Here is a 43,525-nt window from a genome sequence, read left to right on the forward strand (position 1 = left end):
CTTAGTTGAATCCCTCCCACAATTCATGTGCAGAGTCAATTCTAAAATCTAAAATCTAAAATCTAAAATCTAAAATTATTGCTGGGCGGTTTAAACTGCTGAGTCTGGTCAGGAAAATTCTGACCCGGATTTAATATGAGAGCTTAGTTGAATCCCTCCCACAATTCATGTGCAGAGTCAATTCTAAAATCTAAAATCTAAAATCTAAAATCTAAAATTGATAGACTGACGGGCTTTATACTGTTTTTTCTGCTAAACTGCCCCGGAATATGTCAATAAATGTTTGATAACTGGTATGATTTACGTGCTTCGAGAGCATAAAATACTCGGAAGCAACCAGTGGGGCCAGACACAAACCTCACTATAAAACGCCGTAGAGGGAAAGATTGCCAGTACCTTGAAGGAAGTTCTCGATCTCCTTAACAGGAGTCAGAAGCCCACATCACAATCTATAGATTTGATGTAGGAGTGTCACATTCTAGAGCGCATTACAGGACAGGCTGAAGTAATGGCGAGACGACAATCTGACCAATTCCACACACCACCGCAATACAACCCATCCCCTAAACCGACGGCACAGTTCAGTGCAGAGGCGACAGGCGATGCGAGTTCCTTCGTAACGGCTGCGCCGAGCGAGGGAAAAAGAACTTTTTGGCAGTGGCAGCTTATCTGGCTGAGTCTCCTGGTGGGATTTGGAGTAACGGGGGCCGCTGCATTTCTGTGGTTGCTGACGATGCCTCCACCGCCCAATTGCCAGCAACTGTCGCCGCTGGCGGCGGACGGAGAGCGACTTTACTGCGCTCAGCAAGCTGCTAAGTCGGGCAAGCTAGAACAGCTAGAATCGGCAATGGCATTGGTGCAGGCTTGGCCGAAAGAACATCCGCTATACTCGCAAGGTCAACATTTGATAGGGGAATGGTCGAAGGCCATTCTGGGATTTGCCAGGGCAAAAATTGAGAGGGGCGATTTGAAAGGTGCTCTGGAGATTGTGGCGAAAATTCCGAAAACCAGTCGGTCTTACCCCGAAGTAGAAGAGGCTGTGACTGCTTGGGAAAAAAATTGGCAGGAGGGCCAAAAACTCTACGATACAGCCCTAGCAGCTTTGAAAAGTGAGGATTTAAGGAAGGCTTGGGATTATGCTCAAGCTTTGTTCAAGCTGGAAAATATTTTCTGGAGTCAGAAGCGTTACAACGAGCTGATAGGGCAGATTTCTTTGGAAAGAAACGGCTGGCAGCGCTTGCAAGAGGCTAGAGATTTGGCGAAGGACGAGACTCCGCAAAAGTTCGCTGAGGCGATCGTCCTAGCTCGAAAAATAGACTCGCAGCTTTTTGCCCGCGCTAAAGCTGAGAAGGAAATTGAGGGCTGGAGCCGGACTTTGCTGGCAATGGCGACTAAGCGGTTGGGGGCGAAAGATTTGCCGGGGGCGATCGAGGCTGCTTCTGTTGTGCCACAGGATTCGCTACTATTTGCGGAAGCTCAAGATTTGATGCAGTTGGGTAGGGCTCAGGCAGTGACGTGGAACCAGTCGATATCAACTCCGCTGCCACAACACATTTTTAGCTTGCTGGAAGGGAAGGGGGCTGCTAGCCAAATAGCTCCGGGTCGCCCTCTGTACAAGCAAGCTCAAGTTCAAATTGAAAATTTGCAGGTGCAGTTTCAAGATTTGCTGCGGCTGCAAGTGGCGAGTACGATCGCGAGTTTCGGTCACATAGGGACGTTTGGACTCGCGATCGAGCAAGCGCAAACTATCGGAATCAAGCAGCCGCGGCGGATTCACGCTCAAACTTTAGTGGCTTCTTGGCGCCGGGAAATTCAGCGGATAGAAGACCAATCTTTTCTGACTCTGGCGAAGCAGTTGGCAGAAACGCAAACGGTTGAAGGACTCAAGGGTGGCATGGCTCAGTTAGTCCTGGTTGCTCAAAACCGGCCCCGCAGAATAGAAGCGCAAACTCTCTTGGCTGAGTGGACGAAACGCATAGAAGTTATTCAAGATCAGCCTTTTTTGGATGAAGCGATCGCCCTGGCGAAGCAAGGAAAACTTAGTGCTGCTATTGAAAAAGCTTCGGCAATTAAGAGCGGTAGGATTTTGTACGCGAAAGCTCAGGATAATGTCTATCAGTGGGTGAGCGAACTGCAAGTGGCTCAAGACAGACCGATTCTCGATCGCGCTGCGGAATTGGCATCTCAAGGCAGTCTAGGAGCGGCGATCGATACTGCTTCCCAAATCGGTTACGGTAGGGCGCTGTATTCAGAGGCGGCAGGTGCGATCGGGCGCTGGAGTGCTGAACTCAGAGCCAACAGTGCGCCCCCGCCGGAAGCCGCTCGCGAGTACGCGCCGGAACCCGCTCGCGAGTACGCGCCAGCTCCAGCAGAGGAGTACGCGCCAGCTCCGCGACAGGAGGAGTACGCGCCAGCTCCGCGACAGGAGGAGTACGCGCCAGAGCCAGAGCCTTACTATCCGCCTGCGAGAGAGCCGGAACCGGAACCTTACTATCCGCCTGCTAGAGAGCCGGAACCTTACTATCCGCCTGCGAGAGAGCCGGAACCGGAACCTTACTATCCACCCGCTCCGGAGCCGGAACCTTACTATCCACCCGCGAGAGAACAGGCCCCGGCTCCGGCTCCGGAACCGGCTCCTCCGGCTCCAGCTCCAGAACCGGCGCCACCCTCGATTCCTGAATCGGTTGGACCTCCTGATGCTAATTTGCTCCCGGAGTAATTGGGTTTTCGCGCGATCGCTCTCTAAAATCTCAAATCTAAAATCAAGTGAGTAATTTCCAAGTGCTGACGATCGAAGGCGACCCCATTTTCCGGCTGGGGCTGCGAATCGCTTGCGAGCAGTATCCAGACTTGCAAGTTGTTGCAGAGGTTTCAACCCCAACCGAGGCTTTGCGAGTTCTAGAAACTCGCTCGCTCGACTCTGGAGCAGCCAAGAAGCCCGCAGATTTGGTAATTTTGGCTGTTGAGACCCTAAATTTGCGATCGGGTCAAATAGAGGCGGTGGCATTTTGTCGCCAACTCAAAAGTTTGTACCCCAACCTGCCTCTGTTGCTGCTAGGCGGGCCGCTGACACCGGATCTGTTGGCGGAGTTACAGGCGACGGGCGCGAATGGCTATTGTCCTAAAGGTAGAGATATTTCCCTGACAATCGAAGCTATTCGCGCTGTGGCGTCTGGTTGCACTTATTGGGCGCCGGATGCGGCAGCTAACTCGGAAACAGAACTAAACGCAGCGGTGGTTCAAACAGTAGAAAAATCCGCAGTAATTGTAGATAAAAATGCAGAGAATTCGACAGTTGATACGCCAGTACACAAAAAAATGCTGGCTCATTTGTGCCTCTCTGGACTGCGCGAAATAGATGCAACTTTGGCGGTTGTTCAAGCTGATTTGCAAGATATTAGAGCCGCCGAACCGACAGATTTGCCTTCTATTTTAGATGGGGTTGTACTCAGCGGGCGCCGCAGGGAATTGCTCGCAGCTCGCTGGATAGTCAGTCAGTTATTATTTGAAGGGAAAGGGGAGAAGGCAGAAGGAAGAAAGCAGAGGAAAGAAGGCAGAGGGGAGAAAGAAGAAATTAGAGGCGAGAATTTGTTAAAGAATTCTCAATCGCAATTAGCGAAGTCCCAAGTTTTGGCGGGATCTTTGGTGGTTGCAACTAATTGGCAAGGTAGCTTGTTTGACTCGGCGGCAGCTAAATTGCAGTTTGATTTGGTGAATTTGACTGGCTTGCCTTTGGAAATCGATATTTTGCGATCGACCAAAAAGCGTGAATTGATGACTTCCATCCTGCGGAAGTTAAAGGATTTGCTGGAGGAATTGCGCTTTTCGCAAGTGCAGGAAACTCAATTGTCGCAAAAAATGCCTGCTATTTTACGGGATTTGTGGCAGGCGACAATCATAGATTTTTTTGGCAGATACTATACACTGCAAACGGAAGAAAATCTGGTTTTTGATGGCAGTAAAACCAGCTTGACACTGGGAGAAAGTCAAGGGGAAAGCGCTACTGACATCTGGGCAGGCAGCAGCGTAGAAGTTGTACCGCAGTTGCTAGCAGATGCTGATGTAGTTGCAGCCGAAATCCTTGACAAAATACCGATGACTGTTGATTTTTTTGCACATTTGCTATTTGAAACTCCTCTAACAGTTGACAATGTTTCTTGTGTTGCTGGCAGCCCGGAAGCGATGCAGCGAGCTGAAGCTTTGTTAGAAAATTTGGCAATCCAAGTTGCTAGCGGAGTAGTACAGCCTCTACTAAATAATTTGGCAAATATTGAAGAAATCAAGCAAATTTTTTACGATGGAAAGTTGATTTCGACGCGAGAAATTGAGAGATTTCGCAATGATTTGTCCTGGAGATATAGCTGGGATAGATATTTTGTGGAACCGAAAGCTATTTTTGAAAGCAGGTTTTGGCTGTTTGTTTTGGGCGATTCAGGAATTAAGAGAATTTCTATTTATGCTCCTAGAAATCTGGAGTTAGCACAGTTGTCTGGGTGGCAGTTAGCCTTGACTTTGCTGCTGGAAACCAGGGATGCGATCGCACCTAGAGTTCGCGCGGTTATTTCGCTGTTGGGTGCTGGCGTTGTTTACGTTTTGACTCAGGTGATAGGGCGGGGAATTGGTTTGATCGGGCGGGGAATTATCCAGGGGATTGGTAATTCTTTGCAAGATAGTAAGTTTGGGAAAAATGGGTGATTAGTCATTAGTCATTAGTCATTAGTCATTAGTTGATAGTTATGAGTGAGCTAAAATATTTATAGCTGGTGGTATGATAACTAAATGGTAGACAGTTGACCAAAAGCAATTGGATCGTGAACCCCCGGATTTATCTGTGGGATTAATCTAAAATTTAAAAGGGGTTGACTTTTTATGAGTATTATGATAGCGATAGATGCCGATCGCATAAACAGTTTAGATTTGTCTCCGGTGCGGACTGTGATTGAAAAGTGGCTGGCCGAAGGAGCGATCGCCCAAAACGAACAACAGCTACAATTTGAAATTGAGTATCCGCGCGAAGAGTTAGATCCGCGAGAAATTTCAGAAATTCCCGAAGTGCGGCTGTGGTTTATTCGCTTGGATGCTTGTTATCCTTGGCTGCCATTTTTGCTGGATTGGAAAGCGGGAGAATTGGCGCGCTATGCCGCGATGTTGGTGCCGCACCAGTTCCACCGAACCCAAGGTATTCAGTACAATCCTGAAGCTTTGGAAATGTTTTTGATGAGCAAAATTTTTGTGTTGACTGATTGGTTGAATCAGCAGGGAATTCCCAGTAAATCGAAGTTGATGGCGATGTCGCAGATGTTTGGTTATGATTTGGAGGATGCTTTTTTTGATGTGATCGTGCCGCACAAATAAGCTGTAAGTAAGCCCACCTAAATTGTATTTTTTGGGCGGGCGGGACGCCCAACCCCTACTCCCCACAAGAATTTGCTCAAACTTGACTGTAAAATTTAGATGCTTCACACTATTGTGGGGTGGGCTTCTAGCCCGCCCAAAAAGGACGGGCGGGACGCCCATCCCACAATAACAATTAAAATTGTAAGTTATTTAATTCGCGAGCCTAAATTTAGATGCTTCACACTATTGTGGGGTGGGCGTCCCGCCCGCCCAAAAAGGCGTAAGGTACGCAGTGCGTACCCCACAAATAGCGTGGTAAGTCCTCTTCACAATTTTCTCAGAATTGAGAGCTAGTTTAAATAAACAACGATCGCCCGATTCAATCGATCGAGGAAATTTACCATGAAAACAGATTACCTCATCGTCGGCAGTGGTTTATCAGCACTGGTTTTCGGAGCTTTGATGGCAAACTCCGGCAAAACCGTACACATCCTCGAAGCTCACGAGCATCCCGGAGGCTTTGGTCACACCTTTACGATGGCCAAAAAATACACATTTAATGCCCAATTCCACTACGTTTGGGACTGCGGCGAAGGACATACAGTCAATCGAGTTCTCAAAAAACTCGGTCTCGATCGAGATGTCACCTTTGAACGGTACGATCCGAATGGCTACGACCACATGAGAATGCCTGGGTATGCGCTCGATATTCCCTCGGAACCAGAGGAACTGATCCGCAGATTGTCGGCGCTGTTTCCCGAAGCGGGCGAGAGAATTCGCCAATTCGTCAACGAAGTCGAGAAAACCGGCGAAGGACTCAGAAAACTCGCTCCTCCCGTCAAACCAATTGAATTGCTCAAAAATTTCGGTGACGTATTCTGTGCTGTCCAACATCTAAATAGTACACTTCAGGACGTTTTCGACAAGTTCCAACTCCCGCAAGCCGCCCAAACCCTATTAGCCCTGCAATGGCCGGACTTTTTGCTGCCTCCAAATCAGCTTTCTTTCTATGCTTGGATTGCCTTGTTTAGAGGCTATCAAGAAGGCGCATTTTACCCGACGCAGCATTTTGAATCTGTCATCAATTCTTTAGTTAAAGTCATTGAATCCAACGGAGGGAAAGTTCGACTAAACCATGAAGTCACGAATTTTAGGGTGACAAACAGAACAGTAACGGGAGTTGAAGCGATGGATTTGACCACCCATCAAACCCATGAATTCACGGGCGACACGGTGATTTGCAACCTTGACCCGAAAAGAGCGGCCAAAATGATTGGAGAGGAACTGTTCTCTAAAAAAGTGCGGCGAAAACTCAACTATGAGTATTCTGCATCTAACTACATGGTGTACTGCGTTGTCAAAGATATCGATCTCCGAGATTATGGATTTGGCAAGTGGAATACGTTTCATTCGGAACACTTGGATCTAAATGAAGCTTTTGCTCAAATGTATGAGCACAATGATTTTTCTCGTCCGAGTTTTGCAATTACAACGCCAACTTTACTAACGGAAGCGCGGCGGGATTGTCCAGAAGATTGTCAAATTGTCGAATTTCTGACTGTTGCTAATTACAGCTATTTTAAACAACTTTGGGAAACAGATCGCAAAGCTTACAGACAGAAGAAACAAGAGATTCTGGACTCGATTTTAGATGTAGTTGAAAAACACTATGTTCCGAATTTCCGCAAACACATGGTGTTTCATATTACCGGAAGTCCGACGACTAACGAGCGCTTCTGTTGGTGTCCTAACGGTAATTCCTACGGTTCCAGCCTGACGCCCCGCAACATGGGGGTCGATCGGCTAAATCATGAAACATCCCTCAACAATTTCTATTTCTGCAACGCCTCTTCGGGCTATCCAGGCTTTGCGCCGACATTTTGGACGGGGGCGCTGCTTTATCAACGTTTATCCGGCGATGCGATTTTAGGCTAAGCAATGCCAATTAAATAACGGCGATATCTCGTAGGTTGGGTTGAGGCTTTGCGAAACCCAAAATTTGCTGATATCTGTCAGGAAACGGCAATGCCCTGTCCCTCGCCGGCAAGATTTGTAGGGATAGATGATTGCCGTTTCGTACCGATAATATCGGCATTCAATTAATATCTATTCAACTAATCAATAGCGGTACAGTTTGCAGTGTGTACCTACATATAAACCTTAGAGGTAAGTGTTGTAATAGCTATCAAATACAATTCGTCAAAAGAATGCAACCGTAGGCAATATTCCGACCACTAGCTTCATCAATTATTCCCACTTATTTCATCAAAAATCGAAAATACAAAATCCACAATGGTATAACCTATCAATCTAGGAGTGAACTATGAGAATTGCAATTGTTGGGGGCGGAGCGAGCGGTATGGCAGCAGCCTACTGGCTCGATAAACAGGGACATCACGTCACTGTGTTGGAAAGTCAGCCGATTTTAGGCGGACACATTCGGACGCTGAACAAAAATTTTGTACCCAATCAATCTGAGTGCAATGAAATATTAGAAAATGGCGTGCTGGAATTTCCCACGGTGTTTTACAATTTCGTGGCTTTTATGCAGGAGCTAGACGTTGAATTAGAACCCGTGCAGATTGGTTCAGCGCTGTTTTTTAAAGATGGCACCCACTTTTTGTCTGCGGTATCTATCCAAAATAATTTCACCGGAATCCAACGCCTGATCGAGTATTTGCGACTTGATAGTCTCTACGCTCGTTCGGCGGGATTTATTTTAAAAATGCGGTTTGCTAAACAGCACGATTTCTACGATGTGTCGCTTTCTGAGTCTTTGAAAAGCTCGTGCGTCCGCAATTATTGGCTGAAGTTGCTGACGATGTACAGCTACTCGATACCGTTTGAATTGCTCGACAATTTCCCGGCCGAATTAGCGATGCCTGTTCTACGCGAATATGGCTTGGTCAACTGGGTGAGGATTAAAGGCGGGGTGTATTCTTACATTGAAAAGATTTTGGAGCGATTTAAGGGCGATATACGGCTAAATGTGGAGATTGCCAATATTTTTAGAAGTGCGAATGCTGTAAAAATTGTGCTTTCTGATGGGGAAATCCAGGAATTTAAGAAGGTGGTTTTTGCGATGCCACCAGATCAAGTGATGAGGTTATTGTCTGATCCGACTGATGCGGAAACGAAGCGGTTTTCGGCGTGGAAAGCGAATTATGCCACCACTGTACTGCATTCGGATACATCGATGTACGATCGCTATGGTATCCGCAAGTTATCAGAATTTGATTTTTTCGAGACGGACAAGGGATGGGGATATAATGCGAGCTTGAATCAGCTTTGCGGTATCTCCTCGCCACGAGAGTACAGTTTAGCTTTTCAACTGCAGGAGTCGATCGCCCAAAAGCACATTATTCACATTCAGAAACATCACACGCCGCTGTACACTGTCGAGTCTTTTCGATATCGAAATGAAGTTATCGAGACTAATGGCGAGAACAACACTTATCATGCGGGAGCTTATTTGGGGGATGGTTTGCACGAAGGAGCCATTACCTCTGCTTTGCGAGTCGCGAAATTAATCGGGTGAGCTCAATTGTGATGCTACAAACTCTCGCAAATATCAGTAAATTTCTTGCCGGTGCAACACTCTCACAAAAGTAATGATGTCGGCATCAAAAGTTAAACCAATGCGAGAGTCGTACACTCGGATGCGAAATTAATTTTTGGCCTTGCCTAAGCTGCGACACCACGTGCTGCAGTTAAGTAGACATCATTGCTCAAAGATGGGGGGATTGTTGATCCGGCTAACTGAGTACCCTCAAAGTTGGTTCCCGTGAAACTTGCGCCGCTCAAGTCGGCTTCGCTCAAGTCTGCATAGCACAGCCTAGCCCAATCGAGGTTTGCCTGCACCAAAGAAACCCCCACCAGATTTGCCCTGGTTAAATCTGCTCCCATCAACTGGACGCCCCGCAACTGAGCCCCGCTGAGATTGGCAGCTAACAAGTTCGAGCCTTCCAGGTTTACCCCGTTCAGTTTGGCTTCGCTCAGGTTGACGCCATTGAGATCCGTCCTGCTCAGGTCGATGCCATTGATGTAAGCTTTCCTGAGATAGATGCCTGTTAGTTGAGCGCCAAAAAGCTTTGCACCGCTGAGTTTTGCCCCTCCGCAGTTTGCCCAGTTGAGGTTGGCTCCTGTGAGGTTGGCGCCTCGCAGGTTGATGAATTGCAGGTCGGCTGTACACAAATTGGCGTTCCAGAGGATTGCGCTTCGCAGGTTGCTACCGATGAGTTGGGCGCCACTCAACTTTGCCCTGGGCAGTTTTGCTTTGACGAGGAAAGCTCCGCTGAGATTGGCTTTCGTGAGCTCTGCGTCCGCTAGTCTGGCTTGACCCATTTTGGCAAAACTCAGATTGGCCCTGTAAAGGTTTGCGTCGTTGAGTTCTGCTTTGGTGAGATGCGCCCGACTCAGGTTAGCTCCCGACAGGTTAGCCCTTGAAAGGTTGACGCCAACTAACATAGCTCCGCTGAGGTTTGCTCCGCTGAGGTTTGCGTCAGCAAAGTCTCTGTTTCCATTTTCGTACTCTTTGAGCAGCTCGGTTACTTCCATACGGGTCACATTCCTTATAGCGGAAATTAATCTAGAAATAAACACTCTTTATAAGTATTTTATCTCAAAAGGAGCGGACTGGATCGCACTTTCAAGAAAGCTGACAATTAACTTTATATTTATACATATACTTTGTGCTTTTTCCAGACTCCCGACCGTTTTGAGGTCATAGTCTGAAACCCTTGATTTATCGTGGGTCTCTAGTGTGCTTCGGCAAGGGTGGCGATCGTACTGAGATCCGTGAAACCATTATTCTCAGTAGGTAAGCCATCAAACCCTGTCCGAAGTGTTAATCAATAGTTAAAATCAATATTCTTATTGTCCACTGTGGCTAACAGCTTTTTTTAAACGGAGACGGCAAATTTGTTGTTGTTTTTGCGCCCGGTGTCGCGAAGACTGGCATGGTCATAGCTCCATATTTTATCTACTGTCATTCGATTTTAGATTTTAGATTTTAGATTTTGGATTGACTTGCGCGAGATAAATTCGGGGGCGTGAGGATTTTAGATTTTAGATTTTGGATTGATTCCACGGATAAATCACGTGGCGGGTACCACCTTTGAAATTCTTGGTCATTTTTCAGGAAAATTAGATGTGGAACAACAGCTTAATCAGCCCGAATTTTTCTCGGTAGTCTCGCAGCAGTTCTGCTCGTGCTTTTCAATATTTCCTTTAGTCGATCGGGTGAAAAGTAATTTCAGACATTGTAATTCTGAGGAATTTATCGATATGCCTAACGGTAGAGGGTATTCGTTCAAAACCTAGCGGATAATATACTGCATATGGTACAAAACTAACAGCGATTAATATCTGTATAGCAGCACCTCGTCTACTTGCAGTTAGGCAAATGTGTCAATCTATGTTATGCTGAGTCAAAATTGAGGAAGAATCATGTCAAAAGAAAGAAAAAGCAACAAAGAAGTCAAAAAGCCAAAGAAACAACCTGATGGTGTTGCTAAGCCGAAGGATGACAAAAAAAATTATGGTAGCACGGACGGCCGCAAGTAGAGATAGCGGCCACTCTCGGAATTGCGATTAATTTTGTGTAATTGTCATTACTATCGATTTTTAACAGATTTAAATATCCTATTTTGGGATAATCCGAAAACAGGTTTATTATATCTAGGGAATATGCAGTGCTAAACCCAAAGTATAATGAAATCTGTTTTTAGCCATGAATATCAAACATTCTGTCGCCGATCGAATTTAACACCATTTTTTTAGACTTGGTTGAAAAAAAAGATAGTTCGATCGCCTAAATCCATCAAATCCCATCACAGCGATATCTCAGTAACTGCAATATTACCCTCAAAACACACGTCAACATCAGTCCCCGGTGCCCGATCGCGCGACCCATACTCTCCCGCATAATAAAAGTATTCTCCCTCCATCCGGTAAACCACTGGCAGTGGCTGCGTCGAAGGCTGGCAAAACACAATTTCCGGTTCCGCACTTCCCGGCGCTAAATGTGGCAAATTCACATTCCAGAAACACCCCGACTTTGGTTCCCGGTTCAGCAAATCTGCCAACACCCGCGATGTCCAACGAGTAGCGACATCCCAGTCAATTTCGAGCGGCCTTTTAATCCGGTGGGAAATTGCGATGCCCGGAATACCGTGCATCGCGGCTTCCCGCACAGCCGCAACCGTACCCGAAATATACACGTCAACCCCCAAATTTCCACCCGCGTTAATACCCGAAAGCACCAAATCCGGCTTCGCACAAAGATGATGAAGAGCGATGCGGACGCAATCGGCCGGTGTTCCCCCTACAGCATACTCAAATTCCGATCGCCGATCGACATGAATCGGACTGTGAGCCGTCACCTGATGCCCGCAGCCCGACAATTGGCCTTGGGGAGCCACCATAATTGTCTTGCCGCTTACTGCTTGCAAAAGTGCTTGAATCCCCGGAGCATCGATGCCGTCGTCGTTGGTTAAAATTATCATTGAAAATGTGTCGGTTTTATAGAACCGATTTGAGAGCGCAGAGGATGGCAACCTTCTGGTAGCTTTAGCCCAAATTGGTTGTTGGTTGGTGGCGATCGTCAGTATGAGGATTGCCACACATTTATATCATCGCATTAATTCAACAGTTGCCCCAGAAATGTGGCGCGCCACATTTTAGCCCAGTCGCACCTTGATATGACAGCTAAAGCGACTTGTTACGCTTGCCCCAGTGCAGCATTCATGACATCAGTGTCGATGCAAACATCTAATCACATAATTTTTTCCTCGGCTCTCCCCGATGCTTTGTCTTAAAAGTAGCACCTGATACTAAGCATCTGAGACTGAACGTTGAAACCCTCGATCGTGCTAAATTATTAGCTTGCGTTATCACCATAAGTATGAGAGAGCCGATAATAAGTTAATGTCGATTCCAATTGCGCTTTGAGGCAGGGGATGGGAGAATAGATATGAAATCCTTATCAAAGATAGTATCTAAGTTACAGTCCTCATTTCCCATTCATAAATCAAATACTTATCTACACTGTTACCATTATTACATTTTAACTCAGGAGAGCCACATGAGCGAATTCACTCAAAGCAATACCAAAGCAGTAACAGACGGCTGTGCCGTTCCACAGTCGATTATGACCGCAAAGCAGGATGAACTGGATAACGTTGAACTGGAGATTGAAGGGAACTTACCAAATGACTTACAGGGTCACGTCTTTATTGTTGCTCCAGTCGGCACTGTTGAATCAGGAGGACTCCCATTTACAGACGGAGACTCATTGTTGAATGGCGATGGCATGATTTATAGGCTTGATTTTGATCGACCAGGCGAAGTGAGGGTGAAGACTCGCCTTGTTAAGCCACCAGATTACTATGCTGACAAAGCAACACAGCTTGGAGGCGAGTATGAAAAGTATAAATTCCTCAATCGCGGCATTGCTCGGTTGTCTATGTCTCTGGGTCTGCGTAATCAATTAAATACAGCTTTTCTACCCATGAAATTTGCTGCGGACTCCTGCGATCGCTTGCTAGTTACCTATGATGCAGGTCGTCCTTATGAAATTGATACAGACAGCCTGGAAGTGGTAACACCAGTTGGATCGAATAAAGAGTGGCGAGGGGAACTTGATCAGCTCAAAATTCCCATAATAATTAATCCTAAGAAGTTTCCTTGCAAAAGTATTTTGAGTACGGCTCATCCTGCCTTTGATTATTCCGGTGAAGGTAAGATGTTTACAGTTAATTACGGCAGATCAGCGGCTAGTTTTATAGAAGGCATTCAGTGGGTTTATGAGATCGAAGAAATTCCCCAACTAATAGAGGAAATTATCGTAGCACTGACGGGGTTCTGTCAAACGGATTTCATGAAAGATATTTCCCGTGCTGTGTTCGGCTTCTCCCGAGACATAGTTGAAAACCTAATGAGTTCCATTGGAAGTATATTTGGGAAAGAATTGGAGGATTTTACCTATATAGTTTGCTGGGATGGTGTTGGCGAACTGGAACGATGGAAGCTAGTGCTACCAGATGGCACGCCGGTTAAAATTGAACAAACTATTCATCAAATAGGAGTAACTAAAGATTATGTGGTACTGATGGACACCGCCTTCATTACGGGTCTGGAGCAGATAATCAACAACCCATTTCCGAAGAATAAAAAACTAGAGCAGCACTTGAGAAAATTACTAGAACGTCCGCCTCTGCCGGATTCTAATATTTATATCGTGCGCCGTGCCGATCTAAAAGCAGGCCAGCGTCCAGCTAGCAGTAATCAGGAAGTTGAAGTCGTCGCCCAGAAAGTGGTAATTCCTCTCGAAGCTGCCCATTTTTTGGTGGACTATGATAATCCCAATGGCAATATCACTCTCCACGTTGCCCACCTTTGTGGAATGCAAGTAGCTGAATGGCTTAGGAAGTATGATGTTTCAGCCTCCAAACCCCACAAACCCGTGCCACCTTACCTGCATGGTATGGAACACGATGAGACTGACATCGGACGAATGGGGCGCTACATAATTCATGGAGAGACTGGACAACTGATTGAGTCCCAAGTTATCTCCGACATCAACGCCACATGGGCTGTCGATCTCTATGCCTACTTAGATAGGCTCCCTACAGGTTTGACTCCAGGAAAGCTAGAAAATGTCTACTGGAGTTCGTTTGGACTGTGGCGAGATTTGATGACAAAATACATTGTCGATCTGTACGACGATTATAAGTACCGATTAATACCGCTCTCAGAAGTTATCCGCTTAGCCCAAAAGGGTAAACCTGCTTGCTTGTTCAGGCTGCACCCAATGTCGATGGTGATTGCCGATCGCTATGAGTTCCCTTGCGGCTACATGACGCTATCACCCCAGTTCATACCCCGTGGTGATGGTGAAAGTTCTACAGACGGTTATATCGTCTGTGCTGTTTGTTTTGAAGACAAAAAATTGGGGCCCACAAATCAAATTTGGATTTTCAATGGTAACAAACTGTCAGATGGCCCCCTGTGCCAATTGCATAATTCAAAACTCAAGTTTGGGTTTACGTTGCATACAGCATGGTTGCGACAGATTTCTAAGCGCCCAGAAGCTAGTTACAAGATTCCAGTGAAACAAGATTACGAAAAGCTAGTCAATCAAAACGAGCGAAAGATTCAGGAGCTGTTTGAGAAGGAGGTGTACCCCCATTTTCCTTAAGAAACTCACCTGCCAAAAGCGCGATCGCGCTTTTGGCAGTGGGCTTCTTGGTTCCTATACACTATTTAAAAAAATCAAACAAGAAAGGAAAGTAAAAATATGATAGTTCTTTCGGGATACGAAATTATAGAAAAAATTTACGAAGGAGTAAGGACTGTTGTATATAGAGCTAAAAAAGATGGTTACAGACAACCAGTTATCATTAAAATTATTAAATATGATTATCCTAGCCTTGAACAAATCACCAATTTAAGGCAAGAATTTATAATTACTCAAAATTTAGAGTGTGAAGGAATTGTCAAAACTTACAACTTAGAAAATTATCAGAATAGTTTAGCGCTAATATTAGAAGATTTTGGGGGTCTATCCCTTTATCATTTTATGGCAGCCAATAACCTGTCAATAACCGAGTTGCTGAGGGTAGCGATCGCTCTATCCGAAACTTTGATCTATCTCCATCAAGTACCGATAATTCACAAAGACATTAAGCCCTCAAATATCATTATCAATCCAGCGACCGGAAAAGTAAAACTGACTGACTTTAGTATTTCATCGCGCTTGGAATTGAAAAACCAAAGCATTAGCAATCCCAACTTGCTAGAAGGGACTCTCGCTTATATGTCACCCGAACAAACGGGAAGGATGAATCGAGCAATTGACTACCGCACCGACTTCTACTCTTTGGGAGTGACTTTCTATGAAATGCTGACCAACCAGTTGCCATTTACTACCACCGATCCGATGGAGTTGGTTTACTCTCATATTGCCAAACAACCCGTCCCACCTAAAGAGGTAGCAGAAATTCCTCAAGCGGTTTCAGATATTGTGATGAAACTGTTAGCAAAAAATGCGGAAGATCGATATCAAAGTGCGGCGGGATTAAAATTTGACCTGGAAACTTGTTTGCAGCAATTGCAGACAACTGGAAAGATTGAAAATTTTCCCATCGGTCAACGCGATCGCGGCAACCAATTACTAATTCCCCAGAAGCTTTATGGTAGAGAAACCGAAGTCCAAATTCTTCTAGATGCCTTTGGACGAGTCAGCCTCGGTGCTACCGAAATGATGTTAGTTTCCGGTTATTCCGGGATTGGTAAAACTTCAATCGTCAATGAAGTTCATAAACCAATTGTAGCAGCTAGGGGATATTTTATTGCGGGTAAGTTTGACCAGTTTAAGCGCAATATTCCCTATGCGGCGTTAATCCAAGCATTTCAAGAATTAGTTCGTCAGCTATTAACCGAAAGTTCCGAACAGATTGCTATTTGGAAAGAAAACTTATTAAAGGCGCTAGATAATAACAGTCAAGTTATTATTGATGTTATCCCGGAAGTCGAACTAATTATCGGTAAACAGCCTGAAGTTCCTCAACTGGGTTCATCGGAATCCCAAAACAGATTTAATCGGGTATTTCAACAATTTATTCGCGTTTTTTGTCAACCAGAACACCCGCTAGTCATATTCCTAGACGATTTACAATGGGCAGATTCGGCATCTCTAAAGTTAATCCAACTCTTAGTCACTGACCCAGATAGCAAATATTTATTAACGATTGGAGCTTATCGAGATAACGAAGTCAGTCCCGTTCATCCTTTAATTCAGACAATAGAAAAAATTCAAGAAACTGAAACGGTGGTGAATAATATCACCATTCAGGCGCTGGCTTTGGATAGCGTCAACCAATTAATCGCCGACACTCTCGATGCCAGCGTAAACTCAGACAAAATTAAAGTTTTTTCTGAATTACTTTTTAATAAAACCCAAGGCAATCCGTTTTTCTTAACGCAGCTACTCAAAACCCTGTACTCGGAAAATCTGCTGGTTTATCAAGTAGATACAGACCGCTGGGAGTGGGATATTCAACAAATCCAAGCAATTGGTATCGCAGATTTCAATATTGTTGAACTGGTTGCCAGAAATATTCGCAAACTCCCAGAAACAACCCAGAAATTATTAAAACTAGCGGCTTGTATCGGCAACCAATTTAATTTAGAAGTTTTATCAATTGTCAATGAAGAATCAAACTTAGCGACGGCTGCTCATTTGTGGGAAGCAATGCAAGCGGGTTTGATTCTGCCGCTGTCTGAAAATTACAAAATTCCTCTAGTATTTGCCCAGGAAGAGTTGGCATCTATACGCGATATCAAAGTTGACTACAAATTTTTGCATGACCGGGTGCAGCAAGCTGCTTATTCTTTGATTCCAGAGTCAGACAAAAAAGCCACTCACCTGAAAATTGGTCAACTGTTGCTGAATAATACAACACAGCAAGAGCGAAAAGATAATATTTTTGCTCTGGTTAACCAACTGAATTTTGGCACAGATTTGCTAACTAATCAGTCAGAAAAAGATGAGTTAGCCCAATTAAACCTGATTGCTGGACAGAAAGCGAAGGCAGCTACTGCATATGAAGCCGCTGTTAATTATTTGAATGTAGGTATAGAACTCCTGAGCCAAGATAGCTGGGAAAGTAGATACGATGTGACATTTAATTTTTATCGGGAAGCGGCGGAAGCCGAATATCTCAATGCCAATTTAGAACGAGCGGAAATTTTGTGCGATCGCGCTCTCCAAAAAGTCAAAACCATCCTCGAACAAGTCAAGTTATACGTACTGAAAATTAGAATTTACCTCGCTAAAAATCAAAATAATGATGGCTTAGATGCCGGACTGCAAGTTCTAAAGATGCTAGGAGTGACCCTATATGAATCACCCCCGCAAGAACTCAATATTGAGGAGTTAGCAAACCTGCCTGAAATGAGCGAACCCTACAAGCGGGCTGCTATGCAGCTTTTAGTTCTTATATTCCCACCTGCTTGCTTTGCAGAAAGCCCGCTATCGCTACCTATTATATATACTATGGTGGAACTTTCTCGTCAGTACGGGAATTCGCCGCAATCTACTTACGGCTATTCTATTTACGGTATATTCGTATCTTGGCTATTCTCAGATATAAATTTATCCTATCAACTGGGGCAACTGGCTTTGCAGCTATTAGAGAAGTTAGATGCTAGAGAGTTTCGTTCTAAAGTTTTAGTTAATGTTTCCATCGGTATTATCCACCTCAAAAAGCATACTAGGGAAACGATAGAAGCCCTTCGTCAAGCAATTAATAGCGGCTTAGAATTTGGAGATATAGAATATGCTTGTCATGCTGCTGATTACTATTGCTCGCATTTATTTTTTAAGGCAGAGCATCTAGACTACGTGCAAGAACAGCAAAAACTATATATTGACTTGGCAGAGAGATTGTCCCAAGAACACCAGTTATATTTACTCAAAATCCTCGGTCAATTAGTAGAAAATTTAAGGGGGATGACAGATAATAAGCTGCTCTTGATGGGCAGCATATTAAATGAGGAAAAAGCTATCTCTTATTTAAGAGAAGTAAAGAATTTCATTTGCTTGTTCAGGCTTTATTTTGCCAAAACTGTAGTTTGCTATTTGTTTAAGCAGTATGAAGAAGCTATCGATTTTGCAAGAGAGGGGTTGAAATATTCAGGTTACGTTCAATCAAATATTAGTTTTATTGAACATACTTTTTACTATGGTCTGCTTCTTTTAGCCCAGTATGCTCAGGAAGATTCAGGAGAGGAAGAAAAGAAACAAGAATACCTCAACCAAGTAGAAGAAACTCAGAAAAGCATAAAAAATTGGGCGTTACATTGCCCAGCCAATTCCCAGCATAAGTATGACTTAGTAGAGGCCGAAAAAGCCCGCGTCTTGGGGCAATCTTTTTCAGCAATGGAATATTACGACCGGGCGATTGATGGAGCCAAGGAAAATGGATACGTTCAGCACGAAGCCCTTGCCAATGAATTAGCTGGAGAATTCTATTTAGCATTAGGTCGTCAGAAAGTAGCGCGTACCTACATGATAGACGCTTACTATGCTTATATTCGCTGGGGAGCAAAGGCAAAAGTTAAAGATTTAGAAGAGCGCCATGCTGAATTACTCGCACCTATCGTCGGTAGGAAAAATAGCCTGACGAGTGGAAGAGACGAAACGATGGTTCAGAGCAGAACCACTGTCACTTCTACCAGTTCAGGTGCTGCAAACGAGCTGGATTTATCAACAATTATCAAAGCCTCCCAAGCGCTCTCAGGGGAAGTTAATTTAGATAAGTTACTCTCGAACTTGATGCAAGTCTTGCTGGAAAACGCGGGAGCAGAAAAGTTTTATTTTATCATACCTGACCCAGCAGGTAAGTGGACAATTGAAGCTCAATGTACGGGTGAACGATGTCAATTAATATCCAAGTCAGCGACTGAAAGTCAAGAGATTCCTATCTCCCTGGTTAATTATGTAGAACGCACGCAAGAAACTGTTGCGATCGATGATGCAACGAATAAAAGCAGGTTTGCCTCTGACCCGTATATTATTCAGCAGCGACCTAAATCTATTTTGTGTAGCCCCCTGATCAATCAAGGTAAGTTGGTAGGCATCTTATACCTAGAAAATAATTTAACAGCGGGGGCTTTTACGCGCGATCGCCTAGAAGTCCTCAACATCATTTCCGCCCAAGCTGCGATCTCCATCGAAAATGCCCGCCTCTATCAAACTTTAGAAGATAAAGTGCAACAACGCACCGCCCAACTCGCCCAAGCAAACCAGGAAATTAGCGACCTCAACAACAAACTTAAAGCCGAAAACATCCGCCTCAGTGCTGAGTTAGAAGTCACCAAACGACTGCAACAAATGATCTTGCCCAAACAATCAGAACTAGATAAAATTAAAGGATTAGAAATAGCTGGATATATGGAACCTGCCGATGAAGTGGGTGGCGACTACTACGACGTACTAACCCAAAATGATCGGGTAAAAATTAGCATCGGCGATGTTACGGGACATGGTTTAGAAAGTGGCGTATTAATGATTATGGCGCAAACCGCCGTCCGCACTCTCCAACAAATGAACGAAACCGATCCGGTGAAGTTTCTTGATGTGTTAAACCGCACCCTTTATGCCAATATCGAGCGCATAGACTCGTCTAGAAACATGACCTTGGCTTTGTTAGATTATCAAGATAGTAACTTCAGCCTCAGCGGTCAACATGAAGAAATAATTGTAGTCCGTACTGATGGTAACATCGAACGGATCGATACAATGGAACTCGGCTTTCCTCTGGGATTAGAGGAAGATATTGCTGATTTTGTTTCCCAAATTCAAGTGCATCTTAATCCAGGGGATGTAGTAGTGCTTTACACAGATGGAATTACCGAAGCTATAAATATAAATAAAGTGTATTACGGCATAGAAAGATTGTGCCAAGTGACCAAAGAAAATCGCCAGAAAACCGCTGAAGAAATTCGACAAGCAGTAATTGATGATCTGCGGCAACATATTGACAAACATAAAGTTTTTGACGACATTACGTTGGTAGTCCTAAAACAGAAATAACGCAAGTTTGTAATTGGTAATTAGTAATTGGTAATTGGTAAATTGTTTGAGCGTCCGACGATCGAAACCGACTTCACGCCCAACAATTTGGGAAATGGTGCGCGGACTCAGGAAGGTGCGATCGAAAGCTGAGCGCTACGTCTGTGCTAAGTTGGGCGATCGGGCGAATTGGTATAATCAAAGGCAACATCAGCGCTTTCACGGGTCAAACACTGCTTTCGATCGCAGCCCCAATGCCGCGACTGCCTCCGGTAAAAGAAATTTGTGTGTATCCGTACCAACTGACAGCAAAACCTCGCGAGTATTAGGGCTAATCGCAGGTTGAACAGACAAAACTTGCACTTTCATCGTATTAACGAGTAATATCAAATCCGTTGGTATCGGAATTATTGATCTCTCTCTTCTCTTCCTCTGTGTCCTCTGCGGTCTCTGCGGTTAAATCATTCCAAAATTAGACATCTCATTAAAAGCTAAGTCTAAATCCCCCTTTCCTGCCAATAACAGTAAAAGGGAGATTTAGGACGATCGCTAAAGCGTCAAAGACTGAGGATTTGTCTCAATCAACTTCGCTAAATCTTGCAAGAAAGACGCAGCATCAGCACCGTAAATAATCCGGTGATCGCAAGTAATATTCACCTGCATTTGGCGCTTCACTCCCATCAAACCATCTTCATTTGCCACTACTTGCGGCCGCGAAGAGCCGATCGCCAAAATCGAGCCTTGATTCGGCGGCAAAATCGCGTCAAACTTGTCTACTCCAAACATTCCCAAATTGGAAAGAGTAAAAGTTCCCGTGCTGTATTCATCAGGCTTTAACTGCTTGGTGCGGGCGCGATCGACTAAATCCTTCCAAGTGCGGGAGAGCGAATAAATATCGAGGCGATCGGCATTTTGCAACACCGGCGTAATCAAACCACCGCCATCCATCGCCACCGCTACCGCCACATTAATATCAGCGCGGTATTGAATTCCCGACTCCACATAAGAAGCATTCAGCAGAGGATGTTTTTGTAAAGTTACAGCTACAGCCTTCGCCAGCATAGCCGTCATCGTGACGCCCTTCGACTTAATTTGTTTGTAGAGTTTGTCCAGATTATCAGTAGTAATTGTGTAACCGACGCGGAAAGAAGGCACGCTCAAACTTGCTTCCATATTCCGCACCACCGCATTTTGCAGCGCATTCATCGGTACTTTTTGGCCCGAAAGTGCGATCGCCGGGACTGGTGCGGGTGCGGGTTTGGCTGCTGCGGGGGCGGGTGCTGCAGATGCCGGTGCGGGTGCTGCGGGGACTGTTACCGGTTGTTGAACCGGAGCGGGTTGGGCTTTGCCGGCTGCTGCTTCCACATCCTCTGCGACAATGCGACCGTTGGGCCCGCTGCCTTTGATAGAATTCAAATCTACTTTAAACTCTTTGGCTAATTTGCGAGCGCGGGGAGAAACGACGCTGCGGCCGTTTTGGCGACTAACATTTTGCTGTAAACCTGCTGAGGATGTAGCTGCGATCGCAGGAGCGGGGCTGGGAGCAGGGGCTGCTGCTGCGGTTGGGGCGGCTGCTCCTTGCTGCTGAGCTGCGGCGATTTCGGCTTCTGTTTCTGCTACCAGGGCGATTGCCGCCCCCACCGGAGCTACTTCGCCTGCAGGTACGATAATTATTGCTAAATAGCCTTCGTAGAAAGACTCGACATCCATGTCGGCTTTGTCGGATTCAACGACTACCACCGTTTCGCCTTTTTCTACTTTGTCTCCGGCGGATTTGACCCAGGAAACAATTTTGCCCTCTGTCATGGTAGAACTCAGGGCTGGCATGAAAACTTCGCGAATCATCTGTAAAAAGTCCTTTTGTGTTGGTAATAGGTAATCGGTATTTGGCAATTGAGCATTGGCGATCGGCCACTGGCAATACTTATTATTATGCCAGTGTCTCGCATTCTTGATGTGTGACTGTTGACTCAAAATCAATTGCCAATTACCGATCGCCAATTACCACTTACCAATTTCTAAATATCACCTCGAATTTCTTCGACTATGCCGTCGCGGAGGAGAATTTCTACTTGCATTTTTTGAATCAAGTTTTCTCCCAGCCCGACAGTGAATGTGCCGTCAATTTGACCTTGACTCACTTCTTGTTCCAGGTCTAGCACCTGCACTTGCTGAAGCTGTTGCAGGTTTTGGTTTTTCTGTTCTAGCAGTTCGCTTTTTCTTTGATTCACCTGCACTTGAATGTTTTCTATTTGCTGCATTACTTGCGGGCCTGGGGGCTGCAAATTTGACTTTTGGATTTCTGAAATCATCCGCTGCCCTTGCATTTCTAACTGTTGTAGCTGAGAGTCTATTTGGTTGATTTGGGCTTGGAGTTGCTGTTGAGCTTCTTCTTTCCAGCGAGGAGTAACGACGACTTTAACGTTAATCGATCGCTTCAAGAGTAATTGTGGTTCCATAAAGTTGTTGCTTGTCAATTAGGAATTAGGCATTAGTCATGAGTCATTAGTTGGTAAACCTGAACTAATGGCCCAGGACTGAGGACTCGGAATCGGGACTCGGGTGTTGGGATAATTTTTTCTTTTCCATTCCCCAAGTCCAGCGAATATTTCAAAACATCCCGTCAATCATATCGCGGTAGTGTTGCGTCACAACCGGGCGCTTAATTTTCAGGGTCTGGGTCAACATTCCATTCTCGATCGAAAATGGCTCCTGAATCAAGCGGAACGGGCCGATGCGATCGTCCGCGCGGTATCCAGGGCGATTTTGCACCTCTCGGTTCAATTCTTTGCGAAATAAATCTTGAATTGTCTTGCTATTCCAGTCAATTTCGTGTAAGGGGGGATTTTGAGTTTCTGCCCATTTCTGCACGGCTTCTGCATTGGGGACAATTAAGGCGCCGACGGATTTCTGGTCTTGACCTACTAGCATAATTTGGTCGATGTAGGGGCTGCGGACGCAGGCGTCTTCTATGGGCTGGGGTTCGATGTTTTCGCCGTTGGTGAGGACGATCGTATCTTTGGCCCGCCCGGTCAAGATTAAGTCGTTTCCCGGTGTCAGCCAGCCCAAATCGCCGGTGTCGAACCAGCCTTCGGAGTCGATCGCCTTGGCAGTCGCTTGGGGATTAAGATAATAACCTGCCATGATTTGCGGCCCGCGCGCCAATACTAAGCCGCGCTGGCCTGTGGGCAGTTGCTGTCTGGTTTCTGGGTCTACTATTTTAATTTCCGTATGGGCAATGGGCTGTCCAGCGGAACCTTTAAGATTGTGCCAAGGGCGGCGCACAGTTAAAACCGGGGACGTTTCGGTTAAACCATATCCCACCAACAAACCGATATTCGCTATTTCAAAGAAATTGTCTAAATGCGTTGCCAAAGAACCGCCGCCGCTAATTGCCCATTTTAAGCGTCCCCCTGTAGCTTCCCTGACTTTTTTGTAAACCAATTTTTCTGCCAGGCCGTGTACGGGCGACCACAGAATGCTTTTGATGCGGGCGATTAGTTTTTCGGAAGCAGAAGCCGGTTTCAAACTGAGAGTTAATCCTTGGGAAATGCGGCGGTTCTCGATGTATTGCTGGCTGGCAGATAACAGGAAATTCACCAATTTTTGTTTGTTAGGCGGCTGTTCCCGAAATTGCTTTTGTACGGCCTCATAAATCGATTCCCAGATGCGCGGAACGCTGACCATGTACTGGGGTTTGTAAGTTTTAAAGTCTTGTTTGAAATAGCGAATATTGGTGTAAATTTGCGTGCATCCTTGGGAAAGCAGGAAGTATTCGACGCTGCGTTCGTAGGCGTGCCAACTGGGCAGAATGCTGAGGACGCCGTCGCCGCCTTCGGGCTGGAGAATTGTGCCCAAGGTGTTGAGTTGGTGCAGGAGGTTGCCGTGAGTCAGCATGACGCCTTTGGGTTTGCCGGTGGTGCCGCTGGTGTAGAGGAGGGTGGCAAGGGTTTGAGGCTTGTGGTTGGTGGGTTTGAGGGGACGGTTTGCCCCTGTGGTCATCACTTGGGAAAATTTGACTGTGCTTAGGGTTTGGCTGGTTTCCGGTTCTTCGTCGGAGAGGAGGACGATGAGTTGGATGGGCAAATCTGGGAGGCGGTGTTGCAGTTTTTTGAGTAATGCCAGGTTTTCGACTACCAAGGCGGTGCTGCCGCTGTCTTGGATGATGTACAGGAGTTCTTCGGGGTCGGCGGTGGCGCCTCGAACGGCGTTGGCGCCCCCGGCCATCATGATACCTTGGTCGGCTATCAGCCAGCGGGGACTGTTGTCTGCGAAGAGGGCGACGCGGGGAGGGACTGCTTCTTCGGGATTTGGTTCGATGCCTAGGGCTTGTAAGCCGGCGGCGAATTGCTGGATTTGCTGGTACAGGTCGGTGTAGGTGAGTTTGATTTCTGGCTGGGTGTGGGGGTCGTGGAGGGCGACGGTTTGACCGAATTTTTGTTTGACGATCGCCCAAATTTCGGGTATCGATCGAATGGAACTGTAATCGATTAGCTTGCTGAGGTTCGCGCGTTCGCGATCTGCCATTTGAGATGATGCGTAAGATGCTGTGCTGTTCATAAGGTATTTTCCTGAGTTTGTGCAGATAAAGTTATTGGCTATAAGTTTAATATCACAGTTATTTTAGAACTATCTGGCAGTCTCGTGACAGTTTGCCAACCTGCCATTATCTATTCGGACAATTAGAGATGCAAGATGATGGAACTTATACAGCATATTCTATGTATCTGCGGTACACACAATCTTGTAGTAAGCATCGGTGCGTCGCCACCAACAATCTGCAAGTTCCATTTAAAAGGTCCCAGATCCGCACCCTACATATTAAAATCACACAATATAAATTTAGCGGCTACTGTACTTCATCAACCTGGAATATGCTGTAGTTGCACAGAAACACATAAATTTACGAAAGTTAATAGTAGTTACTTTTAGTGCGATCGGTCTAGCATTATTATGAATTTGGTTACTTTTTCAAACGCGATGGATAATCCCCTCCCACAGTTCGGAAATAGGATGTAATTTGCCTTCTTTAATTTGCTGGAGGGAGTTACGGAGACTGGCTAGGACGATTTCGGTGGGTTCGTCATCGGGATCTGCGGGCGGGGTGACAATATGGCGACTGATTAATAGTTGGTAGAAGTCGTCCACAGACATTACAGCAAGTTGAGCGGATCGATCGAGACTGAGGCTGTGCTGCTGATAAAGTACGATCGCCAATTCTATCCTCACATCGGCTTCAGTCAGGGGGAGATTGTCGGGAAGGTCGATCGTAATTTGCATGATTTATAGTACATTTTAATTTCAATTGTCTCTGAAGTGCGATCTTACAGATTCATTAAACTTTGATTCATTGTTTCTGCCTGTTCCTAACTTTTACAGCTATTGTGCAAAAGGCATTTGGGAAGTCGCAATGAGTAACGTGCAGGCTGCTCAATTACTAGCAGTTGCCTTGACTGAGCACAACTCAGGTGAAGCGGCATGAAATAGGGTGAATTCAACAACAGATGATAGGGCTAAGATGTGCCGAAAAGTACCCTTCCTCCCATCCCCAAAATAATTTAACTAGATTTTGCGGCGGCAATCGCTGGATTCTGCATAGTTAATGACTTATCGCAACTATCTGGTATTGTATCAGAGCAATTAACGGCCAAACCACGATTATCAATCCTGCTTTCAACAGTGTCGATAATTGAAAATACAAAGACTTGCCACCGCCCGTCGGGATGACAATCATCATATCCAGTTTTTGTAAAGCAGGTTCGACAATTTCCTGAGTTGGTTGTTGGATTCTACACTATTCCATGCTTTTGGAGAACCAAGACACTGAGTGCGATCGCACAAAATTCCTTAAGCAGAGAAACCGATACTTTTAATCGGGGTTTAGATTGATAGTGATGGGTAGCGATAGTGATGGGTTTAGGCCATCACAGAAGTCACCCCCAAATGGAAGACCGTTATCAATAGCAAAACTTTCCATCTTACTTTAATCCGTTATATACCCAGACCAGAGGGTCAATTAATTGCTTGAATTGCTGCTACAAATTAACAGCCATCAATATTTCTTTACCACGATCCGGCCCTGGATTTCACAAACAAGCGTCGAAAATTGATGGTTTTTGAGTTGTGAATGTCAATTTCTGTGTATATATACGTATACCGGACACAACACCTGCCTCGCCCAGCTTCACAAAATCTTCACAAATATCCGTATAATTACTGTAGGTTTATAAAGATTACGTAAAGATTGCCCTTAAAGGTAGCCAAAACCACGATTCTGTAAGTTAAACTGAGAGCCAGCCAAAACCACACTTACGTAATCACCACAAAATCCTGAAAAAACGCAATTTTATATATCCTAAAGGCGTTGAAGGGATGCCGTAACTAAGAGGTGTTAGTCGGACATATCGACAAACAGTTTGTAAGCCAACTAGGTTGCAACTAAACCAATAAAAATCGCTCATAACCGGGTTAGTTGCCATTCAAAAAAAATGAAACAACTTTTTGACAGGGTAAGTTATGAAAAAAAAATTAGGGGTGGGAAATCAAATTTTTAAAACCCCAGAAGCCTTGGAAAATTTCCCGGCTATTCAGAAAATTTTCGAGGAAGTCGGTGCAGGGCAGACTTTAGTGGCGAAATTAAATACAGCCTGTGAAATTTGCGAGTTTCAACTCGGAGATGAAATCACTCAATATCAAACATCAGATAGCAACAATTTCCTTGAAAAAGAACAGAGCGATTCCCTACGGGATAGCTTCGCTTCACGCAATTTTTATTTAGTTTGCGAGGGAAGAGTCAGGCTGCTAGCGGTAGAAGCGTCGCAACAGCAGGAAATTTCGGCGGTGGTACTGGAAGTCGGAGCAATATTTGGGACAGATAACCTATTTATTGAAAGCGGACTGCCTTACAGGGCAATTGCGGCTGGCACTTGCCAAATCGGTCGAATTACGGCCACCACATTGGAGCTGATTTTAGAAGAATTCCAGCAACTGCAACAGCACTGGCGGCAAGAATTTCAAGAGCGACAGCGGTTAATATTTTTCAAGACACAAACAGATTTGCGATCGCTCCCTCCCCACAAACAACAGCTTCTGTGGCCCCACTTACTTCCTTACATAGAAGAAATCCGAATTCCTGCCGGAGTTTCCCTCACCGAGCACTGCCAAAACTCCAACAATCATTTTTGGCTCCGCAGCGGTCAAATTCAAGGTCAAGCACCGCCAATTCTCGGCAGTAAATGGGAACATTCAGATGTAAAGAGCGACTGGATAGCGGTAACAGACCTGATAATTTACCAGCTTAGCAGCGAACAGTGGGAAATCGCCAACGCCACAATTAGTTCCGAAAGCAATTCCCGCCCTAAAATCATCCGCAAACCTCCAATCTTAAGCTTAGTAACGCCGCCCCAAAAGGCCAGCTCTACCTCACAAACCGAGCCATCAAAATTAACCGCAGTCGATCGGCAAAAACCCGCAACCGGAATCATCAGCTTTCCCAAACCCAAGCAGCGGCGCTGGTTTATCAGCAGACACCCATTCATTCAACAACAGAGTTCAGCAGATTGTGGAGCTACTTGCTTAGCCATGATTAGCGAATATTGGGGTAAGAAATTCAGCCTAAATTACTTGCGGGAATTGGCAGAAATCGGCCGCAGTGGCGCGTCGCTCAAGAGTCTGGCAAAAGCAGCGGAAAGGATGGGATTTCAAACCCGTCCCGTGCGAGCTTCTTTAACTCCGCTGCGAAATCAAAATCCCTGGATTGCTCACTGGCAAGGCAATCACTACGTGGCAGTTTATCGCTTTAAAAATCAACAGGTTTTAGTGGCTGATCCGGCTGCGGGCAAGCGGTGGATGAGCATTAAAAATTTTACCGAAAATTGGACTGGGTACGCCCTAATTTTAGACCCGACAGCGGAACTATACCGCAATCACACTGCCGAACATCAAGGTATCAAACTTAAAAATTTTGTAGGCATAGTCTGGCCCTACCGGGCTGCGATCGCCCAAATTCTGATCCTCTCCTTGTTGCTCCAATTATTTGGTTTAGTTACTCCCCTATTTACCCAAGTAATTCTCGATCAAGTGGTTGTCAGTAAAAGCGTAGTAACTCTGCACGTTTTTGCGATCGGACTGCTGTTGTTTAGTGTTTGGCGAACGCTGTTGGGTGCAACGAGACAGTATTTGCTGGATTATTTGTCGAACCGCATTGACTTGACTTTAATTAGCGGCTTTATCAGTCACACTCTCACTTTGCCGATTAAGTTTTTTGAATCTCGTCAGGTGGGTGATATCTTGACGCGGGTTCAGGAAAATCAAAAAATTCAGGCATTTTTGACTCGCCAAGCTATTACGGCTTGGTTGGATGCTTTGATGGCTGTGGTTTACATCGGACTGATGGTTTACTATAACTGGCGTCTGGCGTTGTTGGTGCTGGCGTTGATTCCGCCGATCGTGATTTTGACTTTAGTTGCAACTCCCTTTCTGCGAAAAGTGTCGCGGGAGATTTTTACCGAAAGTGCCAAGCAAAATTCATCTTTGGTGGAAATGATTACTGGGGTGGCGACGGTTAAGGCAACTGCTGCTGAGCGAGAAATGCGCTGGCGCTGGGAAGACCAATTAACTTCCCTGATTAATGCTAAATTTCGCGGGCAGAAGTTGGCTAATTCTTTGCAGGTGATCGGGGGTGGGATTAATACTTTGGGGAGTACGGCTTTGCTGTGGTACGGTGCAATGCTGGTGATTCAAGACGAGTTGACGATCGGTCAATTTGTGGCTTTTAATATGATGATTGGGAGCGTAATTTCTCCTGTGCTTTCAGTGGTGGGACTTTGGGATGAGTTTCAAGAAGTGCTGGTTTCGATCGAGCGTTTGGATGATGTATTCTCTGCCCAACCTGAAGAAAGCCCTTACAAGCCAATGCTGGTGCTGCCTCGCATTCAGGGAAACGTCAAGTTTGACAATGTTTCTTTCCGTTATGCTCAGGATGAGGAACGCAATACGCTGCAAAATCTTTCCTTTGAGGTGCAAGCTGGAGAAACTGTGGCAATTGTCGGCCGCAGCGGTTCCGGTAAGAGCACTTTGGTAAAGCTGCTGCAAGGTTTCTATTATCCAGAAAAGGGGCGGCTGACAATTGACGGCCACGATATTCGGCACATTTCTTTGCAGTCGCTGCGAGTTCAGTTGGGTGTTGTTCCTCAAGATTGTTTCTTGTTTTCGGGAACGATTTTGGAAAATATTACGCTGTATAAAAACGGAAGCGATGCTGCTTCTGCAAGCTTGGAACAGGCGATAGAAGTGGCGAAGCTAGCAGAAGCTCACGCTTTTATTCAAGATATGCCGCTGGGTTATCAAACTCCTGTGGGGGAAAGGGGAACGAGTTTGTCTGGGGGCCAGCGACAACGAATTGCGATCGCCCGCGCTCTTTTGGGCGATCCCCGGATTTTGGTTTTGGATGAAGCAACTTCTTCGCTGGATACCGAATCTGAGCGCAGGTTTCAGCAAAATCTCGCCCGAATTAGTCGCGATCGCACTTCGTTTATTATCGCTCACCGGTTGTCTACGGTGCGTAATGCCGATCGCATTTTGGTTCTAGAGAAAGGCATTTTAGCCGAACAAGGCAACCACGATGAATTGATGGCTGAACGCGGACTTTACTATCACCTCGCTCAGCAACAACTCGATATTTAAGTCATTAGTCATTAGTCATTAGTTATTGGTCATTAGTCATTAGTCATTGGTCATTAGTCATTAGTCATTGGTCATTAGTCATTAGCAAGACAAGGCTAAAGATAATTTTCATATCATGTCCGATCGATTAACCATAATATCCCGGTCGGGCGGGTTTTTGAGATTGTCAATTATTGGCAGGTATTGTTGGTGAGGGGAGCCCCTACAAAAATCGCGATCGCTCGACCGGACATGATATCACTTACTTCTGACTCCTGACTGATAGCTCCTAACAACTCCCAACTGCCAACAGTCAACAGACTAATTTGGAGGAAAGACAATGTTTTCAGAAGATGCCAAAGAATTAGGCCACGCTCCTAACGAAATAGGCGAAGTTTATGGGGGCGTAGCTTCTAGGCAAGAAAACGAAATCCGAAAAAAAGAGCGCTCTTTAGAAGTTGTCGAATCTCAAAATCGCTCTTCTCAAACTCATGACGGTATCAATATTGCAAAATTACAGTTACGACAGCCTGATGCGAATAATTGGTCTACTTCTTTGCACTCGGTACTCGACCAGCCACCAGTATCTTTTCCCCAGCGGTTGATATTAGGAGGAATGGTTTTTTCCGTAGCTTTTGGAGCGTGGGCAACTTTGGGAAAAATTGACGAGGTTGGTCATGCTCAGGGCAAATTAGTTCCCAAAGGCGCTGTTTACAAAATTCACCCGACGGAGACGGGAAAAATTATTAACCTCGCTATCAAAGAAGGTCAAAAAATCAAAGCTGGACAATTATTGGCGGAATTAGACCCGTCGAATGCCGAGAGCGAGGTGGAGCGTCTTGAGAAAATTCTGGACGCTGATCGAATTCAATTGGTGCAGCAGATGAGTTCGATCGAGAGAACTAAACTGGAAGTTGAAGCGAGCCAAGCTATTGCTGCAGCAGAGCAGCGGGGGGCTGAAGCTGCGATCGCCCGTGCTAGCGCTTCAGCGGCCACCACGCAGTCTCAAATCGAGCAATTGCAAGCAGATGTAGTGTCTCAGCAAGCGCGGCAACAACAGCTCAAACCTCTGGAAAAGGATGTGCAAGACTTGCTCTCGCAACTGAAAACAGATATTAACTCCCAGCAAGGGCGGCGCGATCAGGTGAAACCATTGCAACGCAAGACTCAAGAATTGCTGTCGCAATTGCAAGCAAAAGTGGTGGCTCACAAAGAGCGGATCGCGCGTCTCAAACCTTTGGTAGATGAAGGAGCACTGTCAAAAGACGTATTGTTTCAAGCTGAGGAAGCTCTGCGGGAAAGCGAAAATGCCGTGATTAGAAGCCAGTTGGGAGAGACAACTCAGGCTGACGATCGTGCCTTTGAAGTCGAGCAAACCGTGCGCGACAGGCAAAGTGCTGCCATCAGGAGTCAACTGTCTGATGCAACCGTGGTTAAGGAAAGGTTGTTTGAAGTCGAGCAAAATTTGCGCGATCGAACTAGCGCCATTTCTAGAACCCAAGGTGAATTAACTCAACAACTGGCAGAAGTCGATCGACTGCAAGCCGAAGCCGCCAGCAAACAAGCCGCAGCGCGCCAAATGCAGTTAGAAAAAGAGCAAAAAATTCAGCAGTTGGAAATGCAATTAAATCAAGTCAAATCCAAAATTGCCGAAACCCAAACCCTGCTCGATCAAGCAAAAAATAAGCTCAAACAAAGATTTCTCTACGCACCCGTCAGCGGAGTGATTTCCGCACTCAACGTTCACAACAAAGGCGAAGTAGTTCAACCGGGTCAAACTATTGCAGAAATGACTCCGAATCACGCTCCTCTGGTGCTGGAAGTCAGTTTGCCGAACCGAGAAGCGGGATTTGTCAAAACCGGAATGCCGGTGCAAGTCAAATTCGATGCTTTTCCTTATCAAAATTACGGCGTGATTCCGGGAAAAGTTTTATCTATTTCGCCGGATGCCAAAACCGACGAGCGATTGGGTGTTTTTTACCGGGTGGAAGTGAGTATCGATAGAGACTCAGTGAAAGCCAAAAACCAAACCTGGAAACTCAAAGCTGGCCAAACAGCTACTGCGGAAATTGTCATCCGCCAGCGCAGCATAGCCGACATTTTGCTTGACCCTCTCAAGCAGCTACAAAAGGGTGGCATGAGTTTGTAGAACTTAGTTAAGTGGTTGTTGTCCTTTGTCACTCTCTATACACAAAACAGGATAAAATAATGACTTCCCAATTTCACCATTCTGCCAATCATTCCCAAGTTGGAATCAAACCAGAACAATTGGATGAGATAATTTCAGCCATCCTGGCAGGAAAGTATTCTTGGGCTTGTTTTTTACTTTTGCGGTGCACGGGTTACAACCCCCTCGACTATATCCCTTACCGTACTTCCAACCGCTTGCTTAAGGAAAACAGTCAAATCAGCAAGTCGAGTAAATCGGAAACTAAGCCTGCATTGGGTAAAATTGCTGATTTAGATTATGTGGAAGTGGTGAGGGAAAAACGAGCCGGAGTTCGAGGGGGTTATGTAACTGAGGCTTTTACCGAGTTGCACTCAGATACCGCAGGTTTTGGACTTGAAGTCAAGGAAGGGCAATATCTCTCGACGCCGAAGGTTGAGTGTTTGCCAATTCCAAGTCAAGGATTTTTTGCGGGATTTAAGACGCGCTTGTTTAATTTGGCGGGTAAGTAATTTAGTCGAGAGATCGACAACCCGATTGCGGGCGTTGGGTGTACCAGTTTTTTGGTTGACTCACCGCGGGCGATCGGGTTTTTTAGTAGCCACACAACATTTTTCGGCCCGGATCTTAACAAAATTTCATCAAGTTATCTTTACATTCTGATTTGCGATCGATCTGCCAAAATGGCAACACGGCAGGAAAAGTCCTGATTATATTAGGGATATCAAAGGAAACAAGGTTGTTCAGCCGAGACATAAAAAGCTTCTGCCAAAATGGCAACACAATCCTTGTTAACCTTGATAAATTGATTACAGACGAAACAAAGTTGTTACCGAAAAAACTTACTGCCAAAATGGCAACACAGATACCAAAAGGCAAGCTAAATTAGGTAACAGGAAAACAAAAAAACCTCACTCTTAAAAGGACAAAACAAATGATTATCTCTGACCTGAATTACTTGGAATCTGCTGAAGCAAATGTTGAAGGTGGCTACTTTTTTGGCGACAGCTCAGTCACCTATGTTAAGGCAAACATCAGTGAATATCTGACCATTAATAAGGTATTCAACTCTATCACGAACGTTAAAGGAAATTTTGCTGGTGCTGAAGCAGCAGCAGATGCTGTGGGCGCGAACTCATCTACTCAGGCTATCACCAAAACCACCACTGTTCAAGGTTTAGGTTCTAGCTCTAATGCTACTTCTACCTCTGGTAGCGCCGGAAGTTACTTCTGGCACTACTAGAAAAGATCGCCTGTATAGTCTTCAACCTATTCTGACAACTAAAATCTGTCAGAATAGGTTGATTTTAGTACAGTCTTTTTATTAACATCATGACTCAGAATAAAGTTGTTATCAAACGCCTAGTTTCACCGGATTGCAAAGTTATTGCCGAAGCTAAAAGCGTAGTTTCAAAATCTACTGATGGAGCGACTCAAATTAGTCAAAGTGTTGCTGTAAATATTTCATCTAATCATAGTTCCAGCAGTTACACAAAATCTAGTTCTAGTTAGTCTTCAACATCTAGTTGCTTCTAGTCGTTCTTAAAATGACTAAATCTAGTGGAATTAAAAATTTTTGCAGGGGAGACATGAGTAGTTCATTAATTATATCTGACTTAAATTATTGTATGGGAAACATGAGTGGTTCCTTAATTATATCTGACTTAAATTACTTACAGACCCTCGATCAAAGCAGCAGTGTCGTGGGTGGTGGCAGTGTTTACGCAGGTACAGTGACCACAACAAATATTGGACTTGGATATGCCGTAGCTGGTGCAGGTGCAGTTGCCATCGGTCAGACTACTTATACGAATACTCAAACTAACACAACTGTTAAAAACTTGGGTATGCTTAACTATAGTATAGCGGATGCAACAGCCATTGCTTATGCAAAAACAGGAGATCAAAAGGCTTCCTATTCAAGTTTTAATACTTCAATTTTTATGAATTTTACCCATGTTTAATTAAGTTTTTTTTTGAGCATTTAAACCATATAGGATAGCAAGCGAGGATGGTGGCACGACTTACTCCTGTTACATGATGTGGGCTCTGATTTAAATATTGAACAGTGTACTGGACTTTATCGGAAAATTATTGGAATGTAAATGATATGGAGATTGACATTTTTGATGTTTTTGAAACATTTAATCAAATCTGAGAAAATTGGGATTCTGTAGAGTTCAGTTTCATCCCGCCTACCTACTTATTAAAAAAAATCAGTCTTTAGTCTGAAGTCAAAAGCAATTACTTCACAATATTCAAAATCATACATTTTTATTTTAAATTGGCAGTGTTGGTGTTCACGCAAGTGCTTTTCGTTTTTATAGCTAAAAGGAGATAAATCGCGATGCCTTCCTTAGATTCATCTGAACCCTTAAGTAATATTGTTGGAAACAGCAATAGTTTAAACCTGTTGAATTCGCCGGAGGCGAATAACCCTGGTGCGGGCAGCAGCAGTTCCAGCAAATCTAGTTCCTTTGCCGATAGCAGCGGTGCGGGCAGTACCAGCAGCGCAACAGCCACTTCCCCGACGGGAAGCAGTACCAGCAGTGAGACTGCTTACGCTGCGGGGGCTACATCTAGCAGCGGGAGCGCAGAAGCTTCCACTTCTTCCGTTGCTCCTCCGACTTCCAGCGCGACAGCAACGGCGCCCGCCGCAACGCCCGCACCAGCACCAACACCCGCACCAGCTCCAGCACCCGCGCCAACACCAGCGCCAACACCAGCACCAACACCAGCACCAACACCCGCACCAACACCCGCACCCGCGCCAACACCAGCACCAGCACCAACGCCAGCACCAGCCCCCGTACCAGCACCAGCGCCAACACCAGCGCCAACACCAGCGCCAATACCAGCACCCGTACCAGCACCAGCGCCAACACCAGCACCAGCGCCAACACCAGCACCAGCACCAACACCAGCACCAGCACCAGCACCAACACCAGCACCAGCACCAGCCCCCGTACCAGCACCAGCACCAACACCAGCGCCTTCAGAGAGTAGCAGTTCGAGTGAAACGAGCTCGATCGCCAATAATCAAGGCGTTACTAACAACAGCAGCGCGACAGTAACTTCCCCCGCAGGCAGTAGCACTAGCACTCAGACAGGCTATACTCCGGGAGCTACTTCTGGCACTGCAGAAGCAACCGCTGCTACAGGCGATCCACCAACAACTAACATCGCAACACCACCGCCAGCACCAGCGCCAGCACCAGCGCCAACACCGCCAACACCAGCAACACCGCCAACACAGCCAACACCCTCAAATAATGAGGATGCGGGTACGGGTGGTGGCGACGAGAGTACGATAATTTCTAATCCCACAGATAACAGTAACAGCAATAATTCGATCGCACTTCCCGGTAACAATGCCAACAGCAATGCTGAGACAAAGCCGCCTCCAGAAATGATCGCCCCAGAAAACTATCCTGACGCATTAACTATCACCTACGACAGCAATGGCGACGGATATTGGCTGGGCACCAACGAGAGCGATGTGATTACTGGCGATAGCGGGAGCGATCGAATTTTTGCAGGAAGCGGCGACGATATTGTCACAGGTAACAAAGGTGATGATGCGATCGATGGAGGCGATGGAAACGACACTTTGCGGGGAGGAAAAGGTCAAGATTTGCTAATTGGTGACAACGGCGACGATTTTCTTTGCGGCGACTTCGGCACCGATACATTGATTGGAGGTAGCGGCGCTGATACCTTTGCCTTTAGACCCGAAACAGCGAGTGCAGCAGCTAATCCACTTTTAGCAGATCAACTCCTTGATTTCAATTCCGCTGAAGGCGATCGAATTGGGCTGACAGGGGGACTTTCGGTAACAGACTTGACACTCGTCGCGTTTGATACTGACGGTGACGGTACGACAGACGCCACTCTGCTTAAGTTTAGTTCAAATAATGGCGATCGCATTTTAGCTGTTGTTTTGGGAACAGTTAACGCAGCGGGTGCAACAACTTTGAGCAATGCTGATTTTATTAGTTTGCCAAATGACATCTTGTAGCTAACCCTTAACCGTTAACCCCAACTACCCCGCAGGAATCTTCGGGGGATGAAGTTAATAAATTCATATAGGTTGAGAGAGAAAGATGAAAGACTTTTACGGGCCAATGATTGAAGCAAGTGAAATCATCGAACTACTCAAACAAGAGATGCAATTAAAAACATTTAGTCAAAAGGTTTTGCATAAAAAAGTTATTGAGAAAGCAGCCAAGGAACGGGAGTTAACTGTGACTCCAGACGAAATTCAAGCTGTGGGCGACCAACTCCGCCGCGAGAAGCGTTTGGAGAAAGCGGCGGACACGATTGCTTGGCTGGTCGATCAGATGATTTCTGTAGAAGATTTAGAGGCCGGGATTCGCGATCGGCTTCTCAGCCAAAAACTAGCCGAACACTTATTCAGCAAAGAAGTAGAAAAGATTTTTGTTCAAAACAAATTGCAATTCGACCAAATAATTCTTTATCAAATAATTGTTGCCAACCCCCAGCTTGCTCAGGAACTATTTTATCAAATTCAAGAAGGAGAAATCAGCTTTTTTGATGCTGCTCACCTTTACGATATTGACGAAAATCGTCGGCATATATGCGGTTGCGAAGGCAAGGTTTATCGGTGGGGTTTAAAACCAGACATAGCCGTCGCCGTATTTAGCGCTCAACCCGGAGAAGTAATTCGTCCAATTGAAACAGAACTAGGATATCACTTGTTTCTGGTTGAAAAGTTTCTCCCAGCGGAATTAACCCCTGAACGGTATCAAGAAATTTTGCACAATCTGTTTAACGAATGGCTGGCTAACGAAGTCAACCATTTATTGTACAATTGTAAAGTGTAGAAACTTAATTTTTATCCATCCAAAACCCATCTATATAATTTTGCCGAAACCAAGTACAATGCTAAAAGTTAGGGTGTTTCTCAGTGCACAGAGAGACCTAATATCTTTTCCGGCTGCATCAACATTATTCAATCCTTGGGGCGGGGCGTGAGTGTAAATAGTATCATGCGTGTGGATTTAAATGTTGCTTCCTCTCACGCAATCTACTACTTAGATAACAAGTGGTTGGATATCATTTCCGATCAAGTAACCGCGATTTAAATGGCGGGTTTTTAAGATTGTCAATTATTGGCAGATATTTTTCGTAAACCCGCCCCTACCGTATTAGGGGTAATCTACCGGACATAATATGACGAGGTACTTATGGCTCAATCAAGTTTAGTGAAAAAGGTAATTTATCGCTCTCGAAACTGCCCCAAGCATAGCGAATAATGAGACGCTTAGCTAACCCAAGCTTACTGGCTTATAGCAATTTAAAAATTTCTTTTGAAATTTGAGTTTTGCCAATCCCATATCCGCCAGCTAGCAAAGCCAAATGGAAAAAATATATCGGTTCAAAATGCCACTTTAATATATTATCCCCAAAAGCTACTTTTTTAATTCTCATTTTTCCCTCCTATCTATTAATTATACTAATTCTCAAAACTCATGCAACAGTAGCGCTCCGGGTGCGTCGCCACCTGCCAATCCTAAAAAAGAGCGACAATCTCCAAGCGACGCACCTTACCTGAAGCGCGATCGTAAACAAACCCAAAACTCATAATTGTTGCAAGAGTTTGGAGAATTGGTATTATCTGCGTCCATCAGCGTACATCTGCCTACATCAGCGGTTAAAAACCGACATAGTTTTGCCGCCACCAAGCGCGCACAAACTTAATCTCCTCAAACGTATAACGTTCTTCCAAAAAATCATAAATTGCTCTCAGTTTTTCATCCCCCATAACTTCAATAGCGTACACTATCGCCTGCTGGCGTTCCGATTCCACCAACAAATTTATATCAACTTCCCTGCCCATTTCCATCAATTCTATCAGATGCCCAGAAATAGTATTAGGACTCATACCCCGCGCATTAGCTATTCCTTGAACTGTCAAACCTTGTCGGTATAATTCCCAAGTTTGCATCTGCGAATAAGACGCAACGTTGGAAAGATTTGGAAGATTAGCGACATCAGAAGATGCAGCACCACTTGGCAATCCTTGTTCTTGGCAAAAAGTGCGAATCGCCTCCAAGAAAACCTTACCGTACTTATCTCGCTTGTTGCTACCAACGCCGTAAACTTCCTCGAATTCTCTGAGATTTTGCGGGCGTTTTTCTGCCATATCTCGCAAGCTTTTATCGGCAAAAACTACGTAAGGTGGCACAAATTGTTCGTCGGCAATTTGTTTGCGTAGTGTCCGCAGTATGCTAAATAAAGCTTCTACTTCTACTGCCAAAGACCGAACTTTCGCCTGTACTTCCCGTTGGGGTTCAATGGCGATTTCAACTGTGCGCTGACGTTTCATGATTTCCCAACTTTTTTCATTCAGTTTCAAAATGGGAAACCCGTCTGTTCTTTCCTCTAAAAAACCTTGATTTAACAGCGAACGACTCAACTTTTTCCAATCGTCGGCACTTCTATCTTTGCCAATTCCGTAAGTAGAAAGTTGGTGGTGCTGGTATTGCAATACTTTTTGATTTTTGGAACCGCGCAGCACGTCAATAATGTGATTCATGCCGAATTTTTCTTGGCATCTGGCGACGCAAGAAAGAAATTTCATTGCCTCAATCGTCCAATCTTCTACGGGTTTTTGGTTGCAACAGTTATCGCAAGTACCGCAGTTTCCGGGGAATGAATCGCCAAAATAACTTAACTGGATTGTGCGACGGCACTCGGTGGATTCTGCATAGTTTATTACTCGACGCAACTGTTGGCGGGCAATTCGTTGTTCTTGCGGGTCAGGTTTTTGCTCGATGATGTAGTCGATCATTTTGACATCGCCGTAGCCGAAAAATAAGCTGCAATGGGCGGGTTCGTTGTCTCGGCCTGCGCGGCCGGATTCTTGATAGTATCCTTCGAGATTCTTGGGCAAGTCGTAGTGAATTACAAACCGCACGTCGGGTTTGTTAATGCCCATACCAAAGGCTATTGTGGCTACCATTACTTGCACGTCGTCGCGAATGAAGCGGGTTTGATTGGTGGCGCGATCGACATCGTTCATGCCGGCGTGGTATGGTAAGGCTTGGATGCCGCTTTGTTGCAATTTATAGGCAACTTCGTCAACTTTTTTGCGGCTGAGGCAATAGATTATTCCCGAACCGCCTTTTTTTTGGATAATTTGCAAAACTTCGGCAAAACTGTGCTTGGTTTTGGGGCGAACTTCGTAGTATAAATTGGGGCGGTTGAAGCTGGCGACGTGGATGTAGGGATTTCGCAGAGTTAGCTGCTGGATGATGTCTTGGCGGACGCGCTCGGTGGCGGTGGCGGTTAGTCCCATAATGGGAATGTCGGGATATCGATCGCGCACTCGCTGCATTTGCCTGTATTCTGGTCGAAAGTCGTGCCCCCATTCCGAAACGCAGTGGGCTTCGTCGATCGCAAATGCCGAAATTCCTAACTTATTTGCTACTATATCTAAAAACGGTAAAAATCTCTCACCCAGCAAGCGTTCGGGTGCAACATAAAGCAATTTAATCTTACCTTCGAGAATTGCTGTTTCGCGCGATCGGGTTTCCTGAGAGCTCAAAGTGCTGTTGAGAAAAGTCGCCCCAATTCCATTATCCTGCAAAGCCTCCACCTGGTCTTGCATCAGAGCAATTAACGGCGAAACAACCACTGTCAATCCCGGTTTCAACAGTGCCGGTAATTGAAAACACAAAGACTTGCCACCGCCCGTCGGCATGACAATCATCATATCCCGTTTTTGTAAAGCAGCTTCGACAATTTCCTGCTGTCCCGGACGGAAAGAGTCATAGCCAAAAAAATGTTTAAGAGCTTGTTCCAGGGACAGTGGCACAGAAGATATTGGCGGATGAGACGCTGGCATTTGCAGTAGTTGGTTGTTGGCTTCTCAACTATTCTATGCCTTTTGAGCACAAATACAGTTACAATAATTGAGAATCTCAATTTAACCAGAAAAACTGATGCCGAAAGCAATTTGGAATGGTGCCGTTTTGGCCGAGAGCGACAAGTGCGAAATTGTAGACAACAACTATTATTTCCCCGCCGATGCCATCAACCGTGAGTATTTCAAAGACAGCAGCACTCACACTACTTGCGGTTGGAAAGGTGTTGCTAGTTACTACAGTGTCGAAGTCGGCGGACAAGTTAATAAAGATGCTGCTTGGTACTACCCTACTCCAAAAGATGCTGCTAAAAATATTGCCGGATATATTGCTTTTTGGAAAGGAGTTAAGGTAGAAGCTTAGGTTTTTTCCGCAGGTTTTTTAGCTGGCGATTCCGACAGACCGCCAGGGAATTAATTCCCTGGCTCATAGCTGAAGTCGTCTTAAGACGAATGTGGAAATTAGGGAGGAATAACATAAGTTGCGATGAGTTAAAATAGAAATAATATCTAATATCTACTGATAGCGATTGCTCCTCTGATAATTGTCAATTTTTTAAAATATAGGACTGAGCTTAATTAAATTCAATACCATAACCGCTATATTTAACAGTCCTCTTTGAGAGGACTTTCGCTCTCTCGACGGGGGTTTTGAACCCCCGGCGGACTGTTGGAGAAGCGAAAGCATCCTCAAATTTTAATCTTCCCAAACGGCGACAGCTTCCGCACCCAAACCACGGCGAACAACAATCGGTTCGCTTTGTGTCAAATCGAGAATGGTAGAAACTTGATATCCCGGATCGGAACCGTCATCGACAATGATATCTACTAACTTTGAAAAACAGTCAAAAAGTTCAGCTTTGCCAAAACTTTCTGCTTTTTCTGCTGGCACCGGTGCAGCACCTTCATCATCCGTGGTAATGTGAGCGGATGTTGAAATAATTGGATTTCCCAAGGCTTCCAACATTGTAAAACAAAGCCGCTGGTCTGGAACGCGAATTCCAGTGGTTTTGCGCTTCGGGCTCATTACCAACCGTGGCACTAACTTGGTAGCAGGCAGCAGAAATGTATAAGGCCCTGGTATTAACCGCTTGATAATTCTGTATGCTTCATCGCTGACGGCTGCATAGTCGGTGATATTTGACAGAGATGAACACAGGAACGTTAAAGGCTTATCATTGGATAGTTGCTTGATCTGCCTGACTCGTTCTACTGCAGACTTGGAGTTGAGATCGCAGCCGATCGCATAAACTGTATCTGTCGGATAAAGCATCACTGCCCCATCTTTTAGAGATTTGTTAATTTTCTCGATCCGGTCTCTTTGGGGTGCAACTGGATGCACTTCGTAAATAGTTGCCATGTTAAGATATTGCAGGCTAAGTGGGCGATCGAAATATCGAGTGAAACAATCAATGCTAAAAATTAATTGTTAACAATGAATAAAATAGCTTATTTTGACTGTCCAACCGGCATTGCTGGCGATATGTGCATCGGAGCTCTTGTCCACGCTGGCGTTCCTTTAGAATACCTAATCGAAAAACTCAATTTGCTCGGCATTTCGACAGAGTACCAGTTGCGGACGGAATTAGTCCACCGGAATACTCAACAAGCAACTAAATTTTATGTCGATTTAGCTGCGGATTTGTCGTTAAAACCAGAAAATCCCGCTACCGAACTCGATCCCTCGGAAACCGAATCCCCGACTTTTGACGCCCGCCACCACCATCATCACGGGGAAGAACATTCTCACAGTCACGGCGAAGCAGATGCAGAAATTAGCCACAGTCATCACCGCAATTTGCCCGAAATTGAGCAAATCATCGTCTCTGCAAAATTGCCTCCGCGCGTGGAAGCTTGGAGTTTGGCCGTATTTGGCAAATTAGCAGATGCAGAAGGTGCCGTACACGGTATCCCCGCGAGCGAGGTTCACTTTCACGAGGTGGGGGCGACGGATGCAATTATTGATATTGTGGGTACTTGTTTGGGTTTGGATTGGTTGGATATTGAGGAGTTTTACTTTTCGGCGATGCCGACTGGTGGGGGTACGGTGAAGGCGGCCCACGGTAGATTAGCGGTGCCTACGCCGGCGGTGATGCGGTTGTGGGAAACGCACCGAGTCCCGGTTTATAGCAATGGGATCGATCGCGAATTGTGCACTCCTACGGGAACTGCGATCGCCTGTACTCTCGCCGCTGGTTTCGGCCCGCCACCGTCGATGCAAGTTCAGGCGATCGGTTTGGGTGCAGGTTCTCGAAACCTGGCAATTCCTAATATTTTGCGCCTCTGGATTGGGGAGAAGCAAGAGGGGGAGAGGGGGAGAGGGGGAGAGGGGGAGAGTGGGAGAAAGACGGCTACTAATTCCCCATTCCCGATGCCCAATGCCCAATTACCAATTACCAATTCCATAGAAACTATTGCGGTGTTGGAAACGCAAATTGATGATTTGAGTCCGCAGGCGATCGGCTATGTTTTTGATGCTTTGTTTGCCGCCGGAGCTCTGGATGTTTTTACTGCCCCAATTGTGATGAAAAAGTCGCGGCTTGGGGTTTTGTTAACTGCGATTTGTCATCCAGAATTTGAGGATGCTTGCGAAGCTGTGATCTTTCGCGAGACGACTACTTTGGGAATTAGGATCTCGACTCAACAAAGAACGATTTTACACCGAGAAATCCAGACAGTTAAAACAGAATACGGCGAAGTCAAGATAAAAGTTGCGAAGTCTGGAGAAACGATTGTTAATGTACAGCCGGAATACGAAGATTGCGCGGAAATTGCCAGACTTAAAAATATTAGCTGGCGGGAAGTTCACCGCTTGGCGCTGCAAAGTTGGTACGATCGAGGTTAGGAATGAGAATTAAATAACTTCCACTCTTGAAAGTGGGATGGGCGTCCCGCCCGTCCTTTCTGGACGGGCGGGACGCCCATCCCACAATAACAATTAAAATTGTAAGTTATTTAATTCGCGATCCTTAGTAAATTACAGTGACTTACATGAGGAATTTAGTCCCTGACGGGCTGACAATCGGTCAGACCCAGGAGGCTTGAGGAATATCTAAATCAGAGGAATCAAAACCTCTGATATCATCTCCGGTAGATTACCCCTAATACGGTAGGGGCGGGTTCACTAAAAATATCTGCCAATAATTGACAATCTCAAAAACCCACCCTTTTAATCGCTTTTTCTTCAAGCTATTATAGAAACATACTTGATTCTCGATCGCATTATGGTTGCCTTACCCGATCGCCCATCGATGAGTGCAGAAGAATACCTGGCTTGGGAACCCACCCAAGAGGAACGCTACGAGTATTGGGATGGCGAAGTCGTCGCCATGAGTGGGGGCAGCCGCAATCACAATCGAATTTCAGGAAATTTCTTCAGAATCCTAGATGATGCCCTTGTCGATCGCCCTTGCGAACCTTACATCGCGGATGTCAAAGTCCAAGTGGAACGAGGGCAAAAATATTTTTATCCTGATGTTGTGGTAACTTGCGACGATCGCGATAACGATCCGCAATTAGTGCAATTTCCTTCCTTAATTATCGAAGTTTTATCGCCTTCCACAGAAGCAGCAGATCGCGGCATTAAATTTGCTAAATACCGCCAATTTTCAACACTGCAAGAGTATGTCTTGGTGCAAGTTGAACAGCCAGGAGTAGAGATATTTCGGCGCAATCAACAGGGGCAATGGGTTCTCTTCGAGTATGGTTTAGGCGATTCCTTGCAACTTGAATCGGTGAATCTAGAAATTGCGATCGCCGATTTATATCGCCAAGTACAATTTTCTTAAAAATTTCCCTGTCAAGGGATTTGATATTAAGGAATGAGAATTAAATAACTTCCACTCTTGAAAGTGGGATGGGCGTCCCGCCCGTCCAAAAAGGACGGGCGGGA

29 protein-coding genes are annotated in these 43,525 nt (G+C 45.4%); 17 read left to right on the top strand and 12 right to left on the bottom strand.

The genetic code is table 11. The annotated features are described in order from the left end of the window. The first annotated feature begins 508 nt into the window (after positions 1-508). From QUB20_RS16830 to QUB20_RS16850, 5 genes are all read left to right on the top strand, one after another. Positions 509-2,719 carry a hypothetical protein gene (locus QUB20_RS16830; protein WP_333243231.1) on the top strand — a complete coding sequence of 737 codons (2,211 nt, stop codon included), beginning with the start codon at positions 509-511 and terminating at the stop codon, positions 2,717-2,719. Positions 2,720-2,766: 47 nt separating this feature from the next. Further along, positions 2,767-4,695: a DUF3685 domain-containing protein gene (locus QUB20_RS16835; protein WP_333243233.1), complete on the top strand. Its 1,929-nt coding sequence runs from the start codon at positions 2,767-2,769 to the stop codon at positions 4,693-4,695. Positions 4,696-4,869: 174 nt separating this feature from the next. After that, the gene (locus QUB20_RS16840) at positions 4,870-5,355 is read left to right on the top strand and encodes a CRR6 family NdhI maturation factor (RefSeq protein ID WP_333247521.1); all 486 of its coding nucleotides are present in this window, start codon (positions 4,870-4,872) and stop codon (positions 5,353-5,355) included. 384 nt (positions 5,356-5,739) lie between these two features. Then, on the top strand, positions 5,740-7,272 hold the full coding sequence (locus QUB20_RS16845) for an NAD(P)/FAD-dependent oxidoreductase (protein WP_333247519.1): 1,533 nt from the start codon (positions 5,740-5,742) through the stop codon (positions 7,270-7,272). Positions 7,273-7,660: 388 nt separating this feature from the next. Continuing rightward, positions 7,661-8,875 (top strand): FAD-dependent oxidoreductase, encoded by a 1,215-nt coding sequence (locus QUB20_RS16850; RefSeq protein WP_333247517.1) that lies wholly within the window; start codon positions 7,661-7,663, stop codon positions 8,873-8,875. A 146-nt stretch (positions 8,876-9,021) separates the two neighbouring features. Here the strand turns inward: QUB20_RS16850 and QUB20_RS16855 are convergent, their stop codons facing one another. Further along, the gene (locus QUB20_RS16855) at positions 9,022-9,894 is read right to left on the bottom strand and encodes a pentapeptide repeat-containing protein (RefSeq protein ID WP_333247515.1); all 873 of its coding nucleotides are present in this window, start codon (positions 9,892-9,894) and stop codon (positions 9,022-9,024) included. A 1,274-nt stretch (positions 9,895-11,168) separates the two neighbouring features. Beyond that, positions 11,169-11,843 carry a 5'/3'-nucleotidase SurE gene (gene surE / locus QUB20_RS16860; protein ID WP_333247526.1) on the bottom strand — a complete coding sequence of 225 codons (675 nt, stop codon included), beginning with the start codon at positions 11,841-11,843 and terminating at the stop codon, positions 11,169-11,171. Positions 11,844-12,421: 578 nt separating this feature from the next. Between surE and QUB20_RS16865 the strand changes: the two genes are divergently transcribed. Together QUB20_RS16865 and QUB20_RS16870 are read left to right on the top strand one after the other, a co-directional pair. Continuing rightward, positions 12,422-14,536: a carotenoid oxygenase family protein gene (locus QUB20_RS16865; protein ID WP_333247513.1), complete on the top strand. Its 2,115-nt coding sequence runs from the start codon at positions 12,422-12,424 to the stop codon at positions 14,534-14,536. Between the two features lie 99 nt (positions 14,537-14,635). Continuing rightward, positions 14,636-19,936: an AAA family ATPase gene (locus QUB20_RS16870; protein WP_333247511.1), complete on the top strand. Its 5,301-nt coding sequence runs from the start codon at positions 14,636-14,638 to the stop codon at positions 19,934-19,936. 198 nt (positions 19,937-20,134) lie between these two features. Here the strand turns inward: QUB20_RS16870 and QUB20_RS16875 are convergent, their stop codons facing one another. The 6 genes from QUB20_RS16875 to QUB20_RS28730 all read right to left on the bottom strand — a co-directional run bounded on the left by QUB20_RS16875 (position 20,135) and on the right by QUB20_RS28730 (position 25,703). After that, positions 20,135-20,284 (bottom strand): hypothetical protein, encoded by a 150-nt coding sequence (locus QUB20_RS16875; RefSeq protein WP_333291504.1) that lies wholly within the window; start codon positions 20,282-20,284, stop codon positions 20,135-20,137. Positions 20,285-20,464: 180 nt separating this feature from the next. Next, a complete protein-coding gene (locus QUB20_RS16880; protein ID WP_333247524.1) occupies positions 20,465-21,760 on the bottom strand; it encodes a dihydrolipoamide acetyltransferase family protein in 1,296 nt (431 codons plus the stop codon). Positions 21,761-21,933: 173 nt separating this feature from the next. Next, the gene (locus QUB20_RS16885) at positions 21,934-22,374 is read right to left on the bottom strand and encodes a YlqD family protein (RefSeq protein ID WP_333054966.1); all 441 of its coding nucleotides are present in this window, start codon (positions 22,372-22,374) and stop codon (positions 21,934-21,936) included. A gap of 151 nt (positions 22,375-22,525) precedes the next feature. Next, a complete protein-coding gene (locus QUB20_RS16890; RefSeq protein ID WP_333247507.1) occupies positions 22,526-24,475 on the bottom strand; it encodes a long-chain fatty acid--CoA ligase in 1,950 nt (649 codons plus the stop codon). 411 nt (positions 24,476-24,886) lie between these two features. After that, the gene (locus QUB20_RS16895) at positions 24,887-25,195 is read right to left on the bottom strand and encodes a UPF0175 family protein (RefSeq protein ID WP_333247505.1); all 309 of its coding nucleotides are present in this window, start codon (positions 25,193-25,195) and stop codon (positions 24,887-24,889) included. 319 nt (positions 25,196-25,514) lie between these two features. Continuing rightward, entirely contained in the window at positions 25,515-25,703 is a 189-nt protein-coding gene (locus tag QUB20_RS28730; protein ID WP_445299412.1) for a DEAD/DEAH box helicase, read from the bottom strand. Positions 25,704-26,431: 728 nt separating this feature from the next. On the opposite strand from QUB20_RS28730, the gene QUB20_RS16900 reads away from it, so the two are divergent. Next, on the top strand, positions 26,432-29,599 hold the full coding sequence (locus QUB20_RS16900; protein WP_333247503.1) for an ABC transporter transmembrane domain-containing protein: 3,168 nt from the start codon (positions 26,432-26,434) through the stop codon (positions 29,597-29,599). Between the two features lie 170 nt (positions 29,600-29,769). Here QUB20_RS16900 and QUB20_RS16905 read toward each other — a convergent pair whose 3' ends face one another. Next, a complete protein-coding gene (locus tag QUB20_RS16905; RefSeq protein ID WP_333054973.1) occupies positions 29,770-29,919 on the bottom strand; it encodes a hypothetical protein in 150 nt (49 codons plus the stop codon). Between QUB20_RS16905 and QUB20_RS16910 the strand changes: the two genes are divergently transcribed. From QUB20_RS16910 to QUB20_RS16935, 6 genes are all read left to right on the top strand, one after another. Then, positions 29,919-31,727 (top strand): HlyD family efflux transporter periplasmic adaptor subunit, encoded by a 1,809-nt coding sequence (locus tag QUB20_RS16910; RefSeq protein WP_333247501.1) that lies wholly within the window; start codon positions 29,919-29,921, stop codon positions 31,725-31,727. The genes QUB20_RS16905 and QUB20_RS16910 overlap by 1 nt on opposite strands. Before the next feature lie 59 nt (positions 31,728-31,786). Beyond that, positions 31,787-32,257 (top strand): HetP family heterocyst commitment protein, encoded by a 471-nt coding sequence (locus QUB20_RS16915; RefSeq protein WP_333247499.1) that lies wholly within the window; start codon positions 31,787-31,789, stop codon positions 32,255-32,257. A gap of 422 nt (positions 32,258-32,679) precedes the next feature. Next, positions 32,680-32,988 carry a hypothetical protein gene (locus tag QUB20_RS16920; RefSeq protein ID WP_333247497.1) on the top strand — a complete coding sequence of 103 codons (309 nt, stop codon included), beginning with the start codon at positions 32,680-32,682 and terminating at the stop codon, positions 32,986-32,988. Between the two features lie 346 nt (positions 32,989-33,334). Further along, positions 33,335-33,709, top strand: a complete 375-nt coding sequence (locus QUB20_RS16925; protein ID WP_333247495.1) for a TonB-dependent receptor — start codon at positions 33,335-33,337, stop codon at positions 33,707-33,709. Positions 33,710-34,092: 383 nt separating this feature from the next. Next, on the top strand, positions 34,093-35,763 hold the full coding sequence (locus QUB20_RS16930; protein ID WP_333247493.1) for a hypothetical protein: 1,671 nt from the start codon (positions 34,093-34,095) through the stop codon (positions 35,761-35,763). A gap of 85 nt (positions 35,764-35,848) precedes the next feature. Continuing rightward, positions 35,849-36,589, top strand: a complete 741-nt coding sequence (locus QUB20_RS16935; protein WP_333054983.1) for a peptidylprolyl isomerase — start codon at positions 35,849-35,851, stop codon at positions 36,587-36,589. Between the two features lie 463 nt (positions 36,590-37,052). Here QUB20_RS16935 and QUB20_RS16940 read toward each other — a convergent pair whose 3' ends face one another. Both QUB20_RS16940 and recQ read right to left on the bottom strand, forming a co-directional pair. After that, positions 37,053-37,196 carry a hypothetical protein gene (locus QUB20_RS16940; RefSeq protein WP_333247491.1) on the bottom strand — a complete coding sequence of 48 codons (144 nt, stop codon included), beginning with the start codon at positions 37,194-37,196 and terminating at the stop codon, positions 37,053-37,055. Between the two features lie 223 nt (positions 37,197-37,419). Next, entirely contained in the window at positions 37,420-39,615 is a 2,196-nt protein-coding gene (gene recQ, locus QUB20_RS16945; RefSeq protein ID WP_333247489.1) for a DNA helicase RecQ, read from the bottom strand. A gap of 97 nt (positions 39,616-39,712) precedes the next feature. On the opposite strand from recQ, the gene QUB20_RS16950 reads away from it, so the two are divergent. Continuing rightward, on the top strand, positions 39,713-39,997 hold the full coding sequence (locus QUB20_RS16950) for a DUF427 domain-containing protein (protein ID WP_190738299.1): 285 nt from the start codon (positions 39,713-39,715) through the stop codon (positions 39,995-39,997). Positions 39,998-40,330: 333 nt separating this feature from the next. Here QUB20_RS16950 and QUB20_RS16955 read toward each other — a convergent pair whose 3' ends face one another. Further along, positions 40,331-40,993 carry an L-threonylcarbamoyladenylate synthase gene (locus QUB20_RS16955; RefSeq protein WP_333247487.1) on the bottom strand — a complete coding sequence of 221 codons (663 nt, stop codon included), beginning with the start codon at positions 40,991-40,993 and terminating at the stop codon, positions 40,331-40,333. Between the two features lie 75 nt (positions 40,994-41,068). On the opposite strand from QUB20_RS16955, the gene larC reads away from it, so the two are divergent. Both larC and QUB20_RS16965 read left to right on the top strand, forming a co-directional pair. Continuing rightward, positions 41,069-42,478: a nickel pincer cofactor biosynthesis protein LarC gene (gene larC, locus QUB20_RS16960; RefSeq protein ID WP_333247485.1), complete on the top strand. Its 1,410-nt coding sequence runs from the start codon at positions 41,069-41,071 to the stop codon at positions 42,476-42,478. A 379-nt stretch (positions 42,479-42,857) separates the two neighbouring features. Next, the gene (locus QUB20_RS16965) at positions 42,858-43,421 is read left to right on the top strand and encodes a Uma2 family endonuclease (RefSeq protein WP_333251584.1); all 564 of its coding nucleotides are present in this window, start codon (positions 42,858-42,860) and stop codon (positions 43,419-43,421) included. Positions 43,422-43,525 lie beyond the last annotated feature (104 nt).

The organism is Microcoleus sp. B4-C2 (assembly GCF_036705265.1).
In the GTDB taxonomy this organism is placed as follows: domain Bacteria; phylum Cyanobacteriota; class Cyanobacteriia; order Cyanobacteriales; family Microcoleaceae; genus Microcoleus.

Bases quoted from the DNA above. Each gene is read 5' to 3' on its own strand.
- QUB20_RS16830 (WP_333243231.1), top strand. From the start codon at position 509: ATGGCGAGACGACAATCTGACCAATTCCACACACCACCGCAATACAAC.
- QUB20_RS16840 (WP_333247521.1), top strand. From the start codon at position 4,870: ATGAGTATTATGATAGCGATAGATGCCGATCGCATAAACAGTTTAGAT.
- QUB20_RS16845 (WP_333247519.1), top strand. From the start codon at position 5,740: ATGAAAACAGATTACCTCATCGTCGGCAGTGGTTTATCAGCACTGGTT.
- QUB20_RS16850 (WP_333247517.1), top strand. From the start codon at position 7,661: ATGAGAATTGCAATTGTTGGGGGCGGAGCGAGCGGTATGGCAGCAGCC.
- QUB20_RS16855 (WP_333247515.1), bottom strand. From the start codon at position 9,894: ATGGAAGTAACCGAGCTGCTCAAAGAGTACGAAAATGGAAACAGAGAC.
- surE (WP_333247526.1), bottom strand. From the start codon at position 11,843: ATGATAATTTTAACCAACGACGACGGCATCGATGCTCCGGGGATTCAA.
- QUB20_RS16865 (WP_333247513.1), top strand. From the start codon at position 12,422: ATGAGCGAATTCACTCAAAGCAATACCAAAGCAGTAACAGACGGCTGT.
- QUB20_RS16870 (WP_333247511.1), top strand. From the start codon at position 14,636: ATGATAGTTCTTTCGGGATACGAAATTATAGAAAAAATTTACGAAGGA.
- QUB20_RS16875 (WP_333291504.1), bottom strand. From the start codon at position 20,284: ATGAAAGTGCAAGTTTTGTCTGTTCAACCTGCGATTAGCCCTAATACT.
- QUB20_RS16880 (WP_333247524.1), bottom strand. From the start codon at position 21,760: ATGATTCGCGAAGTTTTCATGCCAGCCCTGAGTTCTACCATGACAGAG.
- QUB20_RS16885 (WP_333054966.1), bottom strand. From the start codon at position 22,374: ATGGAACCACAATTACTCTTGAAGCGATCGATTAACGTTAAAGTCGTC.
- QUB20_RS16890 (WP_333247507.1), bottom strand. From the start codon at position 24,475: ATGAACAGCACAGCATCTTACGCATCATCTCAAATGGCAGATCGCGAA.
- QUB20_RS16895 (WP_333247505.1), bottom strand. From the start codon at position 25,195: ATGCAAATTACGATCGACCTTCCCGACAATCTCCCCCTGACTGAAGCC.
- QUB20_RS16900 (WP_333247503.1), top strand. From the start codon at position 26,432: ATGAAAAAAAAATTAGGGGTGGGAAATCAAATTTTTAAAACCCCAGAA.
- QUB20_RS16910 (WP_333247501.1), top strand. From the start codon at position 29,919: ATGTTTTCAGAAGATGCCAAAGAATTAGGCCACGCTCCTAACGAAATA.
- QUB20_RS16915 (WP_333247499.1), top strand. From the start codon at position 31,787: ATGACTTCCCAATTTCACCATTCTGCCAATCATTCCCAAGTTGGAATC.
- QUB20_RS16920 (WP_333247497.1), top strand. From the start codon at position 32,680: ATGATTATCTCTGACCTGAATTACTTGGAATCTGCTGAAGCAAATGTT.
- QUB20_RS16925 (WP_333247495.1), top strand. From the start codon at position 33,335: ATGAGTAGTTCATTAATTATATCTGACTTAAATTATTGTATGGGAAAC.
- QUB20_RS16930 (WP_333247493.1), top strand. From the start codon at position 34,093: ATGCCTTCCTTAGATTCATCTGAACCCTTAAGTAATATTGTTGGAAAC.
- QUB20_RS16935 (WP_333054983.1), top strand. From the start codon at position 35,849: ATGAAAGACTTTTACGGGCCAATGATTGAAGCAAGTGAAATCATCGAA.
- QUB20_RS16940 (WP_333247491.1), bottom strand. From the start codon at position 37,196: ATGAGAATTAAAAAAGTAGCTTTTGGGGATAATATATTAAAGTGGCAT.
- recQ (WP_333247489.1), bottom strand. From the start codon at position 39,615: ATGCCAGCGTCTCATCCGCCAATATCTTCTGTGCCACTGTCCCTGGAA.
- QUB20_RS16950 (WP_190738299.1), top strand. From the start codon at position 39,713: ATGCCGAAAGCAATTTGGAATGGTGCCGTTTTGGCCGAGAGCGACAAG.
- QUB20_RS16955 (WP_333247487.1), bottom strand. From the start codon at position 40,993: ATGGCAACTATTTACGAAGTGCATCCAGTTGCACCCCAAAGAGACCGG.
- larC (WP_333247485.1), top strand. From the start codon at position 41,069: ATGAATAAAATAGCTTATTTTGACTGTCCAACCGGCATTGCTGGCGAT.
- QUB20_RS16965 (WP_333251584.1), top strand. From the start codon at position 42,858: ATGGTTGCCTTACCCGATCGCCCATCGATGAGTGCAGAAGAATACCTG.